The organism is Lacticaseibacillus suilingensis (assembly GCF_016861845.1).
Taxonomy (GTDB): Bacteria; Bacillota; Bacilli; order Lactobacillales; family Lactobacillaceae; genus Lacticaseibacillus; species Lacticaseibacillus suilingensis.
In genome coordinates, this window is sequence record NZ_BOLV01000010.1 from 1 (window position 1) to 57,671 (window position 57,671).

At 54.3% G+C, this 57,671-nt stretch carries 47 protein-coding genes and 1 pseudogene (1 of these 48 running past the window's edge); 31 read left to right on the plus strand and 17 right to left on the minus strand.

Annotated features, from left to right (window positions below):
- Window positions 1-444: 444 nt before the first annotated feature.
- Together JUF11_RS07115 and JUF11_RS07120 are read left to right on the plus strand one after the other, a co-directional pair.
- Entirely contained in the window at window positions 445-1,641 is a 1,197-nt protein-coding gene (locus JUF11_RS07115; protein WP_236000486.1) for a glycosyl hydrolase family 28 protein, read from the plus strand.
- 66 nt (window positions 1,642-1,707) lie between these two features.
- Window positions 1,708-2,646, plus strand: a complete 939-nt coding sequence (locus JUF11_RS07120; RefSeq protein ID WP_204118984.1) for a 2-dehydropantoate 2-reductase — start codon at window positions 1,708-1,710, stop codon at window positions 2,644-2,646.
- Between the two features lie 50 nt (window positions 2,647-2,696).
- Here the strand turns inward: JUF11_RS07120 and JUF11_RS07125 are convergent, their stop codons facing one another.
- The 5 genes from JUF11_RS07125 to JUF11_RS07145 form a co-directional block, all read right to left on the minus strand.
- A complete protein-coding gene (locus tag JUF11_RS07125; RefSeq protein ID WP_204118985.1) occupies window positions 2,697-4,175 on the minus strand; it encodes a gluconokinase in 1,479 nt (492 codons plus the stop codon).
- 7 nt (window positions 4,176-4,182) lie between these two features.
- A complete protein-coding gene (gnd, locus tag JUF11_RS07130; protein ID WP_204118986.1) occupies window positions 4,183-5,079 on the minus strand; it encodes a phosphogluconate dehydrogenase (NAD(+)-dependent, decarboxylating) in 897 nt (298 codons plus the stop codon).
- Window positions 5,080-5,299: 220 nt separating this feature from the next.
- Complete coding sequence (locus JUF11_RS07135) at window positions 5,300-6,370, minus strand: mannonate dehydratase (protein WP_204119071.1); 1,071 nt, start codon at window positions 6,368-6,370, stop codon at window positions 5,300-5,302.
- Window positions 6,371-6,375: 5 nt separating this feature from the next.
- Entirely contained in the window at window positions 6,376-7,800 is a 1,425-nt protein-coding gene (locus tag JUF11_RS07140) for a glycoside hydrolase family 1 protein (RefSeq protein ID WP_204118987.1), read from the minus strand.
- 89 nt (window positions 7,801-7,889) lie between these two features.
- Window positions 7,890-9,227 carry a PTS sugar transporter subunit IIC gene (locus JUF11_RS07145; RefSeq protein WP_204118988.1) on the minus strand — a complete coding sequence of 446 codons (1,338 nt, stop codon included), beginning with the start codon at window positions 9,225-9,227 and terminating at the stop codon, window positions 7,890-7,892.
- A 146-nt stretch (window positions 9,228-9,373) separates the two neighbouring features.
- Between JUF11_RS07145 and JUF11_RS07150 the strand changes: the two genes are divergently transcribed.
- The 3 genes from JUF11_RS07150 to JUF11_RS07160 all read left to right on the plus strand — a co-directional run bounded on the left by JUF11_RS07150 (window position 9,374) and on the right by JUF11_RS07160 (window position 11,180).
- A complete protein-coding gene (locus JUF11_RS07150; protein ID WP_204118989.1) occupies window positions 9,374-10,048 on the plus strand; it encodes a GntR family transcriptional regulator in 675 nt (224 codons plus the stop codon).
- A gap of 107 nt (window positions 10,049-10,155) precedes the next feature.
- Window positions 10,156-10,857, plus strand: coding sequence for an AzlC family ABC transporter permease (locus tag JUF11_RS07155; RefSeq protein WP_204118990.1), 702 nt, complete (start codon window positions 10,156-10,158; stop codon window positions 10,855-10,857).
- Window positions 10,854-11,180, plus strand: coding sequence for an AzlD domain-containing protein (locus JUF11_RS07160; RefSeq protein ID WP_203633687.1), 327 nt, complete (start codon window positions 10,854-10,856; stop codon window positions 11,178-11,180). The genes JUF11_RS07155 and JUF11_RS07160 overlap by 4 nt, the downstream gene beginning before the upstream one ends.
- 68 nt (window positions 11,181-11,248) lie before the next feature.
- Here the strand turns inward: JUF11_RS07160 and JUF11_RS07165 are convergent, their stop codons facing one another.
- The gene (locus JUF11_RS07165; protein ID WP_204118991.1) at window positions 11,249-12,073 is read right to left on the minus strand and encodes an LPXTG cell wall anchor domain-containing protein; all 825 of its coding nucleotides are present in this window, start codon (window positions 12,071-12,073) and stop codon (window positions 11,249-11,251) included.
- Window positions 12,074-12,272: 199 nt separating this feature from the next.
- Here JUF11_RS07165 and JUF11_RS07170 point away from each other — a divergent pair, with 199 nt between their 5' ends.
- From JUF11_RS07170 to JUF11_RS07180, 3 genes are all read left to right on the plus strand, one after another.
- A complete protein-coding gene (locus JUF11_RS07170) occupies window positions 12,273-13,112 on the plus strand; it encodes an alpha/beta hydrolase (protein ID WP_204118992.1) in 840 nt (279 codons plus the stop codon).
- Window positions 13,113-13,176: 64 nt separating this feature from the next.
- Entirely contained in the window at window positions 13,177-14,208 is a 1,032-nt protein-coding gene (locus JUF11_RS07175) for a Gfo/Idh/MocA family oxidoreductase (protein WP_204118993.1), read from the plus strand.
- Window positions 14,209-14,554: 346 nt separating this feature from the next.
- Window positions 14,555-17,266 (plus strand): HAD-IC family P-type ATPase, encoded by a 2,712-nt coding sequence (locus JUF11_RS07180; protein WP_204118994.1) that lies wholly within the window; start codon window positions 14,555-14,557, stop codon window positions 17,264-17,266.
- A gap of 576 nt (window positions 17,267-17,842) precedes the next feature.
- On the opposite strand, the gene JUF11_RS07185 is transcribed toward JUF11_RS07180, so the two are convergent.
- Window positions 17,843-18,592, minus strand: coding sequence for a MurR/RpiR family transcriptional regulator (locus JUF11_RS07185; protein WP_204118995.1), 750 nt, complete (start codon window positions 18,590-18,592; stop codon window positions 17,843-17,845).
- Between the two features lie 160 nt (window positions 18,593-18,752).
- Here JUF11_RS07185 and JUF11_RS07190 point away from each other — a divergent pair, with 160 nt between their 5' ends.
- The 5 genes from JUF11_RS07190 (at window position 18,753) to JUF11_RS07210 (ending at window position 25,171) form a co-directional block, all read left to right on the plus strand.
- Window positions 18,753-20,093, plus strand: a complete 1,341-nt coding sequence (locus JUF11_RS07190; protein WP_204118996.1) for a 6-phospho-beta-glucosidase — start codon at window positions 18,753-18,755, stop codon at window positions 20,091-20,093.
- A 148-nt stretch (window positions 20,094-20,241) separates the two neighbouring features.
- The gene (locus JUF11_RS07195) at window positions 20,242-21,318 is read left to right on the plus strand and encodes a GntR family transcriptional regulator (RefSeq protein WP_204118997.1); all 1,077 of its coding nucleotides are present in this window, start codon (window positions 20,242-20,244) and stop codon (window positions 21,316-21,318) included.
- 113 nt (window positions 21,319-21,431) lie between these two features.
- Window positions 21,432-23,018, plus strand: a complete 1,587-nt coding sequence (locus JUF11_RS07200; RefSeq protein WP_204118998.1) for an FGGY-family carbohydrate kinase — start codon at window positions 21,432-21,434, stop codon at window positions 23,016-23,018.
- A gap of 23 nt (window positions 23,019-23,041) precedes the next feature.
- Window positions 23,042-24,466 carry an L-arabinose isomerase gene (araA, locus tag JUF11_RS07205; RefSeq protein WP_204118999.1) on the plus strand — a complete coding sequence of 475 codons (1,425 nt, stop codon included), beginning with the start codon at window positions 23,042-23,044 and terminating at the stop codon, window positions 24,464-24,466.
- Window positions 24,467-24,475: 9 nt separating this feature from the next.
- Entirely contained in the window at window positions 24,476-25,171 is a 696-nt protein-coding gene (locus JUF11_RS07210) for an L-ribulose-5-phosphate 4-epimerase (RefSeq protein WP_204119000.1), read from the plus strand.
- A gap of 69 nt (window positions 25,172-25,240) precedes the next feature.
- Here JUF11_RS07210 and JUF11_RS07215 read toward each other — a convergent pair whose 3' ends face one another.
- Window positions 25,241-26,362, minus strand: a complete 1,122-nt coding sequence (locus JUF11_RS07215) for an NAD(P)-dependent alcohol dehydrogenase (protein ID WP_204119001.1) — start codon at window positions 26,360-26,362, stop codon at window positions 25,241-25,243.
- A 206-nt stretch (window positions 26,363-26,568) separates the two neighbouring features.
- Here JUF11_RS07215 and JUF11_RS07220 point away from each other — a divergent pair, with 206 nt between their 5' ends.
- Window positions 26,569-27,039, plus strand: coding sequence for a DUF1307 domain-containing protein (locus JUF11_RS07220; RefSeq protein ID WP_204119002.1), 471 nt, complete (start codon window positions 26,569-26,571; stop codon window positions 27,037-27,039).
- Window positions 27,040-27,084: 45 nt separating this feature from the next.
- Complete coding sequence (locus tag JUF11_RS07225) at window positions 27,085-27,471, plus strand: HIT family protein (RefSeq protein WP_204119003.1); 387 nt, start codon at window positions 27,085-27,087, stop codon at window positions 27,469-27,471.
- 40 nt (window positions 27,472-27,511) lie between these two features.
- Here the strand turns inward: JUF11_RS07225 and JUF11_RS07230 are convergent, their stop codons facing one another.
- Both JUF11_RS07230 and JUF11_RS07235 read right to left on the minus strand, forming a co-directional pair.
- Window positions 27,512-28,282, minus strand: a complete 771-nt coding sequence (locus JUF11_RS07230) for a tyrosine-protein phosphatase (RefSeq protein WP_204119004.1) — start codon at window positions 28,280-28,282, stop codon at window positions 27,512-27,514.
- A gap of 70 nt (window positions 28,283-28,352) precedes the next feature.
- Window positions 28,353-28,703, minus strand: coding sequence for a hypothetical protein (locus JUF11_RS07235; RefSeq protein WP_204119005.1), 351 nt, complete (start codon window positions 28,701-28,703; stop codon window positions 28,353-28,355).
- Window positions 28,704-28,835: 132 nt separating this feature from the next.
- Between JUF11_RS07235 and JUF11_RS07240 the strand changes: the two genes are divergently transcribed.
- The 7 genes from JUF11_RS07240 (at window position 28,836) to JUF11_RS07270 (ending at window position 37,223) form a co-directional block, all read left to right on the plus strand.
- Window positions 28,836-29,354: a transcription repressor NadR gene (locus JUF11_RS07240; RefSeq protein WP_125580375.1), complete on the plus strand. Its 519-nt coding sequence runs from the start codon at window positions 28,836-28,838 to the stop codon at window positions 29,352-29,354.
- Window positions 29,335-29,817, plus strand: coding sequence for a DUF1307 domain-containing protein (locus tag JUF11_RS07245; RefSeq protein WP_204119006.1), 483 nt, complete (start codon window positions 29,335-29,337; stop codon window positions 29,815-29,817). Before JUF11_RS07240 ends, JUF11_RS07245 begins: the two co-directional genes overlap by 20 nt.
- 380 nt (window positions 29,818-30,197) lie before the next feature.
- Entirely contained in the window at window positions 30,198-32,204 is a 2,007-nt protein-coding gene (locus JUF11_RS07250) for a DHH family phosphoesterase (RefSeq protein ID WP_204119007.1), read from the plus strand.
- Between the two features lie 15 nt (window positions 32,205-32,219).
- Complete coding sequence (rplI, locus tag JUF11_RS07255) at window positions 32,220-32,675, plus strand: 50S ribosomal protein L9 (protein WP_204119008.1); 456 nt, start codon at window positions 32,220-32,222, stop codon at window positions 32,673-32,675.
- Between the two features lie 153 nt (window positions 32,676-32,828).
- Window positions 32,829-34,229, plus strand: coding sequence for a replicative DNA helicase (dnaB, locus tag JUF11_RS07260; protein ID WP_203633187.1), 1,401 nt, complete (start codon window positions 32,829-32,831; stop codon window positions 34,227-34,229).
- Window positions 34,230-34,588: 359 nt separating this feature from the next.
- Window positions 34,589-35,740 carry a hypothetical protein gene (locus tag JUF11_RS07265; RefSeq protein WP_204119009.1) on the plus strand — a complete coding sequence of 384 codons (1,152 nt, stop codon included), beginning with the start codon at window positions 34,589-34,591 and terminating at the stop codon, window positions 35,738-35,740.
- A 193-nt stretch (window positions 35,741-35,933) separates the two neighbouring features.
- Window positions 35,934-37,223, plus strand: coding sequence for an adenylosuccinate synthase (locus JUF11_RS07270; protein ID WP_204119010.1), 1,290 nt, complete (start codon window positions 35,934-35,936; stop codon window positions 37,221-37,223).
- 71 nt (window positions 37,224-37,294) lie between these two features.
- Here the strand turns inward: JUF11_RS07270 and JUF11_RS07275 are convergent, their stop codons facing one another.
- From JUF11_RS07275 to JUF11_RS07295, 5 genes are all read right to left on the minus strand, one after another.
- Entirely contained in the window at window positions 37,295-38,272 is a 978-nt protein-coding gene (locus JUF11_RS07275; RefSeq protein WP_204119011.1) for an aldo/keto reductase, read from the minus strand.
- 243 nt (window positions 38,273-38,515) lie between these two features.
- Window positions 38,516-40,267 carry a cellulase N-terminal Ig-like domain-containing protein gene (locus JUF11_RS07280; RefSeq protein WP_204119012.1) on the minus strand — a complete coding sequence of 584 codons (1,752 nt, stop codon included), beginning with the start codon at window positions 40,265-40,267 and terminating at the stop codon, window positions 38,516-38,518.
- Between the two features lie 11 nt (window positions 40,268-40,278).
- Window positions 40,279-41,376 (minus strand): SIS domain-containing protein, encoded by a 1,098-nt coding sequence (locus tag JUF11_RS07285; RefSeq protein ID WP_204119013.1) that lies wholly within the window; start codon window positions 41,374-41,376, stop codon window positions 40,279-40,281.
- Entirely contained in the window at window positions 41,369-42,199 is an 831-nt protein-coding gene (locus tag JUF11_RS07290; protein ID WP_204119014.1) for a Cof-type HAD-IIB family hydrolase, read from the minus strand. The genes JUF11_RS07285 and JUF11_RS07290 overlap by 8 nt, the downstream gene beginning before the upstream one ends.
- Complete coding sequence (locus tag JUF11_RS07295; RefSeq protein ID WP_204119015.1) at window positions 42,196-43,269, minus strand: LacI family DNA-binding transcriptional regulator; 1,074 nt, start codon at window positions 43,267-43,269, stop codon at window positions 42,196-42,198. Before JUF11_RS07295 ends, JUF11_RS07290 begins: the two co-directional genes overlap by 4 nt.
- A gap of 189 nt (window positions 43,270-43,458) precedes the next feature.
- Between JUF11_RS07295 and JUF11_RS07300 the strand changes: the two genes are divergently transcribed.
- The 3 genes from JUF11_RS07300 to JUF11_RS07310 are packed head-to-tail and all read left to right on the plus strand — an operon-like array spanning window position 43,459 to window position 48,107.
- The gene (locus tag JUF11_RS07300; protein ID WP_204119016.1) at window positions 43,459-44,424 is read left to right on the plus strand and encodes an ROK family protein; all 966 of its coding nucleotides are present in this window, start codon (window positions 43,459-43,461) and stop codon (window positions 44,422-44,424) included.
- Window positions 44,417-46,789 carry a glycoside hydrolase family 9 protein gene (locus tag JUF11_RS07305; protein ID WP_204119017.1) on the plus strand — a complete coding sequence of 791 codons (2,373 nt, stop codon included), beginning with the start codon at window positions 44,417-44,419 and terminating at the stop codon, window positions 46,787-46,789. The genes JUF11_RS07300 and JUF11_RS07305 overlap by 8 nt, the downstream gene beginning before the upstream one ends.
- Window positions 46,779-48,107, plus strand: a complete 1,329-nt coding sequence (locus JUF11_RS07310; RefSeq protein ID WP_204119018.1) for a PTS sugar transporter subunit IIC — start codon at window positions 46,779-46,781, stop codon at window positions 48,105-48,107. Before JUF11_RS07305 ends, JUF11_RS07310 begins: the two co-directional genes overlap by 11 nt.
- Before the next feature lie 468 nt (window positions 48,108-48,575).
- On the opposite strand, the gene JUF11_RS07315 is transcribed toward JUF11_RS07310, so the two are convergent.
- On the minus strand, window positions 48,576-49,634 hold the full coding sequence (locus JUF11_RS07315; protein ID WP_204119019.1) for a D-alanine--D-alanine ligase family protein: 1,059 nt from the start codon (window positions 49,632-49,634) through the stop codon (window positions 48,576-48,578).
- A gap of 185 nt (window positions 49,635-49,819) precedes the next feature.
- On the opposite strand from JUF11_RS07315, the gene JUF11_RS07320 reads away from it, so the two are divergent.
- From JUF11_RS07320 to JUF11_RS07345, 6 genes and pseudogenes are all read left to right on the plus strand, one after another.
- Window positions 49,820-50,821: a D-2-hydroxyacid dehydrogenase gene (locus tag JUF11_RS07320; RefSeq protein WP_204119020.1), complete on the plus strand. Its 1,002-nt coding sequence runs from the start codon at window positions 49,820-49,822 to the stop codon at window positions 50,819-50,821.
- A gap of 157 nt (window positions 50,822-50,978) precedes the next feature.
- On the plus strand, window positions 50,979-52,436 hold the full coding sequence (locus JUF11_RS07325) for an NCS2 family permease (protein ID WP_204119021.1): 1,458 nt from the start codon (window positions 50,979-50,981) through the stop codon (window positions 52,434-52,436).
- 178 nt (window positions 52,437-52,614) lie between these two features.
- Window positions 52,615-54,070 (plus strand): annotated as a pseudogene (locus JUF11_RS07330) (NCS2 family permease).
- A 165-nt stretch (window positions 54,071-54,235) separates the two neighbouring features.
- Window positions 54,236-55,447, plus strand: a complete 1,212-nt coding sequence (locus JUF11_RS07335; protein ID WP_204119022.1) for a hypothetical protein — start codon at window positions 54,236-54,238, stop codon at window positions 55,445-55,447.
- Window positions 55,440-56,132 carry an ABC transporter ATP-binding protein gene (locus JUF11_RS07340; RefSeq protein WP_204119023.1) on the plus strand — a complete coding sequence of 231 codons (693 nt, stop codon included), beginning with the start codon at window positions 55,440-55,442 and terminating at the stop codon, window positions 56,130-56,132. The genes JUF11_RS07335 and JUF11_RS07340 overlap by 8 nt, the downstream gene beginning before the upstream one ends.
- Window positions 56,125-57,333, plus strand: coding sequence for a hypothetical protein (locus JUF11_RS07345; RefSeq protein ID WP_204119024.1), 1,209 nt, complete (start codon window positions 56,125-56,127; stop codon window positions 57,331-57,333). Before JUF11_RS07340 ends, JUF11_RS07345 begins: the two co-directional genes overlap by 8 nt.
- 42 nt (window positions 57,334-57,375) lie before the next feature.
- On the opposite strand, the gene JUF11_RS07350 is transcribed toward JUF11_RS07345, so the two are convergent.
- Window positions 57,376-57,671, minus strand: partial view of a GNAT family N-acetyltransferase gene (locus JUF11_RS07350; protein WP_204119025.1) — the 3' portion only. It continues 274 nt past the right edge of the window; 296 of the gene's 570 nt are visible here — the last part of the coding sequence; its start codon lies off the right edge, out of view; its stop codon occupies window positions 57,376-57,378.

A 57,671-nucleotide genomic window follows, 5' to 3' on the forward strand; every position in this document is an offset into this window, starting at 1 on the left:
CGCCACAACTTCTATTTGATAACGGCCTGTTCTGGGATTGTCCTCAACGACTGGCTAACTTGTTCTTGCAATTTACGTAAGCAAGAAAAAGGCCACATTCTGTCGAAACAAATTAGCGAAAAACACTGTCAACGATGCCAGAAGCTGGCCGGGTTCTTTTTGGCATAGAGGGAAAATCGTTTGGTGCGATCTAAAACAATCGGGTTTCATGTGAAACACCCAATGCTTAAGAATCGCCTTTGACCACTCGTTTAACCCGAATACTCGGCACTCACTACCACAGAAGCAACCTTTTGGCGTCATTCGCCCTAAATTGGCATGCTTTTTGCGTATACGGGTTTGAAGGTTGGAAAAGTCAACTTGAGCAATCAGCATGGTGTTAATGTTGGCTCATGATTTTTCTGACCGCGATAATGGATAGAGAGGTGACGATACTTGACGAAAATGGCAGAGCTAATTGTGACTGATTATGGCGTCAAGGCAAACGTTGCGGCTGTTCAAACCCAGGCCTTTCAAGCGGCGTTAGATGCATGCCGTGATCTCGGTGGAGGAACGGTTGTTGTTCCAGCCGGGCAGTTTGTGATTGGTAGCATTCGGCTGTACAGCAATACACGGTTATTACTCAAAACCGGGGCCCTGATTAAAGGTTCCACCAACTTGGATGATTACCAGACCTTTGGGGAAGAGCCGGATATCGCCTATTTGCACAGTGAATACTGTGTTAAGGCCTGGCATTTGCCGCCTTATTATTTTCACGCCCTCATTGCCGCTTATGATGCCACCGACATTACGATTGAAGCCGAACCGGGGGCCATCATTGATGGGCAGGACGTGTTTGACCCAGCCGGTGAGGAATCGTTTCGTGGGCCCATGGGCATGGTGTTCGCCAGAGTCTCAGGGTTAACGCTCAAGCACTATACCATCCAAAACGCCGCGAACTGGGCGCATGTGATTGCGCGGTGCAAGGACGTTCAGATTAATGGCGTGACGGTGCTGGGCGGCCATGATGGCTTTGATTTGCATCACTCTCAGACCATTGAAATTGGGCACAGTGTCATCAAGTCCGGCGATGACTGTATTGCCGGCTATGACATTACCGATTTGACGGTGCATGATACGGTTTTGAATACGGCATGCAACAGCCTGCGCATTGGTGGGCGCCAGCTTAAGGTGACACGCTGCTTGTTTACCGGGCCTGGCGAATACCCGCATCGCAGTGAAAATACCCATGATACCCATGCCATGGTGAAATGGTACGCGATGGCGGCTGATGCGGCGGTCGAATCGACGACTTTTGAGATTAGCAACTCGGTGATGTTCCAGGCCCGGAATTTGGTCACTTACAACTATGGCGACAAGGTCATCATGCAAGATGGGCAACCATTGCGAGTCCTGAGCTTGGTGGGAGATGTGATTGGCCAGCTTGAGCAGACGTCAAAATTCTTCGGCCATGGCCAGCCTGTTCAGTTGAAGCTCAGCCAGTGTCGGGTGACCCCGCCAAGCGGTCAGCCTTTGCTCCAGATTGATGATGCGGCGACCGTCGTGCTTGATGATGTGACTTTGACCGCACCGACGACGATTCACCGGCGTGGTCAGCCGGCGGTTGCGTTGAGTGGCCATATTGAGCACCAAGTCATTTAGGCGGCTTGAGCTTTTGAATCCACTTCTTGAAGGCGGTAGAATAAACCTGAAAGAAGATGTTAAATCATGAAAATCACTGTTTTAGGGGTCGGCGGCATGGGCAGCCGGTTCGCCTTGATGTTGCACCAGGCGGGCAACGACGTGACGTTGGTTGACGGCTGGCAAACCAATATCGACGCCATTCGTCAAGATGGCATTCAGGCCAACTTTAACGGCAAGGCGGTCAGTGCCAAGATGCCGATTTACTCCCCGGCTGAAATCGAAAAAAGTGGCGTGCAAGCCGATTTGATTGTCGTCTTCCTCAAGTCTAACCAGTTGAAGACGATGTTCGATCAGGTCAAAGCGCTGATTCATCCGGATACTTACGTGCTGTGCCTGCTGAATGGGATCGGCCATGAAGACGTCTTGGAGCAATACGTGGCCAAAGATCACCTGATTCTGGGCATTACCATGTGGACTGCCGGCATGACCGGCCCTGGCCATGTCGAGCTGGTTGGGGATGGTGAAGTGGAGCTGCAAAACTTCGCGCCGGCGGGCAAAGACTTTGCGCTGCAAGTCGTGAATGTCTTTGACAAAGCAGGCCTACATCCCAAGTATAGTGAGAACGTAAAGTATTCCATCTGGCGTAAGGCGTGCGTCAACGGCACGTTGAACTGCCTGTGCGCTTTGCTGGATTGCAATATCGGCCAATTTGGCAAGACCAAGGAAGCGCCTGACATGCTCCACACGATTATCGCTGAATTTGCGGCGGTGGCGGCCAAGGAAGGCGTCAAGCTGGATCAAACTGAAGTCTACAATCACGTCGCGGCGACCTTCACGGCGAACATTGCGGATCACTATCCTTCCATGCACCAAGACCTCGTGCAGCACCACCGGCTCACCGAAATCGACTTTATCGATGGCGCCGTGGCGCGCAAAGGCGAGAAGTACGACATTCCAACGCCATACTGCAAGCTGTTGACGCAGTTGGTTCACGCCAAAGAACAACTGATTGGCGCGAAATAGGATATAAATAGGCGGCTGACATTTTCGTCAGTCGCCTTTTTGTATGACAGTTACGCGTTAAACGCATCGTATTCAGTTGCCATCACCTTAAACATGTGCTGCCAACGCGGCCACCACTGCTCGTATTGCGCAGCCACCTCGGGATTAGGCGCATAATGTGCAAAATCACTTGGTTCCTGGTTGATTTGGGCCAGCGAGTCCCAGCGGCCTAAGCCAAGTAGGCCAATGGCAGCAGCCCCGCGCGCGGAGCTTTGGCCGCCGTCCAACACCTTTAGCGGCCGGTTCAAAATATCAGCGGTCAACTGGCACCAAAACGGACTTTGGGCGAAGCCGCCGGCGGCAAACAGCGGTGCATCGCTGCCTGCCAGCTGCAGCTTTTGATCAACCAACTTGAGGTTAAACAGCATGCCTTCCACTGCCGCACGAATGAGGTCGGCGCGGGTGTGTTGAGCGGTCAGACCGAGGTAGCTGCCGAAGGCGTTGGAATCCCATAACGGGGCCCGTTCGCCGTGCAGATAAGGCAGGAACACCAGGTGATGTGCATTCGCCGGGGCCTCAGCGGCCTCGGCCAAAAGCGCCGGATAGTCGGCTTCCTGACTTGGATCAAAGACTTGCTGCAGCCAGTTTAAGACATTGCCGCCGTTGTTGACCGGGCCGCCATTGACCCAATAGCCAGGGGCGAGGTAATAGCTGAAGGTTTGGCCGCTGGGGTCCAGCTGCAGCTCATGCAGCGTGGTGCGCAAGGCGGCGGAAGTGCCAATGGTCAGTGTTTCGTCACCTGGGCGAATCGCGCCGAGGCCGAGGTTGCTCAACGGGCCGTCAGTGGCGCCGAGCACCAGCGGCAAGCCCACCGGCAGATCCAGTAATGCCGCTCCAGCCGTAGCCAGTGGCACATGCGCGGTGGTTTCAACCAGCGTGGGTAGCTGCGCCTCCGTGACCCCAGCCAGCGCCAGCAGGCCCGGGGCCCAAGCTTTATTTCCCGGGAAAAACAACCCCGTGGCATTGGCGGTGCTGTCATCCATGACATATTGCCCAGTTAAGACGGCAAAGAGATAGCTCTTGAGATCGAGCACATGCGCTGCGCGCGCCACCAGGCCGGGCTGCGTTTGGTTCAGCCAAAGCAACTTGGCGAAGGGGGTCATGGGATGAATCGGCACGCCGGTTTGCCGCAGTAACGCGGCTGTGGCCGGTTCGTGCAACTGGTCTACAATGGCCGCCGGCCGGTTGTCTGCCCAAGTCATGATCTGCGTCAGCGGCTGATTATCCGCATCGGTCAACACCAGACTGTGCATGGCCCCGGAGAAGCTCAGGCCAATCACCTGGGCAGCGTCAATCTGGGTTAACACTTCCCGCACGCCAGCCTGCACTGCCGCCAGCAAATCGGCTGGAGCTTGTTCCGCCATGCCTGGCGTGGTTTGCGTCAGCGGGTAGCCATGATTGGCACTGGCCAGCGCGTTAGCATTGAGGTCATAGGCGACCACTTTGGTACTGGTGGTGCCAATATCGACTGCAATAATGGATTCTGTCATATCAAACTCAATTCTTGTCGATCGGATGGCCGCCGAATTCGTTGCGCAGTGCGGCGACGACTTTACCGGTCATGGTGTCAGTCCGTTCGGAGTTGTAGCGCGCCATCAAGGCTGCAGTGATCACAGGCGTGGGCGTATGCTGGCGAATGCCTTCCTCAACCGTCCAGGCGCCTTCACCACTGGAGTGCATCACGCCTTTAAGCTGCTCAAGCTTCGGATCTTTGGAAAAGGCATCGGCTGCCAGCTCCATTAGCCAGCCGCGAATGACACTGCCATGATCCCACATGGCAGCGACAGCTTCGTTGTCATAGTCGAACGGTGAGTTGGCCAGCACATCAAAGCCTTCACCGATGGCCGCCATCATGCCGTATTCGATGCCGTTGTGCACCATTTTCAGATAGTGACCGGAGCCAGCGGGGCCAGTGTAGAGGTAACCACCAGGCTGAGCGATGGCTTCAAACAGCGGCTCAATTGTCGCAAACACGGCCTTGTCGCCGCCAATCATGAAGTTCCCATTGGCCCGGGCGCCGGACATGCCACCTGAGCTGCCGACGTCAAAGAAGTGCATTTGCTTGGCGTCAAAGGCCTTGGCTTCCGCCAGCGAATCCTGATAGTAGGAATTCCCGCCATCGATGATGCGGTCCCCGGCACTCGCCAGTTCGCGCAAGGACTGCAGGGTCGCTTTGGTGGGTTTGCCGGCAGGCACCATCACCCAAATCAGGCGCGGGGTCTGAAGGCTGTCAATCAAGGCGGCTAGGGTGTCAGCGGTGGTGACACCGACTTCAGCGGCGCGGGTGCGGGCTTCTGGCATCAAGTCGAAGGCTTTCACGGTCAGGTCGTGATCTTGCATGTTCTGAGCCAGGTTCAGACCCATTTTTCCGAGTCCAATCAATCCAATTTCCATGATGTGTTTGTTTGCTCCAATCTGTGTTTGCGATAGTCGTCGTTCAAAATAGTATCACTAAAGGGGCCAAGGACGCGAATTCTGACAAATAACGGTCTTTCTTCCAGCCTAGTCGCGCTACGTAGGGCCAACGCCGGAGTGAATAGCTACGCACCAAACCTCACCGGCAAAGAACGCCGGCAATGCTTGGTGCTAGGCTACCCATCCGGCTAAAGCGGCCCTACTCCGCAGCCTTGGCGCATGCTTCAATCAGCCCGTTCAGATACTGACTCCCAAGCGCGCGGTCGTACAGGCCATAGCCGGCCCGGCCGGTTTCGCCCCAAATCATGCGGCCGTGGTCTGGGCGGATGTAGCCGTCAAAGCCACTTTCAGTCAAGGTGTTGATGATCTCATACATGTCGATGGAGCCTGCCGAAGAGGCGTGCGCGGTTTCGTGGAAGTCGCCGTTTGCCCCGCGCTTCAGGTTGCGAGCATGCACGAATGGGACGCGATCCAGCCCGACGAATTCGCGGATAATCGCAGGGACGTCGTTGGCGGGGTCTTCGCCGAGGCTGCCGACGCACAGGGTCAGGCCGTTCATCGGGCTGTCGACCATGTGAATGATGCGGTCCAGATCGTTCCGGTTCTTGACGATGCGGGGCAAACCGAACAGCGGCTGCGGCGGGTCGTCCGGGTGAATGGCCATTTTGATGCCCTCCGCTTCGCAGGTCGGGATAATAGCGGCGAGGAAATAGCGCAGGTTTTCCGCCAAGTCGGCTTCGGTGACGCCTTCGTAGGCGGTAAACAGCGTGGCGAGGTCATCAAGCCGCTCTGGTTCCCAGCCGGGCATCGGGTATTCATCATGCGCGGCTTTGGCCTTGGCAATCATGGCTTGAGCGCTGCCTTGCACCTGAGTGTGGTCGAAGGCCAGGTCGGTGGAACCGTCTGGCAACCGGTAAAACAGATCGGTGCGGGTCCAGTCAAAAATCGGCATGAAGTTGTAGCAAATCACCTTGATACCGTACTTGGCGAGGCGTTTGATGGTGGTGATGTAATTTGCGATGTACTGGTCGCGGCTCGGCCGACCGAGTTTGATATCTTCGTGAATGTTGACGGACTCGATGACCTCTAGCTTCATGCCGGCAGCTTCCACTTGCTGCTTCAAAGCGGCGATTTCGGCTTCTGGCCAGGCGGCGCCGGCCGGCTGGTCGAACAAGGTGCCAACGATTTGATTCACGCCAGGGAGCTGACGAATTTGTTGTAACTTGACGGGATCGGCATCTTCACCGAACCAGCGGAAACTCATTTTCATGGTCATTAAGCGTATACTCCTTTGGCAAAAGCGGTGGTATCAGGCAAGGTGCGGTTTTTGATCAGGTCACGATACCAGAGGCCCGAGCGTTTCATTCGGCGGGCGAGGTTGTGCTCGAGGTCAATTTCCACCAGACCGTAACGATTCTTGAAGGCGTTCATCGGGGACACGCAATCGGTGAAGGCCCAGAGCATGTAGCCTTCGCAGTTGGCGCCTTCGTTCACTGCCTTGATTAGCCAGTGCAGGTGTTCCTGGATGAAGTTGATGCGGTAGTCGTCATTGATCATGCCGCTGTCATCGCGGAATTGAGCTTCGTTTTCGATGCCCATGCCGTTTTCACTGATAAACCACGGGAAGTTGTTGTATTCATGCTTCATGATCATGGCAAGGTCGTACATCATTGGCGGGTAGATTTCCCAGCCGCGGGAGGCGTTAAACTTGCGCCCTGGCAGGACAAAATCGTCGTAGTACTTACGCGGATTAAAGGCGGCTTGCGGATTCCACAGGTGTTCCGGTTCCCTGACGCGCGCGGGGAAGTACAGATTCAGGCCAATCACGTCGATGGTGTTTGCCGCAATGATGCCATCGTCTTGCGGCTCCGCCTTGAACTGGATGTCGTTGTGATCCAGCAAGGTCAAGAGCTCATGGCTGTAGTGGCCTTTGAGCAAGGGGTCGACGAACAGGCGGTTGTGGAACAGGTCATAGGCATGCGCGGCGTCAACATCGGGTTGATAACCCGCGGCGCGGGGATACGCGAATTCCCAGTTGTGGATGATGCCCACCCGGCCGGGTAGTTCCATGTCCCGGTAGGCTTTCACCACCAGCGCAATGGCGAGGACTTTGTGGTAATTGCACTGCATCCACTTTTGCGGATTGAGGTCATGCGGGTAGCGCACGCCGTCGAGGTGAATGCGGGTTTGCGGCACGATCGGTTCGTTGAAGGTGAACCAGTCGCAGACCCGGTCGCCGTAGCGCTTGAACAAAATGCGGGCGTATTCGACGAACAGCCGGACGACTTCGCGAGAATTCCAGCCGCCGAATTTATCCTGCAGGAATTGCGGCACTTCATAGTGTTCCATCGCAATCATCGGCTTGATGCCGGCGGCGAGCAAGGCGTTGATCACATCATCAATGTGCTGGGCGTAGTCTTCATCGACCGTGAGCTTTTCGTAATCGGTGAAAAAGCGGCCCCAGTTAATCGAGGTGCGGTAGGTTTTCAGGCCAATTTCCTTCATTAAATCGATATCTTCCTGATATCGGGTCATGAAGTCGGTGGCCACGTCTGGGCCTTTGCCATTGTGCCAAACGAAATACTCGTTTTTGTACCAATCATCCAAGTAGGAGTCTTGGCCCGGCTTTTTGCCTTTCCAACCTTCTGTTTGCCAGGCGGAAGAAGCGGCGCCTAATTGAAATTGTTCTGGAATTTGCATGAAGTCCTCCTATGATAACGGCTGCGTGACGGGAAATGAGAAACGGACCTGACGTTGTCGGTCAGATCCGCCTGTATTGCAAGTGAAAATTAGGCCTTAGCGTCGGCTTGATCAGCGGCATCGGCAACGTCTTGAGCGAGGTTGCGCTGATTATTCGCGATTTTGACGAATGGCAGGTAAATCAGAATGGAAACGAGGATGCAGACCACCTGAGTGGCAACCGCGCCCCAGCTCCCGCCAGTGGCCAAGAAGCCAGAAATCAAAGGTGGCGTTGGCCAAGGCGTGTAAACATAGGCTTTGGCCGCAAACCCAGTAATGGTGGCGATGTAGCCGATGGTCCCAGTGACCAGTGGGGTGATGACAAATGGAATCCCCAAGATTGGGTTCAGCACGATTGGCATCCCGAAGATGACGGGTTCGTTAATGTTGAACAGACCAGGGATGAAGGACAACTTGGCGATGGCCTTGAAGTCTTCTCGCTTGCTGACCATGAAAATGGCAATCAACAAGCCAATGGTTAACCCGGAACCACCCATGCTCATATACATATCCCAGAAAGGCATGGTGATGACGTTTGGCAGTGGCTTGCCAGCAGCAAAAGCTTCGGTGTTGGCGGTGATCGCCGCAATCAGCAGGGGTTCGCGGATGGGCTTGATCATCTGGTTGCCGTGAATCCCGATCAACCAGAACACTTGGGAAACCAGCATCAGCAGCAAGATCCCAGGCAGGCCTTGCACGACGTTTTGCAGTGGTTGTTGAACCAAGCTGTAAATAATGTCGAACAGGGACATGCCAGTGGCCAAGTTCACCAGGAAGCTGCCCAAAGCAATGATGGCAACGGTGAACATGGTTGGGAACAAAGCAGAGAAGCTGACCGAAACGTTACTTGGCACACTGTCTGGCATCGTGATGATCAGGGCTTTACGGTGCCGCAGCCAGTTGTAAAGTTCAACGGAAATGATGGCAATGAACATCCCAAGGAACAGGCCCTTAGTATCGGTATATTGCTTAGCGAAAACGTCCGTAACCGCAATCGTCTTATTATTGCTGGTGACAAAGTTATAAATAGAAGGGTTGATGCTGACATAACTCATGAGGGCGATGACGCCAGGGAAGTAACCCTCGATGTGATTGCGTTTCCCCATTTGAATCCCAATCAGGAACACGGCATAAATAGTGAAGAAACTCAGCGTGGCATAGTTGATGGCGGCCGTGATTGGCTTGAATGTGACCAGCCAGTGCAAGGCTTTGATCTGCGCCAGCCCGTTGACGTCATCGAAGACCATGCTGGAAAACAAAGTCGCAAAGGCCCCGGTGATAATGATCGGGATCAAAGAGTAGAATGATTCCTTAATCGCGGAGATGTACTTGTTGTTGTTCACAACCAGCGCAACGCGGTTAAGCCCATTGATGATCTTGTCTTTCATTGTACTTTTTCCTCCAAACTGATATATTAGTATATGAATACGATTTCATCATAACGAGGCAGGCCTCCTTTGTCAATTAAAATTTGAGAAAGCGTTACAATATGAGGGCAGTCATCCGTTTGACGACCGAAAAGTGAGGGACCAACGTGCAAAATCCAGCCGGTAACATGCAAACCACCGCCTACGACCAACTGCGCGACATGATCATCCATGCCGAGCTTATTCCAGGCGAAAAAATTAGCGAAGCCACTTTGATGACCCAGCTTAGACTGGGCCGCACGCCGCTGCGCGAAGCCATGATTCAACTGCGCCAGCAAGGCCTGGTGGAAATGATTCCCCAAAGCGGGACCTACATCACCAAAATCGACCTCACTGTCGCTGAGGACGCCCGTTTCGTGCGGGAAGTGCTGGAGCGGCGCATTGTCAAAGAGGCGATTCAGGCCCATAGCGCGACGCTGCTCACCACGCTGAAAAGCCTAATTGCCCAAGCGGAAGTGATGTCCGAAACCCGCGACCCGCGCGCTTTTTTCCAATTCGATAATGATTTCCATCACGCCTTGTTCCAGGCGGCAAATAAAGACACCGTCTGGCAGTGGCTCCAGAGTTTGAACATGCAGCTGGACCGCTTCCGCTGGCTCCGGTTGTCGGTCACGGCGCTGGATTGGAAAACCATCATTGCCCAGCACCAGGAGATTTTGCAGGCCGTGGCCGCTGGGGATGCGGCCGCCGGTGAAAAGCTGGTTGGGCAGCATTTGAAGTTGATGCTGGAAGAAGAAGGCAGTTTGCTGAAGCAGTATCCGGATTATTTTGTGGCCCGGTAAAAAGTCAGACTAAGCAGTCTGGCTTTTTGTTTTCAGCTTTTCCTTGCAACCTCGCCCACAATTGCTAAACTAGTTCTAACTAGTTTTTAATGTTGGGAGGCAGGCAGATGACAGGCGACTTGAGTTTTCGCGCGGGGTTGAAGGACGTTTTGCCCACGGTGTTCGGCTATATTGGCGTGGGGCTGGCGTTTGGCGTGGTCGCGCACACCGCGCACTTGTCAGTGTGGCTGGTGATGCTGATGTCCTTGATTGTCTATGCCGGCTCGGCGCAATTCGTGTTGGCCAGCATGCTCATCGCCGGTAGTCCAATCGGGGCGATGGTGGCGTCGGTATTTCTGATCAACGCCCGCATGAGCCTAATGTCGATGACCGTCGCCCCTTATCTCAAAAAAGAATCCTTAACCCAAAATGTGTTGATCGGCAGCCTGCTCACCGATGAAACCTTCGCCTTGTCGATGAATAAGTTGAACGCGACCAAGCGGCAGCTGAAACCGGCCTGGTTTCATGCCGCCAACCTTGGCGCCTACCTCGTTTGGTGCGTGGCGACGATGGTCGGGGTGCTGATTGGCAACATGATTCCCGATGCTAAAACGTTCGGGTTGGATTTTGCGGTGGTGGCGATGTTCATTGGGCTGCTGTACCTGCAGATGATCACCGATAAAACACGGCCGCTACTCCAGCATCTTACCGTGGCAGGGTTTGTGGCGCTGACGATGATTGTGCTCATGCGTTTCATCCCAGGCACCTCGGCGATTTTGGTGGCAACGGTGCTGGGCTGCTTATTCGGAATGGTGGCGGTGAAGCGATGACAAATTATATTCTCCTAACCATTGTTCTGAGTGGGTTGGTCACCTGGTTGCTGCGGGTCGTGCCGTTTGTCCTGGTGAAAACTACCACGCTTCCGGCGGCAGTGGTGCGGTTTTTGAGCTTTGTGCCGGTGGCGATTTTGACAGCGATTTTTGTTGAAAGTTTGCTGGTGTATCGCCCTGGCGCCTGGCCTGGCGTCAACTGGGAAAATCTCTTGGCCTCACTGCCGGCAGTGGTGACGGCGGTAATCACCAAGAGCTTGCTAGCGGTGGTGCTGGTGGGTGTCATCGCCATGGCCGTGATTCGACTGCTCGGCTGGGGATAGCTTGTTGCGATTCAAAAATAACCTTCATCAACTCGACTGCGAGTGATGAAGGCTATTTTTGAATCGCGTTAATGGCGGCGTAAAAGACCGAGACCGAAGAGACCAAGCAGCAAGGCGCCGCCGGCTAAAGCGACTAGCGGGTTGGCCTTGTCGCCGGTGGCTGGTAGGCGGTTGGCTGCCGTTGCTGGCCGCGATGAGCGGGACTGCTTAGCCGAGCTTGCGGTATTAGTGGTTGACCCCGGCGTTGGCACTGGCGTGGGTTTAGGCGTCGGCTTCGGGTCCGGCTTTGGATCAGGTTTCGGGTCTGGTTTCGGATCTGGTTTCGGATCTGGTTTCGGATCCGGCGTTGGATCTGGGCCTGGTTCTGGATCTGGACCCGGTTCCGGATCAGGGCCTGGTGTTGGTTCGCTTTGGCCGGTGATATGAAACGTCTGGCCTTGTGAGTAGCCTGTCATCTGCCCGCCATCCGTGCGGTGAAAGCTGATATTGGCAAATACATAGCTGTCGGTATCACCGGTAACCGTTAACGTGAACGGGATGGTGAACGTCCCACTAGGCGCAGTTGGGTCAGACGCAGTGGCTTGGCCGGTGACAATTTTCACTGCGGGATTATTGCTCAAAATAATGAGCGCATCAAGCGGCAACTCACCGGTGAGGCCGTAGTAACTAACAATGAGTTCGCCTGAGTAGGTCTGGCCAGCCACCACATCGGCAATATCTGACTGGTGGCTTTGCCCGTCCAGCATGAAGGTGAAATTACCAACCTCAAAGCCTGAGTTAACTGACTGCACGCTGGTCGTGGTGGCGGCTGCGACTGGCGTAGCCGCAGACCAAGTGGCGGTAGTAAGGCCAAGACAACTGGTCGTGGCCAAAATCACGAAATATTTTTTCAAAAAAGTATCCTCCTTAACGCAGGCATTATACAAGAGAAACCAACATTTATCAGCAATATACTTAAATTATTATCTAACACTGGTTGAATTCTAATGTCATTTTATAAATAGGTTTTTTAAGCCCGATAAAGTTTGCGTTTCTGTGCGATAAATTTGCGCTACACTGAAGCTAACGCATCATGCGTAGGAGGCTATCGTCATGCAACTCATCGTCAAGCAACTTCAAACCGACTTAACCAACAATGCCACGCTAACTGCATATTTAGCCGACAACTCGCCGGAAATTGAACCAGCCCGCGTGCGGCCGGCAGTGCTCATCTGTCCTGGCGGCGGTTATGCGTTCGTGTCTGATCGCGAAGCCGAGCCAGTGGCGCTGCGCCTGCTGGCGGCGGGGTACCAGGCCTTGGTGTTGCGCTACAGTGTTGGCCAAAATCATCCGTACCCGGCCGCACTGCTGGAGTTAGCCACGGCGATGCAACTGACCAGGCAAAATGCGGCGGCGTGGCACATCAATCCTGATCAGATTGTGGTGGCTGGCTTTTCCGCCGGCGGGCATTTGGCTGGCAGCTTAGGCACTAGTTGGGATGGTCCACTCTTGAAACGGTATGGTTTCAATGCCGCTGAGGTTAAGCCGAACGCGTTGATGTTGGCTTACCCGGTGATTACGGCCGGCAAGTTTGCTCATCGCGACTCCTTCCTGAATTTGCTGGGACCGAAGCCAGACGAGGCAGCACTGGCGGCAGTTTCGCTGGAACACCAGGTGAGCCCGGCGACACCGCCGACTTTCCTGTGGGCCACCGTGACGGACGATACTGTGCCAGTAGAAAACACGCTGCTTTTCGCCAACGCTTTGCAGGCTAATCACGTGTCCTTTGAGCTCCATCTGTTTCCAAGTGGCGGGCATGGCTTGAGCCTGGCGACGCATGAAACTTACAGCCAGCGCAATGCATACGGTATTGAACCGGTGGTGGCGCAGTGGGTGCCACTATTTACCAAATGGGTCGATACGCAATTCAACCGCGGGCCATTTGTGGCCTGAGCTTTGTATTTCCCGGGCAATTTCGCTACAGTAAAGTTATCCCAACCTGATGGAGGTTATCACGATGATTACAATGGCATATATCGGCAACGGCAAGGCGACCAACCGCTATCACCTGCCTTTTTCTCAGCAGGTGGCCGGTCTGAAGATCAAAACGATTTATGCGCGCCATGATAATTCACCATGGCCGAAGCAACCAGGCGTTGCTTACACGACAAACATCGACGACATCTGGAACGACCCCGAAGTGACGCTGGTGGCCATCACCACACCGCCGGCTGCGCACTACGAGCTAGCGATGGCGGCATTGACCCATGGTAAAAACGTGCTGCTGGAAAAGCCGTTTACTGAAACCGCGGCGCAGGCAAAGGAGTTGTTTGCCTTTGCGAAAAAGCAGGGCTTGCTGCTGGAAGGCTACCAGAACCGGCGTTTCGATTCTGATTTCTTGACCGTGCAAAAGGTGATTGAGTCCGGCAAGCTCGGTCAAGTCTATGAAGTCGAAAACAATTTTGACTACTACCGGCCGCAATCTTCCGAGCAGAGTACCGGCTACTCGCGCCTAGGCAGCTTCTTATACGGTCACGCCGTGCACACAGTGGATCAAGTGCTGTCATACTGGGGTGCTCCAGAGTCCATTCAGTATGACGTGCATCAGATGCTGGGGCCGGGCCATGATGCCGATTACTTCGATCTTGATTTGCATTATCCCAAGGGCTTGAAGATTTCGGTGAAGTCCAGTCACTTCCGTCTGATTTATCGGCCGTCCTTTGTGGTTTACGGCACGCGCGGGCGCTTCCTGAAGCAGGAAACTGATCAGCAAGAGGCCATGATGAAAAAATTCTACATGCCAAGTCCTGATCACCCTGATTTTGGCGTCGATACCCCAGATCAGTACGGGATTTTATCCTATATGGATGATGCCGGCCAATTCCACGAGGAAAAAGTGGTTTCGGCAGTCGGTGGGTATCAATATTTCTATGAAGCATTGGTTAAAACCCTGACCGAAGGCGCGCCGCAAGTGGTGACGCCTGAGCAGACGATTAAGCTGATGGAAATTCTGGAAACCGGGGCCGAGCAGCTGGAAGCAACGCTGTAAATTATTTGTTTTGAGATGTGAGCCAACTCTGACCGCGCAGGCGGTGATGGGGCTGGTTTTTTTCTATATTTAAAGGCTAATCATCAGGCTAAAGGCGCCTTCGTTCGCAGCCGTCCAGTTGCGCTGCGTAAGGCCAACGCCTGAGTGATTAGCTACGCTTAATGCCTCACCGCCAAAAAGCGGCGGTAATGCCTTAAGCTAGGCTAATCATCAGGCTAAGACCGGCCTTACTCCACAGCGTGTAAATCAGTCCCGAGTCCTGTTGCTTTGCGCTTTTGGTTTGGTTAAAATATGAGATACGAGCAGGAAAATTCTGCCAAATTTATGAGAAAAAGGATGATGATATATGGACGATCCCGGTGAACATAGGCCGATGACCCATTTAGACGTAACTACCCTTCAACAAGAACTCGATGTGCCTGATTTAGAGGCTGGCTTAACCAGTGAAGAGGCACAAAAGCGTTTGGCACAAAATGGGCCGAATGCGTTGGAGTCGCACACGACACCTAAATGGGTCATTTTCATCCGTCAGTTCAACAGCCTGATCATTTATATTTTGATTGGGGCCGCGGTGCTGACGACGGTGATGGGGCATATGACCGATACGATCATTATTGCCTTGGTCATTATTATCAATGCGATCATCGGTTATTCGCAGGAGAATAACGCCAGCAACGCGCTTGAAAAAATCAAGCAGATGCTGGCCCACACCGCCACGGTTTACCGCGATGACGAACGGGTCGATATCGACACGGCCGACATTGTGGTGGGCGATGTGGTGTTCCTCGAAGCCGGGGATAATGTTCCGGCTGACCTGCGCCTGTTCGACATTGATAATCTTTCGATTCAAGAAGCCGCTTTGACCGGTGAAAGTAATTCCGTGCAAAAGCAAGTCGAAGCCTTACCGGCAGAGACGCCGCTCGCAGAGCAAACCAATATGGCGTTTGCCTCCACCGCGGTCGCGACAGGTTCCGGGATGGGGCTGGTCGTAGCGACTGGGAAAGATACTGAACTGGGTAAGATTTCACAAGCGGTTGCCGACGTGCGCAAAGGGAAAACCCCGATGATGCGTGAACTCGACAACCTTGGGAAAGGCATTTCGTACGGCATTTTGGCCGTGGCCGTGGTGCTATTCGGCCTCGGTATGTGGTCGGGTCAATACACCATCGGCACTTTGGCGTTGGCCATTGTCACCATGGTGGTGGGCTCGATGCCAGAAGGCCTGCCGGCGACAACTTCCGTGGTGTTAGCCATGGGGATGCAGCAGCTGGTGCGCAAGGAAAACACCATCGTCAAAACCTTGCCGGCGGTGGAAACCTTGGGCTCGGTCGATGTCATTGCCACAGATAAAACCGGGACGCTGACGAAAAACGAAATGACCATCACCCAAATCGTCACCCCTAAGCACGAATATGAAGTGTCCGGCACGGGCTACACGCCAACCGGCCACTTTACTTTGCACGGCGAAACCGTGACGCCGCAGGACCGCGCCGACTTGCGCGACTTGCTGATTGCCGGCTTTGAAGCCAACGATACCACGCTGGCGAAAATCGATGGCAAATACGAAATCAACGGTGAACCGACAGATGGCTCGTTTTTAACCGCGTACTTCAAGGGTTATGAAGAAGAATCGGACTACGAAGAACTGGATATGCTGCCATTTGACTCGGATAACCGGTACATGGCCAAGTTGATGGCGCTGCCGAATGGGAAGCACCGCTTGTTCGTCAAGGGCTCACCGGATAAGGTGTTGCCGATGGCGCAGGCCGCGGACCCTGATTTTGATGCGCAACGCTACCTGGATCTGACTAAGAACTATTCCCAAAACGGCCAGCGCGTCATCGCGGTGGCGGCGCAAACCGTTGGCGCAGACGTGACTGAAATCACCGATGAACTGTGCACGGCTGGCGTGACCTTCTTAGGGCTGGCGGCCATCATTGATCCACCGCGGGAAGAAGTCATTGAGTCGATTGCTCACATGCGCATGGCTGGGGTCAAGGTGCGGATGATCACCGGGGACCACCCAGACACCGCGCTGGCGATTGCCAAAAAGCTGGGCTTGGCGGACTCCCCAACCGTAATCACCGGGAGCGAGCTGGCGGCGTTAAATGACGCCGACCGCACCAAAGCAATGGTGGCCACGGATGTCTTCGCCCGCACCACGCCGGCGGACAAACTCGCCATTATCACGGCCTTGCAAGAGGCCGGTAATGTCACCGCCATGGTCGGCGACGGCGTGAACGACGCGCCAGCGCTGAAGAAGGCGGATATCGGGGTGGCCATGGGTCAATCCGGGACCGACGTGGCGAAAGACGCGGCGGATATGATTTTGACCGATGATAAGTTCACCACCATGGAAAAGGCGATTGCCCAAGGTCGGCGGATTTATGACAACATCAAAAAGAGTATCTTGTTCCTGCTACCGACCAGTTTTGCGGAAGGCTTGGTCATCGCGTTTACGATTTTGACTCAAGACAACATGCCGCTGAACGCCAGCCAAATGCTGTGGATCAACATGGTTTCGGCCATCACGATTCAATTCGCGTTTATCTGGGAACCGGCGGAACCCGGCATCATGGCGCGGCCGCCGCGCTCGAACACCGCTAGCATGATGAACCTGCATGACATTGTGCAGATGATTTATGTGTCGGTGATGATTTCCGGGATTGGACTGATTGCCCATGACTTCTTGCTGGATAATGGCTATGTCACCGCCACGGTGGCGTCCACGATGATGGTTAACATCATCATCCTGGGGAAGATTTTCTACCTGTTCAACATTCGCACCAGTGCACCGGCGCTGTCGAAGCAGTTCTTCAAGAACCCGATGGCGTTCGTCGTCATTGGTTTGATGATGCTCCTGCAGTTCTCGATCACCTACGTGCCCTTCATGCAAGATGTCTTCCGCACCGCGGGGATGTCCTGGCTGGAATGGGGCGTTGCAGTCGGTGCCGGGGTGATTACCCTGATTGTCACCGAAGCCGACAAGCTCGTGCGCTTGGCTTATCGCAAGTGGGCGCATAAAGAGCGGGCCGTTGGAGCAGAGAAACAAGCTTAATCAATTGATTAGTCAATCAGTTGATTACCTGTTATAATGACAGCGAAGAGAAATTCCATGTCGATCACCGCATCGGGAGTAGTGACCTGATGTAAGCCGGCGGCGGGCGTCCTTAATGGGCACCCGTTTTTTGTTGCAATCAAAAACGCAGTGACCAGGTTAGTGAGACCTGGCCGCTGCGCCGTTAGTCAACGTTAACGCCGTCGACGATGATGACCGCAGTGACGTGCGCGCTGACTGTTAGGCTGCTGGTGCTGTTGCAGCACATGCCGACAAGCAGCAGTGATGCCCGTTGCCAGTAGCGATGCCATCGCCGGAGCGATGACATAAGTGAAGAGAAGTTCCATTCGATTCACCGCCGGGAGGCTCTAGGTGAGTTGCTCCCAGCGGTATAAGTGTAGCAGAGATAAAAAGTATTGACACTAGCTTTGTTTACCGCTATAACTGCCTGAATCGAGTGCCATAAAGGGTGTTAAAGCGATTGATTAATCGATTTATATCCGAAAGATCAAGAAATTTTTCGGGGTACATAAACAGTCAGTGGATGTTCTTGAATTGGTAACCGTTTTGCGTCACTCACCCCGCCCCGACTTCCTCATGCAGCAGCTTGGCAATATACTCCAACGTAAACAAGCACGGCACCTGCGATGTAACATCTTGTTCGACGTAGCTTTCCTTGGCGATGTCGGTAGCGATATTGACATCCGTCAGTCGCGCGACAGTGGATTGGGCACTGTTGGTGATCGAAATTGTGTGGCTATTGCGGAAACTCAGATTGCTTAGGTAGCTGATAATTTCAGGCGTTTCGCCCGATACCGAAAGCGCCACAACGCAAGCGTGGTCGAGCAGCGCCTTAGGAAAATACCGCTGTGGATAAGTCACCGGGTCTTCAATCCGCACCGCCATGTGAAACAGCGAGGAGAAGTACAGCGCGCCATATTCGGCCATGACATTCGACGAGCCAACGCCGATGAAAAGCACCAGTTCACATTGCCGCAGCAGTTTGACCGCCGCTTGAATATTGCGGTCGAAATCTGGGGTGCTGACGCGGTGGAAGAAGTTGATGTACATGCCTGAATCCACTGGCGCCGGGCGGCTTTTGGCGGCCTGCTCAGTGGCGAAGAGCTTCAGGCGAATTTTGAATTCCGAGAAACCGGCGCATTCGAACTTGTGACAAAAGCGCTGAATACTGGCGGTGCTACTGTGGGTGGCAGCCGCCAATTCGCGAATACGCATGTAGCTGACCTGGTCCAGGTGTTGTAGCACGTATTTGTAGATACTTAAGTCGACATCAGATAGAGCGACAGGATGATCGAGAAATAGCATAGGCAATACCTCCAGCGCTATTGTACCGCGAATGATACAGTGCGTATCACCAAAGTCACAAATGCCCATTTGCCGCCCATTTGCCCAATGCCACCTTAAGCCTAGCTGGAGTGAGTGCCGCTTCGTATAGTGAGGGTATCAAAGTTTGCGGAGGGAAAACATGAGTAAAAAAGCAATCAAAGTGGCCACGATTGGCGGCGGTTCAGGTTACACACCTGAGTTGGTCCAAGGGTTTTTGGATCGGTACGATGACATGCCGGTCAAGGAACTGTGGCTGGTGGATGTGCCAGCAGGGGAAGAAAAGCTGGCGATTATTGGCGCGATGGCGAAGCGGATGGTCGCACGCGCGCACCGGCCGCTGAAGATCATCACGACTTTGGATCGGCGGGCAGCGCTGAAGGACGCCGATTTTGTCACCACCCAATTTCGCGTGGGGCAGCTGCCGGCGCGGGTCAACGATGAAAACATTCCGTTGAAATATGGGCTGGTCGGTCAAGAAACCAATGGCGCCGGGGAGTTGATGATGGCGCTGCGCTCGATTCCCGTACTGCTGGCGATTGTGAAGGAAATGACCGAGCTGTGCCCTGATGCCTGGTTGATCAATTTTGCCAATCCAGCCGGGATGATGGCCGAGGCGGTGACGCATTACACCGGCTGGAAGAAAGTCATTGGGCTGTGCAATGGCCCTGATAACATCCAGCGTGATATTGTGAATGCGCTGCAAACCACCCGGGAGCATGTTGACACCGCGTTCATCGGGCTCAATCACCTCGTGTTCGCTAAGCATATTTATTTGGATGGGGTCGATGTGACGCGCCATGTCATTGATCTGGTCACTACCGAACACCAGCGCGTCGACAATCCTGGCGTGGGCAATTGGGACCGCGACTTTCTTCAAAGCCTCGGCGTGGTGCCGATTAGCTATCTCCAATATTACTGGAAAACCAAGCAAGTGGTGGCGGAAGAAGCCCGCGCCGCCAGTCACGAAGGCTCGCGCGCGGTGGTGGCACAGCGGCTGGAGCATCAGCTGTTTGACCTTTATCGTGACCCGCAGCTGAACACCGTGCCGCCGGAACTAAAAAAGCGCGGCGGATCAGGGTACAGTCAGGCGTCGTGCAATTTAATCTATGGGTTATATGCGGATCGGCGCGATATTCAAACCGTTAATGTGCCGAACAATGGGGCGTGCCTTGACTTGGCCCCTGACGCGGTGATGGAGTTGAATTGCGTGATTACCAGTCACGGCCCAATGCCACTGACAGTGGGCCATTTGCCTGTGGCGGCCGCCGGCATTGTGCGCGAAATGAAGGCTTTTGAACAAGTGGGGTGTGAGGCCGCAGTAACTGGCGATTACGCCACTGCCCTGAAGGCCTTGACCATCAATCCGCTGGTGCACAGTGATGTTGATGCGCGGCCGCTACTCAATGAACTGTTGCTGGCGAATGAAGCGTACTTGCCGCAATTTAATTTTGCGGCGTTGCGCGCCAACGGGACGCTTTGACTGCCATGAATAGCAGTAGATGCTTGAGCTACACTGCACTGGATGCGATTATCGCTTAATGCTATTTATTTCAAACGGTAGATGGTGTTAACTAGAGATTAAAGGTAAGCCGGTTTCGGATTGAATCACAGGCGGGGTGGTGAGGAGCATGCAGAGTCACGAAGCAGTTGAATTAGCCTTAAGGGAAGCGATAATTGCCGGGCGATACACTATCGGGGAAAAGCTACCGACTGAGCGCGTGTTGCTAACGCAGTTTCAAGTTTCCCGCTATGGACTGCGGCAGGCGCTGAAGGCCTTAGTTGATGAAGGCCTGTTGCGTGCCGTCCAAGGCAGTGGCTACTTTGTGGAAGATCCTCGGCATCGGCAGCGCAAGCAAGCAGCGCAGAAAATTATCGGCGTCATCACGACGCATCTGGCGGACTATATTTTTCCGCCAATCATTTCTGGGATCGACAGCGTCGTGAGTGCCGCCGGCTATGGCCTGATGCTGAGCAATACACATAATGAATTTGCCAATGAAGAGCGGAGCTTGCTGCGCATGATTGAAACTGGCGTGTCTGGCTTGATTATCGAGCCGACGCGCAGTGCCATGACCAATCCTAATTTAGCCCTGTATCGCCGGATTGCGTTGGCAGGGACGCCGGTGGTGTTCATTAACGCCGGCTACGCGGGACTGGCAGACTTTCCGACGCTGACCGTGGATGAGGCAAGCGGCGAGCGGCAGTTGGTAGAGTATTTACTTGAACAGGGCCACCGCAAGATTTTGGGCCTCTTTCAGATTGATGATCAACAAGGTGTCAACCGCATGCAGGGTTTCGTTCAAGCGTATCAAGCCAAACTGGCCGGAGTGGCGAGCGGTAATGTGATGCTCTACCAGTCAGGAGATCGTCTGGCGGAGCTTAAGGCGCGGATTCTCGACCAAGTGACAGGGGAGTTGAAGCCGACCGCGATTGCCTGTTACAACGATCAACTCGCCATTCGCCTGATTTCCTGGCTTGGGGAGATTGGTTTGAAAGTGCCAGCCGACATTTCCTTGGTCGGGTTTGACGACTATGAGATGAGCCGCTATCTGAACCCTGAGCTAACCACGGTGGTGCATCCGAAACGGCTAATGGGTGAGGATGCCGGGCGGGCGGTGCTGAAGGCGATTGCGCAGCAACGGCCAAGTTCGCGTCAATATCCGGCCAAATTGATGTTACGCGCCTCAACTCGAGCGCTCAGGTAAATTGATCCGAATTGGTTTGAAACAATTGAATTAATTTGATAGAGACGAATAAATCTCATACCTTGAAGTTGCACACGATGTGCAACTTCTTTTTTTATGGGTGGGAGAAACCAATGGAAAAGGCAATCAAACAAGCAATTCAAAGTGGCCGGCTGGTCTTGGGCCTAGAGCTGGGTTCGACGCGGATTAAAGCCGAGTTGTTAACGGATCAATTAACGCCGGTCGCCACCGGCGCGTATGGCTGGACCAATGATTATCAAAATGGTAATTGGACCTACAGCCTGGCTCAGGTTTGGCGTGGAATCCAGGCCGCCTACCAAGCATTGGCGACTGCAGTGAAGACGCAATACGATTGTCAGCTGGAACAGATTGGCGCCATCGGGATTAGTGCGATGATGCATGGTTATTTGGTTTTCGATGATGAAGATCAGCTGCTGACCCCTTTTCGGACTTGGCGCAATAACACGACGGCAGCGGCTTCAGCTGCGTTGTCCGAGTTGTTTGGGTTCAACATTCCCCAGCGCTGGAGTGTGGCACATCTTTACCAAGCTATTTTGAATGGCGAACCTGTGACTCGGATTAACACCATGACCACGCTGGCAGGCTATGTGCATTGGCAGCTGTCAGGGCAAAAGGTGGTTGGCGTTGGGGATGCAGCAGGGATGTTTCCCATAGATTCGGCAACCGGTCAGTATGACGCCACGAAACTGGCGTTATTCGACGCCTTGCCCGCCGTGCAGGCACAAGGCCTGCACCTCGAGCCGCTTTTGCCGACGCCGTTAAAAGCGGGTACCGTTGCCGGTTATTTGACACCGGCTGGCGCGCGCTTGCTCGATCCTAGTGGCGTCTTGCAGGCTGGTGCACTGATGGCCCCACCAGAAGGCGATGCAGGGACTGGCATGGTGGCGACTAACAGTGTGGCCGTCAACTCAGGCAATATTTCGGTGGGGACGTCCGCGTTTGCCATGGTGGTTTTACCAGCCGTGCCCAATCACTGGGATCCTGCCATTGATATTGTGGCGACGCCGACTGGGCAGCCAGTGGCGATGATTCACGCCAATAACTGCTCTTCTGATCTCAATGCTTGGGTCACGCTGCTGGGCGATGCCATCACTGCGGCGACGGGCATGGCGCCGAGCGACCTTTATCCCAAGTTTTTGGGGACAGTCCCTGAAGCAGATGCTGATTTGGGCGGCTTGTTGGCTTTCGCTAACTTATCAGGAGAAAACCTGACCCATGTCGAGCAAGGGCGGCCGCTTCAGGTCCGGACGCCTAGTAGCCGGTTGACGCTCCCCAATTTTATGGCCACGCAACTGTTTGCCGCTTTTGCCCCATTAGCCATTGGGATGGCGCAGCTTCAGCAGGAGGTCAGTTTGAAACAAACTGCGATGGTTGCGCAAGGCGGCCTGTTCCAGACGCCGAAGATTGCGCAACAAGTTTTGGCCGATGCCTTGGGGATGCCCATCACCGTGATGACCAATGCCGATGTTGGTGGACCGTTTGGCATGGCGGTGTTGGCCTTGTTTGCCCTGCAAGGCGGCGGTGATTTAGCGGCTTTTCTGAAGGCTCGGGTTTTTCAAGCAGCGACAGGCATCACCCTAACGCCGGCGGCCAAAGGGCAGGCCGCCTATCAGCAGTTCCTAATGCGGTATCAGCAGGCGCTGCCGCTGGCTCGGCAGGCGGGGAATTTAGTCGATTAGACCGATTGAATGGAGGATATGACATGAAATTAGCACAGGACTATGAGTTTTGGTTTGCCGTGGGTAGCCAAGCGTTATATGGTGAAGAAACTTTGAAACAGGTGGAAGCAGACAGCCAGGTGATTGCGGCGCAATTAAACGCAAGCGGCACCTTGCCTTATCCAGTCGTGTTCAAAGGCGTGCTCACCACCGCCGAGGGAATTACGGCCTTTATGAAAGAAGCCAACTATCGTGATCAAGTGGCCGGCGTCATCACCTGGATGCACACGTTCTCGCCAGCTAAGAATTGGATTCGCGGCACCAAGCTGTTGCAAAAGCCACTACTCCACCTCGCGACGCAGTTTCGCCAAGATATTCCCTACGAAACCATCGATTTTGATTATATGAATCTGAATCAAAGCGCCCATGGGGATCGTGAGTATGGCTACATCAATGCGCGGCTGGGGCTTCACAACAAAATCGTGTATGGTCATTGGGACACGCCGAAAGTGAAGGCGGAGATTGCGGCTTGGCAGGATGTGGCTGTGGCTTATGCTGAAAGTTTTCAGACCAAAGTGGCGCGTTTCGGCGATAACATGCGCAATGTGGCGGTAACCGATGGCGACCGCGTGGAGGCCCAGATTAAGTTTGGCTGGACTGTCGATTATTATGCCTTGCATGATGTGGTTGAGGTCATCGATGCGGTGACAGAAAATGACATTGATGACGCTTATGCGAAGTTAGTTGCGAAGTACCAGGTCGTGCGCGGAGACCGCGAGCCAGCGGCGTATGATCATGCCGTCCGCTATCAATTACGTGAATATCTTGGTATCAAGCAGTTCTTAGACGACCGTGGCTACAACTGCTTTACCACCAACTTCGAGGATCTCCATGGTTTGGAGCAGCTGCCAGGATTGGCGGCGCAGCTGCTGATGGCAGAAGGTTACGGCTTTGGGGCCGAAGGGGATTGGAAGACTTCTGCGCTCAGCCATGTGCTGAAGGTCATGGCGCATAATCAAAAAACTTCCTTCATGGAAGATTACACCTTGGATCTGCGACCAGGGCACGAGGCAATTTTGGGCTCGCATATGCTGGAAGTTGATCCTTCTATCGCGTCTGATCAGCCGCGCATCGAGGTCCATCCCCTGGATATTGGGGGTAAGGCCGATCCGGCCCGCCTGGTCTTCAATGGCAGTGCCGGAGCGGCCATCGATGTGACCTTGGCTGATTTTCGCGATGGCTTCAAGTTGATTGGCTATCCTGTTCATGCTAAGCAAGCCGAAAAGCCGTTGCCCCACTTACCAGTGGCCAGCCAGCTTTGGACCCCGACCGTTGGGTTAGAAAAAGGGGCCACCGCCTGGATTCAAAATGGTGGCGGTCACCACACGGTTCTGTCGTTCAACCTGACGATTGATCAAATTCAGGCGCTGGCGACGATGTTCGATGTTCAAGCGGTGATGATTCAGTAGGAGGCCAGCATGTTAGAAAAACTGAAAGAAGAAGTCTATGAGGCGAATATGCAGCTGCCCAAGCTGAACCTGGTGACTTTTACCTGGGGGAATGTCTCCGGCATTGATCGAGAGGCAGGTTTGTTGGTGATTAAGCCGTCAGGGGTGGCTTATGAGACCCTGAAGCCCAGCGATATGGTAGTGGTGAACCTGAAAGGGGAAGTGGTGGAAGGTGATTTGCGCCCATCCAGTGATACCCCCACCCATGTCGTCTTATACAACCAGTTTAAAGATATCGGTGGGATTGTGCATACGCACTCGCCTTACGCGGTGACGTTTGCCAGTGCTAATCTTGATGTTCCGGCACTCAACACCACTGCCGCTGACACCTTCTATGGGGATGTCCCGGTTTCGGATCCGCTGTCGCAGGCCCAGATTGAACGGGCTTACGAAGAGGAAACCGGCAACGTGATTGTCAAAACCTTTCAGGAGCGGCATTTGGATCATGACGCGGTGCCAGCGGTACTGGTTAGCCAGCACGGGCCCTTTACATGGGGGGCAACGCCGGCCAAGGCGGTCTATAACGCCAAGGTGCTTGAGGTGGTCAGTCAGATTGACTATCAAGCCATGACCTTAAGTTCAACCGACCATCACGTACCGCAGTACCTGCTCGACAAGCATTATTACCGCAAGCATGGCAAGCATGCCTATTACGGGCAAAAATAAGGCTTCAAACACACAAAAACTGCCAGTCCTTCATCAAACAGGGCTGGCAGTTGCTTTGTGTTTCAGGTGTTATTCGCCTGGCTTGTAGTCTTCGTCGATCACCAGCACTGGCTTGATGGTTTTCCCGGAACGGGAGTCGGCGTTGGCTTCGTTGATCTGATCGAATTTGTAGAACTTCTCGGTTTTGTCGAAGTCGAAGACGCCCATCTTGTAGAAGTCAATCAAGCGGGGAATGTCGACCTGCGGAATGGAGTCGCCCATGTTGACGCCGACAATCTTTTTGTCGTTGACGCACAGGTCGTTCCAAGTGTCGACGTCAATGTGATTTGGTGTGACGGCAATCGTTGCGGTGGTGCCGCCTTGGGCCAAGACTTTGATGGAGTCTTCCATGACCTTGGTGACGCCAGTGGTATCAACGGCCCAGTCAACACCGTAGCCGCCAGTCAGATCTTGCACGGCCTTGACCACGTCGATGCCTTTGGAGTTGATCACATCGGTAGCGCCGAGCTCTTTGGCTAATTCGAGCCGGGAGTCCACAATGTCGATGCCGATGACTTTGGTGCAGCCGGAAATTCGACCTGCCATCATGGCAGCCAGGCCAACCGCGCCGGTGCCAAAGACGGCAATGGTGTCGCCTGGTTTTGGCTTCAGGGTGTTCAAAACGGTGCCGGAGCCGGTGACATAGCCGCAACCCAGCGGCCCCAGCTTGCGCAGGTCAAGGTCCTTGTCGACCTTCACCGCGTTGCGTTCGCGCACAACGGTGGTGGTGGTGAAGGAGCTTTGGTCGAACATGTCGGCAACATGATGACCGTCTTCCGTGAAGTGGCTGGAGCCGTCTGGGCGAATGCCAGACAGGTTGTTATGCGCGTAGTTTTCACATTGCGTTGGAATGCCCTTCAGGCAGCTCTTACAGTTGCCGCAAGCATAAAAGCTGAGCACAACATGGTCACCTGGCTTGAACTGGGTCACTTCCGGGCCGACTTTTTCGACAATCCCAGAGCCTTCATGGCCGAGCACGATGGGATAGTCAATCACCGCGTCGCCGATGCGCAAGGCTTCGTCTGAGTGGCAAATGCCACTGGCGACCATGTGCACTTGAATGTCATCTGGTCCCATTTCCGCTAATTCAATATCATCTTTAATCACAAAATCGGCGTTTTGCTTCTCAACCACAGCTGCTTTGATCTTCAATCTGAACACTCCTTTGGGAAATTGGATTTAACACATGATCATTATTTCACGAATTCTTGGAAAAATAAAGCGGTTTCATAATGGGGCCGGTGCCAGCGCCACAGCCTGGTGTTGCTTTCGCAAGATTAAAATATTATGATAAACACAATTCGCTTTGCCATTTTGGCTAAGCGAGAGGTGACTAACCGTTAACGAAGGAGAATTGTATGAAGAAAACACTCAAATCATTACTCGCGGTTTTGGCGGTGCTGGCAGTGGCGACGCTGGCCGCGTGCTCGCTGTTTCTGCAGAAGACTACGTTGGTGAATACGCAAATTGCTGGGGATAAAACCACCATTACGTATTACACCAAGCGCAGTTCCGACAAGGTCGTGAAGCAAGAAGCACTCAGCGAAGTGACGCTTTCCAAGTTAATGGGTAGTAAGAATAAGAAGCAAACCAACGCTGCTTATGCCAAAATGAAGGCCGCAGTTAAGCCATACAAGGGGCTGGCTGGCGTGACGACAGAAGTGAAGCGCGATGGCGACAAGGCCACCCAGAAGATCACCATCGATTACACTAAGGTCAACATGAAAAAGCTGAAGGCCGCTGAAGGCGCCGGGACTGGCACAGCGGATAGCGTGAGCTTGAAGCAATCCGTCGGCGTGCTGAAGGCCGCTGGCTACGAAGAAAAGTAAACAGAAGTGCCTCGATGATTTCATTTTGATGGGGGAAATAGACCGATGACTGGCTGCCCTTTTTGCGCCATTGATACCAACAAGATTATTCTACAAAATAAGACCTGTGTTGGCTTCTTTGATCTAAGTCCCGTTTCGCCCGGGCATCTTCTAGTGATTCCTCGTCGCCATGCAGCGACCTTCTTTGATCTCAACGAAGAAGAACGGTCCGACATGTTGCGGCTGCTAGACCAGGGAAAGCAGCTCCTGGATCACCAAAGCAGGCCTGATGGCTACAATATCGGTTGGAATTGTGGTCGATTCGCCGGGCAGACGGTCATGCACTGTCACTGTCATTTAATTCCAAGATTTGCGGGGGACACACCCAATCCTCGAGGTGGTGTGCGGGGTGTGATTCCTGAGAAACAGCAGTCCGAATATTTTCCGCAATAACAAAATGGGTAGGCAATCACAGATTGCTTACCCATTTTGTTTATTCCAAATATAAACGTTTCAAATCTTTGATGTCACTGTCAGTCAAATCCAGATGCTCCTTGGCATAAGCCGGCCAGCCGCCGTATTGTTTGACGACGGTTTGTACGGCTTCAAAGTAGCTGTCATCGGCCGGTTGGGAATTCATGCCCATGACCATGCGGTTGGTCATGGGCAAATCGGCCGCGGCCTGATCGCCGGTGAAACGATCCATCAAAATATCGTTGGTGACGATGTAATCTTGGTGGGCGACTTTTTCCGGCACATCGAGTAGGCCTTCAATCAGCATCGCGACCACGCCGGTGCGGTCCTTGCCGGCAAAACAGTGAAACAAGGTTGCGCCAGTTTCGTTTTGGACCAGGAGCTGGATCACCTTGCGTAGCATCTTCGCGGTGCGCGGGTCCGTGGCCATGTAGCGGTAGGAATCGCGGGCGAGGGTGAAGTGAGCAGCTTTGGAAGCGAGCCGAAACTTCATCATGAAGTGGGGATGATCTGCGAAGGGGTAAAGTGACAAGTTGTGGTAAGCCACGCCTGGCAGCTCGACGTCTGGGGCCTTGCTGCGGTCGGCGGGCTGGCGCAGGTCGATGTCGGTATTCAACCCGATCTCAAGCAGATGCTGCTGTACTGCTTCCGGCATGTAAGTAATCAGGCCGGAGCGGTACAGTTTGTGCTTGCGAATGGTGTGGCCGTCGCGGGTGTGATAACCGCCGATGTCGCGCAGGTTAATGGTGCCAGGTAATTCAATCAGGTGCGCTAAAGCTGAGTCACTCAAGAGTGCGCCTCCTATAAAATATATTCAGCGTAAGTTTATCATTTTTTGAGTGAAAGCGCGGTCGAAATCGTCAATTCGAGCCATCTGGTTGAAAGACGCTGATGCGTTTCAATGTTTCACGTGGAAACCAATTACCTTCGCGCTTGAGTTCCACCCAGTATTCCACGCCGTTGATTTTCATGGCGTAGGCCGCGACGCCTTGGCTACCTTGATTGTCGCTATCTAGCACGACTCGGTAGTTGTCTGCTTCCAACTGGCGAGCGGTTTCTACATCGGTGTAATCGGTCAGTGTGACGTTCGGGGTGTTCAATGCTTTCAAAGTGGTGGTGCGGGCGACATAATCAGGCCACAGCCATAAGGCAAAACCAAATAAACCAGCAGCTAGCAGCAGGCTGAGGGTGAGCACCAACTTTTTGAACATCGACGTCGCCTCCTTCACGTTCTCACCGTTAGATTATCATGTTACGGCGCGCGCGGTGGTTAAGTCTCAGTTAAGTCTTTTGTCCGGCGGCAAAAGGCGGTAAGCTGTGTAAAGACAGGAGGAAGATCGATGATAACTAGTGCAGAACGACAAGCGCAGATTCGCATGGCGCTTCAAGACGGCGCCGCGCCGATCAGCGCCACCGCTTTTGGCAAACGCTTCGGGGTGAGCCGCCAGACCATTGTGGGCGACGTGGCGTTGATGCGCGCTCGCGGCGAGCAAATCGTGGCCACGCCGCGCGGCTATATGTACACCACTGAAGACGCCCACACCGCCATCATCGTCTGCCGCCACACACCGCAGCAAGCGGGGGATGAATTGGCGCGCGTGATTGATAACGGCGGGGCGGTGCTGGATGTGATGGTTGACCACCCGCTATACGGCCAGCTGCGCGGTGAATTGCAAATTCACACGCAAACCGATATCAACTTGTTTTTGGCCCGGATGCAAGAAGGCCATGGCAAAATGCTGTCAGAGCTGACTGGCGGCGTGCATTTGCATACGATTGCCTATGACACGCCGGCGCAGCTGACGGCGATTAAGCAGGCGTTACGCGAAAGTGGTTACTTATATGAAGAAACCAGCCGCTAAGCTGACCCGCTGGCTGCTGCTGGCGGCGGGGCTGATGACGCTGATGCTCGCTGGCTGTCAAGCCACCACGCGGCGCACCACCTTCACCAAAGACGATGGCGAAGAGCAGACTACCATGATTTTTTATACTAAGGGCAATGCCGATGTGGTGGATAAGCAGGTGACCAAGCTGGATATCGACTTGGTCAAAACCATGGGCACCAAAAACGCTTCAACGCTCAATGATGGCTGGCGCATTATGCAACAAGATGCCAAGGCGCATGCCAAGCTGCGCGGGGTTAAGGCCACAGTTTCGCGCCAGCAAAACATCGTGCATGAGGTGATTACCGTTGACACCGCGACAGTGGACTTTGCCAAGCTGGCGAAGCTGGATGACCAGGTGCTGGCTGGGAAAACGGATCATATCGGGCTGGCGAATGTGACGCAGACGCTGAAGGCGGACGGGTATCATGAGGTGAAGTGAAAGACGCTCGGCTTCAATGTGCTGGGCTACCTGGCCGCGAAATCCGCCCTTTTCCGCAGGCCGCAGTTGCGCTCAGTCGAGCAACGGGGACGTGTCCAGCTACGCGCTATGCCTCGAAGCCAAAGAACGGCTTCAATGCCTAGCGCTAGGCTGGCCAGTCCCCTAAATGCGCTCGACTTCGCAGCCTGTTCTAGTTGCGCTTAGGTCGGCAACGCACGAGTGTCTAGCTACGGCTAAGTCCTCGCCGCTACAAACCAGCGGCAATGCCTTAGCCTAGGCTAGCCATCGTGCTAAACCCGCCGACCTTCGCAGCCTGTTCAAATATGTTAGAATAGACTGGCAATCTATGGCGATTAGCGTACGGCGAAAGCGAGTTAATGATGAAAAAATTACTAGAAAGAATTACGTTGCCGGCCTTTTTGGAGGATTCGCGGCTGCGGACTTTGGCCATGGTGATGACCGCGTTGGCGGCGATCGATGTGATCGTGGCGGCGTTCATTCGGCCCTGGCTGGCCATTTTACTGTTTGTTTTTCTGGTGGGCTTGGTCGTCGCCACCTTTTTTGCGTTAGAACGGATTACCGTCAGCACGAACAAGTACATTTCGGATTTGTCTTACCGCATTAAGCGCGGTGAGCAAGAAGCCTTGATCAAGATGCCAGTGGGGATCTTGATTTTCGACAAGGCGATGAAGATTGAGTGGGCAAATCCCTACTTACTGCAATACTTCCATGAATCAGATATCTTAGGCGAGTCGCTGCCGGAGCTGGATCCGGATTTGGCGAAGGTCATCAGTGAACACCAAGATAGCAACGAGCTGGCCGAGGTGCACTGGGGCGGGCACGATTTTGAATTAACCGTGCAAAAGAGTATCGGCGTAGCGTACTTGATGGATGTCACTCGTTACGCTCAGATTGAGGCCAAGGCGGAAGGCGAGCGCATCGCCATTGGCCAGGTGTTCTTGGATAACTACGATGAAGTGACCCAGACCTTGGATGACCAGGCCACCACCAATCTGAATTCCTATGTCACGAACCAAATGAGCAACTGGGCCAGCCACTTTGGCATGTTCGTTAAGCGGGTGGCCACTGACCGCTTCCTGTTGATTGCCTATGTGCGGTCGCTGGAAGCCGTGGAAAAAGACAAGTTCAAGATTCTCGATCAAATCCGCGAAGAAACCTCGAAGCAAAACTATCCGTTGACGCTGTCAGTGGGGATTGCCTATGGTGAGGCCGATTTGGCTCAACTGGCGGTGACGTCGCAGTCGAACCTGGATCTGGCGTTAGGCCGCGGCGGCGATCAGGTCGTGGTCCGCGAAAAGAATGGTCAGGCCCGGTTCTACGGCGGCAAGACCAACCCGATGGAAAAGCGGACCCGGGTGCGGGCGCGCATGATTTCTGGCGCGTTGCAGGAATTGTTCAAGCAAACGGATAAAGTGTTCGTGGTCGGTCACAATCGGCCGGACATGGATGCCATCGGGGCCGCGCTGGGCATTCGCCGCATTGCTCAAATGAACGGCAAAGAGTGTTACGTGGTGATTAACCCCGAACACCTGCATTCCGATGTCGAACGGCTGATGAGCGCCGTGGGCAAGGATCCAGATATTGGCAACTCGATTGTGACGCCGGAAGCGGCACTGGCCGAAGCCACGGACCAATCCTTGCTGATTTTGGTGGACCACAGTAAGCGGTCCATTACTGCAGCGCCAGATCTGTATGACCGGCTGGCGACGCGCACGGTGATTATTGACCATCACCGGCGCGGGGAAGAATTCCCAGAAGATCCGATGCTGGTTTATATTGAACCTTATGCGTCCTCGACTTGTGAGCTGATTACCGAAATGTTCGAATATCAGCCAAAAGGGATGCCAACTTTAAGCAAGTTAGAAGCTACGGCGATGCTGGCAGGGATCACGGTCGACACCAAGAACTTCTCGATGCGCACCGGCACGCGCACCTTTGATGCGGCGTCGTATCTGCGCAGTCTGGGCGCTGATCCGCAAATGACCCAGGACTTTTTGAAGGAAAGTGTCGATTCATACATTCAAAAGAACCATCTTATCGACACAATTGAAATGATTACCCCAGCTATGGCATTATGTACAGGGGAAGACAATGAAGCTTATGATCCCGTCATTGCGGCGCAGGCGGCTGATACGCTACTGACGCTTAATGGTATTGAAGCCAGCTTCGTCATTACGCGCCGCTCGGATCGCAAGGTTGGCATTTCGGCGCGCAGTTTGGGCGATGTGAATGTCCAGGTGCTGATGGAAAAGCTCGGCGGCGGTGGGCATTTGAGTAATGCCGCCACCCAAGTGGAAGGCAAGTCGGTGCCTGAAGTGCGGACCATGTTATTGGCCGCCATCAAGGATGAAGCAGCAAACAACTAGAAAGAAGGCCATCTCATGAAAGTGATTTTTTTGGAAGACGTGCGCGGTAAAGGCAAGCGGGGGCAGGTCAAGGACGTGCCTGATGGTTACGCTCAGAACTTCTTGATCAAAAACGGCAAGGCCAAGCTGGCGACGCGCCAGGCCATGAGTGCCTTGGAAGGCCAGCAGCGGCTGGAAGCCAAAAAGGAAGCGGAACAAAAAGCCGATGCCGAAGCCATCAAGACCAAGTTGGAAGACGACAAATCCGTGGTTGAAATCCAATCCAAGGCCGGTGAAGACTCCCGCCTGTTCGGCTCCATTCCCAGCAAGCAAATCGCCCAAGCGCTCGACAAGCAGTACCAGATCAAAGTCGACAAGCGCAAAATGGATTTGCCAGAGCCCATCAAGGCTCTGGGCTATCGCAATGTGACGGTGCACCTGTACCCAGGTGTGGATGCCAAAATCCGCGTGCATGTGACGGCGCAAAAATAATTTTTCCAAGCGGTGAGACCAAACGCCAAGACGGATGGGTCGGCCGCTTTTTTGATGGCGCGGGCTAGTTGCGAATGCTTAGCCGCTCGACTAAACTATATAAGATAGCGACAAAACGAGTCGGCAGTGACAGTTAGCCAAAGGAGTCTGGTCATGGATAATCAAATTCGGCGCCTCCCGCCGCAGGACTTAGAGGCGGAACAAGCAGTTTTAGGTGGCGTTTTTCTGGCGCCGCGGACCCTGGCGGATGCGCAGGAGTTTTTAGTTGAAGACGATTTTTATAAGCGCGCCCACCAGCTGGTTTTCCATGCGATGAGCGACTTATCCCTGCAAGACCAGGCCATCGACGTCTTGACTGTGCGGGCTTATTTAGAGGACCACAAACAGCTGGATGACATTGGCGGCGTGCCGTACCTTGCCGACTTAGCCGAAGCCGTGCCAACCGCCGCTAACGTGGTTTACTATGCCAAAATTGTGGCCGAAAAAGCGCAGTTGCGGCGGTTAATCAGCACCTCAGAACAAATTATTCAGCAAAGTTACGACGACCAGGCCAACGTGCCGGATTTGATGGAAAATGCCGAATCCATGATCATGGCGGTCAGCGATGGCAATAACCATTCCGGCTTCAAGCACATCAAGGATGTGTTGAATGACGCCATGGCGGAAGTCGATAAGCTGGCCCAAGGCGATCAAACCATCACCGGCCTGCCCACGGGGTTCAAGGCGCTAGATGAGCTGACCACCGGTTTGCACGATGATGAGTTGATTATTTTGGCCGCCCGCCCCGCCGTCGGTAAAACCGCGTTTGTGCTGAATGTGGCGCAAAATGTCGGGACCAAAACCGATAAAACCGTCGCGATGTTTTCACTGGAAATGAGTGCTGAATCCCTGGTTAACCGCATGCTCTGTGCAGAAGGTAATATTGACTCCCAGCACCTGCGCACCGGGCAGCTGAATGGCGACGAGTGGCAGAATTTGGTGGTGGCGATGGGCAGTTTAAGCCAGGCCAGCATCTACATTGACGACACTCCCGGCATCCGCGTGGCCCAGATTCGCGCCCAATGCCTGAAGTTGCAAAAAGAGCATGAAAAAGACGGCCATCCACTGGGCTTGGTCGTGATTGATTACCTGCAGCTGATTGAAGGCTCCGGTCAGGAAAATCGGCAGCAAGAAGTCTCGGCGATTTCCCGGCAGCTGAAGAAACTCGCCAAGGAACTGCATTGCCCGGTCATCGCGCTGTCGCAGCTCTCGCGTGGCGTCGAACAGCGCCAAGACAAGCGGCCGGTGCTTTCTGATATTCGTGAATCCGGCTCAATCGAACAGGATGCCGACATTGTTGCCTTCTTGTACCGGGAAGACTACTACCGCGACGGGGAAGACGGCGACGAAGATGGCGGCCAAGGTCAGGGTCAAGGGCAAAACCAAGACGAGCCTGACGTGGGCCCAGTTGAAGTGATCGTCGAGAAAAACCGTTCCGGTGCACGCGGCACCGTGAATTTGCTGTTTGTGAAGTCGTACAATAAGTTCAGCTCAATTTCACCGGTCCCAGCATAAAAAAGGCTGTGGAGGTTGGCGGGTTTAGCTCGACGAGTAGCCTAGCGTCAGTCATTGCCGCTGAAAGCGGCGAGGGCTGATGCGTAGCTAATCGCTCGAGCGTTGCCAACCGCAGCGCAACTAGGAAGGCTGTGGAGCGAGGCCGCACTTAGCCGGATGATTAGCCTAGCCAGATGGTTTGCCGCCGTTTTCTGGCGGCGGGCCAGCAGGCGTAGCTGCTGCCGCATGTCAGTCTGTACGCGCTTTGCGCTACAGACTGATCAAATCACTCCGGCGTTGGCCAACCGCAGCGCGACTAGGAACACACAACAAAATTTCAACTAAAGCTACCCACAAATTTCCCGAAAGCAGGCAGGCCCATGGATGCCATTTTGATGAGTTTGATGACGGCGCTCAACGAAAAGCTCTTGATCAATGTCTATCAACGCGATACAGATGATTTTTATACCGGCTATGTGCAGCTGTTGGGCAAGCAAAGCGTCTTGTTGGCCACGTATAACGATGCAGGGCTGGCAGATGGCGCGGTGCTGATTGCCTTTCCGGCGATTGAGCAAGTCGAATTCGCTGGCGATGACTTGGTCGATATGTCCTTTCGCATGCGCGTGGCGGCGGAGCATCATTTCATCGGCCTCACGCCGCAAAAACCACTCGCCTTTGACCCGCGGCAAAACCTGCTGCACCAACTCGCCTTGCATGCGCAAACCAGTGGCGAAGTCATCTTGGTGATTTTGGCCGATGATGATAGTTATTTGGAAGGTCAGGTCACCGCGGTGGCTGACGACCGGCTGACGCTGTCGGTGTTCAACAAGTTCAACTACACCGACGTCCGCTATTTGCAGGTCGATTTTTCCGATGTGCTGGTGGTGGAATGCGAAGGCTTGGAGCTGCATCTGGAAACTGAACTGCTCAAGCAGCGCAACCAGCTGCAGCATGTACGCACCGAAATCACCCAAAATGATGGCCAGCTGGAGGCCTTATTCAACGAGGCCCAGCAATCCGGCCAGCTGCTGGCGGCGATGCCGCGCAATGCCGGTGACCAGTTTTACGTGGGGGCGGTGAAGGCCGTTAACGCCGAGACGGTGGTGCTACGGCTGAAAGACATGGCCGGGCAATTCGGCGGCTATGTGGCGCTGCGGCTGACGAGCATTCAAAGCGTGATCACCGCTTCGGATTACCTGCAAACGGTCAAAGCGTATAGCGACTGGATGACGGCTCATCATCTAGAGAAACAGCCAGTGCTGAATGCCGATCGCGAATTCGACCGCTCCGAGGATTTGTTCCGCAGCTTGATCAACGAAGCGGCAGCCTTTGAACGGGTGGTGCGCGTCCGGGTGCAAAATGAAAATACCCACCTGATGGGTATCCCGGAAAATCCCGATCAAACTGGCTTTGAAATCAGTGTCCCCAGCGAGGATGAACCGGTGGCAGTGACCTTCGATGAGGTGCAAGAAATTGCCTTTGGTCACATTTATGCCTACTTACAAGAGGCGCGTGCTCATCAAACGCGTTAACGAGGATTATTCGTTTATCAAGGAAGTTCAAAAAAGCCGAACGGAAAATGTTCGGCTTTTTTCTTTTTATTAGAGTGTCAAAACATTAATATTCGGGTTTTGCCTTGCCTCAGGCGTTCATAGTTGGTAGAATACTTGGTGGCATTAAAGGATTTTGATTTTGATGCGATAGACAACTAAGGAGCGATCATTCATGGGAACAGTCGTTGTAGTCGGAACGCAGTGGGGCGACGAAGGGAAAGGTAAAATTACCGATTTCCTCAGTCAAGGGGCCAAAATCATCAGCCGGTATCAAGGCGGTGACAACGCCGGCCATACCATTCACAGTGATGGGCAGGTGTACAAGCTGCGCCTGATACCTTCAGGGATTTTGCATGCCCACCAGTTGTCTGTGATTGGCAACGGGGTGGTCGTGAACCCGAAGAGCCTGGTGGAAGAGTTGGCTCATATCAAAGCTCAAGGCGTCGCTGGCGATAATCTACGGGTCTCCGATCGGGCCCAGGTGATTTTGCCTTATCACATCGCGCTAGATAAGCTGCAGGAAGCCGCTAAAGGCGCCGGTAAAATTGGCACCACGAACCGTGGCATCGGCCCAGCCTATATGGATAAGGCCGCGCGGGTCGGCATTCGCATTGCGGATTTACTCGATAAAGAAACCTTTGAAACCAAGCTCAAGGCCAATCTCGCCGAGAAAAATCAGCTGTTCACTAAGATTTATGACGCTGAACCGATGGCCTTCGATGACATCTTCGAAGAATATTACGGCTACGGCCAGCAGCTGAAGCAGTATGTTTGCGACACCTCGGTGGTCTTGAACGATGCCATCGATGCCGGCGACAACGTGCTGTTTGAAGGCGCGCAAGGCACGATGTTGGATATCGACCAAGGTACGTATCCATTCGTCACTAGCTCTAATCCGGCCGGCGGCGTTTCCACCGGCTCCGGGGTAGGTGCTAGCAAAATCGACCGCGTGGTGGGCGTTGCGAAAGCTTACACCTCCCGGGTCGGGGATGGTCCATTTCCCACTGAATTGTTCGATGCTGATGGCAACTTCATCCGCGAAGCCGGCCATGAATACGGCACTGTGACCGGCCGGCCGCGGCGCATCGGCTGGTTCGACGCGGTGGTGGTCAACCATGCCCGCCGCGTGGCTGGGGTGACCGATTTGGCGTTGAACTCAATCGACGTGCTCACCGGCCTGAAGACTGTCAAAATCTGCACGGCTTATGACCTGAATGGCGAAACCATCACCCGTTACCCAGCTTCACTTAAAGAACTGGCCGCCTGCAAGCCGATTTACGAAGAGCTGCCGGGTTGGGATGAAGATATCACCGGCGCCAAAACCTTGGCCGACCTGCCAGCAAACGCCCGTAATTACGTGGCGCGCATTGCCGAGCTGATCAACGTGGATCTGCTGACCTTCTCAGTGGGGCCTGATCGTGAGCAAACCAATGTGCTTGCTGATGTGTGGCAGAAATTCTAATCAAAGCTAACTAATAACGGCGGTCATCACTTCCAACTGAGGAAATGATGGCCGCCGTTTTGATTCTTGGGTTACCAGAGGTAGTCAACAGGGTTTTTGATGTACTCGTTATACACATCCTGCACAATGTTCATTTGCTCAGGGGTTAAAGCGGGCAAATCAGAGGCGCGGGTGTTGCGCTCAATCTGCGTCGGGTTGCTGGCGCCAGGAATAACGGCGGACACAGCATCGTGCATCAAGATGTAACGCAGTGCCATGCCGGCTAGATCTTCGGTGCCCAAGCGCCGCTTGAGTTCGGCCGCAGCTTTGACCCCAGTGAGGTAGTCTACGCCTGAAAAGGTTTCACCTTTGTCGAACAGCTCGCCATTGCGGTTATTGCTCCGCTGGTCGGTCGGGGCAAACTTGGTGTCAGCGGTGTACTTGCCAGACAGCAGGCCTGAAGCCAGGGGCACCCGAGCAAGGATGCCGACGTTGGCCGCTTTGGCGGCGGCGAAGAAATGCACAGCCGGGCGCAGCCGGAACATGTTGAAAATGATTTCGACGGCACTGATGTCATATTGCAGTGCCTTGAGTCCTTCTTCGACGCGTTCCACCGACACGCCATAGTTACGGATTTTGCCGGCCTTTTTCAGCTGATCGAGGTGCCAGAACATTTCCGGCTGGTAGTAAAGTGACATCGGTGGGCAGTGAAGCAGCACCATATCCAGCGCGTCCAGTTTCATGTTCTGCAGGGATTCATCAACGTAGCGGTCTAAGTGTGCAGCATCGAAGTGGTCAACCGTCAGTGGCGATTCCTTGCGGCCCATTTTGGTGGTGAAGTGCACGTCAGGGTGCTGGCGGACAAAATTGCCGACGGTGCGTTCCGAGTTGCCATCTTGATAGCCATCGGCGGTATCAAAGAAGTTGACCCCTTGCGCGTAGGCCTCGGCCAAGGTGTCATCGGCATCCTTTTGGTTGAACGGGGCGCCCCATTTGCCGCCCAGCTGCCAAGTCCCCAAGGACACTTCACTGATGTTAAAACCGGTCTTACCTAATGTACGGTATTTCATAAGAAAACCTCCATTTCAATTTCCAGTGTAACAAAGCCTGAGGAGAAATAAAGTCAGGCGGAAGCAAAAAACCGCGCCTTGAACTGGCTTGATTAGGCTTGACGAGCCGATTCCAGCAGCGTTACGAGCCAAAAAGTAACGCCCTAGCCGGATAAGCAACAAGCCCGGTCAAGCCTAAGTACAGGTTTGGCCGGGCTTGCTGCTTATCCTCTGAGCTAGCAGCGCTTTTTGGCTCAGCCCAAATTACAGGGTGCTCTTTTGCCCCAGCGCCAGCAACATCCAGCTAACATGCGGGAGCCATTGTTCAGCCCAGCGCCAGTTGTCATCGACGCCATCTTCCGGCCCGCGAACAAAAGCGATGTCTTGTTCGTCGTCGATGCCGCTGGTGATGCCGTTGACAATGCCACCAGGGGCATTCAGGAAGTCCACCCGGTCGCCGAAGTGGTATTGAATATGGTTGCGGCCAAAGCCTTCAATCATCGCGCTATCGAAGGGGTTGCGGCCTTCGATCCAATCCAGCTGCGCTTGGCCAAAGGCGATGAATTGCTGTTTTTGCTCGCCTTCAGTGGTGGCGGCGAGCTTGAACGCTGCCGTGGCGAGGCTGGCTAGCCGCGCATTTTCCCCTTGCCACCAAGGCGCAGCGGCAGTGTGGTGCGGGAAGAAGAACTGGGTGCGCAAAGCATCTTGCGGGTTATCCTTGGCCCAAATGCGGGCATAATCAAAGGGGTTATTCACGCTGTCTGACATGGCAATCAGGCTTTCAAGTAGCGTCTTCGCGGCGGCTTGAGCGGCTTGTGCTTGCTGAGGCTCATTTTCGACTTCCGCATAGAGCGCTAACGCAAACAAGGGGAGGCCTTCGTCGGCGGGGTGGGTGAACGGCATCTCTTGATCCACCGTCAGCCAGGGATAGCCAGCCTGAGTAACCACAGCATTTTCGATTTGAGTGGCCCAGTCGCGAGCTTCCAGCAGGTAGCCGTATTCTTCGGTGGTTTTGTACAGCTCGACCGTGGCGAGCAAAGCGCAGTAAGCATCGACTAGATTGGTTTTACCGTCGTTGGTGAGCTCGTTGTTGTGCGCCTTGAGATAGCGATAGGCTTGTTTAGCCGTTTGGATGTAGTCGCCGCTGGTGTACTCGGCGCCAGGATAGTAGTGGCGCCCGGCAATCGCTAACGTCGCAATCGCACTGCCGCCGCCAGAGCGGAAGGAAGTTTCGTAGTTCAAATCGGTGACGGTTTCTTGCGCGGCCGTGGCCGCTTCGCCGAATTGATCGGAGCTGTGGTGCAATTCATACGCCATTTGCCGCGTGTCGGACATCACCGCATAAGCACTCGGCCGATCGATGGACTTGATGAAGGCGCGGGTCGGCACGAAGCGATGCATCACCGAATCGGCACCGTAAGAAGCTTCAGCCAAAATGCGACGCTTGACGATGGTGAAGGCCTCATCGCCATGCGCCAGTTGTTCCGTCAACTGATAAAAAGCGTAGGCGGAAAAGGCCATTTGCTGCGGATTGTAATAAGCCGTGTGGGACTGGTGGGAAAGATGCACGCCGACATCACCGGTGGCATCGAACCAGCCGCCAGCCACATTCCAAGTGCCTTCGCGCGCACCCATGAATTCAGCATGCTGATCATGCGCAGCCCATTCGCCGTCTGCGCGCTGGCCTTTGAACCAATAAGTCATGGCGGAAATCAGGCGCAAATCCATGTAGCCGTGGTCGATGGTAAAGCGGGCGGAGTGCCCGGTGCCTTGGTCGGCCTTCACGGTCAGCTGAAACTTACCTTCCGCTTCCGCCGCGGAAAAGTCGATGGTGCCATAAGTCCCAGTGTGCCAGTGCGCGACGGTGCCAACAGCGGTGATCGGACCAGCCAAAACGACGGTACCATCAGTGTCTGCCAGGGTGAAGGTGGCGTTCGTGAGCGGCTGTGTGCTTTGCACAATCGCCACTTTAGGGCCGTGACTACGATAACTTATTTGATTGATTAAAATCTGCATCAGATAGCCTCCTAAACGTATTGTTGCAGCACGGTTTTGCTGCCCACTTTGGCAGAAAAGTCCGTGAAGATTTGGTGCGCCAAGTCGATGCCGCGGGCCTTGGTGCTGAGCCAGGCGAGGACCTGGAAGGGAATGCCGCCGACAAACGGAATCTTCATTTCATCGGCCACCGCTGGCAGCGTTAAGGTGTTCGCGGCTGGTTGGGCGTTGGCCAGATAGCTGATGCCGAAGACATGCTTGGTGTAGGTGCTTTCGTAAGCGCGCAGGGCCTGAGCCTTGCTGAGGGTTTCGGCATCCGCCGGCGTTTCAACAAAAATCAGGCGATGCTCGGCGTTGATTTCCAAGTAAGGTCCGTGCATGAAGGCTTCCAGTTCTTGACCATCACTGGGGATGCGCACTGTTTCAGAGAACTTGGTTTCCATTTCCTTAATGCTACCCACGCTAGGCCCATAGGCGATGCCGGTGAACTGATAAGCCGCCTTGAAGTCGGCTTCGTGCTGCTGGAAAAAGGCGGTGGTGGCCGCCACAATGGTGTCAATCGTGTTGGCCATGGTCGTGAACTCTGCTAGTTCGGCTTGCTCTTGCGCCGGTGTGACCACGCCGCGCTTGACGCCGGCGCGCAGCCCCAGCAGCATCAAGTTCAACACCGTGGCGGTGAAGCCAAGGGTGACATAGCCGACGCGCTCATGGCCAATCCCAATATCCAGCGTGTTGGCCGTGGCTTGACCGAGCTCTTTGGTGGGGGCGCTGGTGACGCCGATGGTCAACACTGGCCGGTCCTTGAAGCGGTTGATGGCCTCAATGGTCGAGGTGCTTTGGCCGCTTTGCGAAATGCCCAGCACAACTTTGAGGTGGGGGTCGATTTGCTCATAGTGGGTGTAGTTGTAGGGCTGCTCAAGCACAATGCGCAAGCCAGCGATTTTTTCCATGTAATATTTGGCGCTTAACGCCGCGTTGTAGCTAGAGCCGATGCCTAGCATCAGCCAGCTGTCAGCGCCCTCGGGCAGATTTTGCAAGGCTTGATTGGCAGCCTTGGGATAAGCCGCGAGGATCTTTAGCATGGTTGCTTGTTCTTGGTGAATGTAAGTCAGCATGGTTGGATTAGCCATGATTGATGCTTCCTTTCTCGGCGGGCAGATGCGCCAGCAAAAAATGCGCAATCCCGTCTTGTTCGTTGGTGCCAGTGACATACTGGGCCCGCACCTGGACCGCAGGGGTGGCATTGCCCATCGCCACGGCGTAATCGGCGACCCCAAACATATCGACATCATTATCGCCGTCACCGAAGACGAAGGTGTGGTGGCGGTCAATCCCAGTGGCAGTCTGAATCGCTTTGATCGCACTGGCTTTGCCGGAATGCTGCGGAATCAGTTCGATGTTATTGGGCTGCGAGGAGGACACGACAAACGCCGCTGGCATGGCTGCAAACTGCTGATTGATAGCGTTGAGCTCAGCTACTTGATCTTCAGCGATGATAATGCCGTTGATGATTTCGGCGCTGTGGTCGAGTAGTGCTGGTAGACTTGGGACCTTGATGTAATCGTGCGGATTCGGGCTGGCGATCCGGTTATGGTCGCTGTGCTGGAAATAACTGGGCAAAGCGCCGGTGTAGAACACCTGATGATCCGTGAAGAAAAAGGCATTCAAGGGATGCTGCTGGAGCACGGTGACGATTTGCTTTAGGGCGGCGGCGCCTAACGTTTTGATTTGGCGGGTGCCGGCGTCAAAAATACTGCCATTAGAGGCGATGATGCCGGCGCCGATTTCGTCGGCAATGATTTTGGCCGAGGCATACATGCGGCCGGTGGCAACGTAAAAACGGGCTTGATCACTAAATTGCCGAATGGTTTGCTTGGTGAAAGCAGAAATATGCTGCTGCTCATCGACCAGCGTGCCATCGATATCCATGAAAACGAGTTGCTTGGGAGTCATTGTTTACCTTCTTTGGGCAGCTTGGCGCCACAGGACTCGCGAATGATAAGTTCAGGCAGGTGCGTGGTTTCGGTTTGTTCAAGCTGCTTGTGATCGATTAATTGAAACAGATAATGGAGCGCGATGCGGCCGAGCACCTCGTTGTGCTGGTCCACCGTGGTGATGCGCGGAATCAGGAAGTCACCATAAGGAAAATTGTCACAGCTCCCCACGGCGATATCCTGCGGCGCTTGCAGGCCGTGATCGGCGAGGCACCGGAAAATACCTTCCGCCACGCGATCGTTGATGGCCACTAAGGCCTCTGGCAGTTGCTTGTGCGTCGCCAGAATTTGTGCCATGGCATCGTAACCCGATTGTGGATAGTAGTTGTTCAGCACAATCAAACTCTCATCGATTTCAGAGTAGGTTTGCATCGTGGCTTTAAAGGCTGCCAGGCGCTGCGAGGTGATGCGCACGCCAGGTTCGCCGCCGACAAAACCGATTTGGCGGTGGCCTAACGCTAGCAGGTGCTGGGTAATCAAGGTCACGCTGCGCTTTTGGTCGCGTTCAACAAATAAGGCATCACAGCCGGCGACTTTTTGGCCAATGACCACCACAGGCGCTTTGCTATTCAACGTGTTCAAGGCACTGATGTACCGTTCGGCGACGACTTCCTTGTCGATTTCGCCCCCGAGAATCAGGACGCCATCGACTTTGGCTTCCATGATGCGCTTGAAGGCCTCGATTTCGACCTGGACGTCGCTGGCATCTTGGCCGGTGCCGGCAGTCATGGTGTTGATCAATAGCAGCGTGTAACCAGCCGGCCGGGCGTTTTGCTCGATTTGGGAAATCAAATCCGTAAAGTAAGGGTTATTGATATCGGAGACCACCACGGCCAAGGTGTTGGTTTTGTGCGACACCATGCCGCGCGCCAGCATACTAGGCTGAAAATGATTCTGGTCGATGATCGCCTGGATCTTGGCACGCTTGGCCGGCGACACCGACGGGTTGTTGTTTAGCACCCGTGACACCGTCGAAACGGAAGTGCCGGCCTGCTTGGCGATTTCTTTAATGGTGATATTTTTCTTCACTGCGTTCACCTCTTTGCATTTCTGAATTCAGTGTAAAGCAGGGCGAGAGCGCTGACAAGTATTTTTGGTAACCTTACCAAATTTATATTGACAGCGTTTCTGGCCGTGATACAATGCAGTTGTCAAATGATAGCGCTTCAGTCCATCGTTTGATGAATTGGTAACGTTACTAAGTTGGGAAGTTAGCTTATGCAGAAACAAACAATTTTGGCCGTCGATCTTGGCGGTACCAAGGTGCTCCTCGGTGAGATTGATCACACTGGCCATGTTCTAACGCGTGAGAAGGTGGCGTCAGATGTCAGCAGCCAAGCCGCAGCGACACAATTGCTTTTGAATCAAATTGATCACTACATGAAGCACCATGACACCAGCCACATTCAGGCCATTGCCTTGGATGTGGTAGGTCGGGTGAATAGTGCCACTGGGGTGTGGGAAGAAATTGATCCCGCCGATCCGCATCCGATTGCCTTGAGTCAACAAGTCCAAGACCGGTTCCACCTGCCATGCTTCATTGGTAATGATGTCATGGTCGGGACCATCGCTGAAAATTTGCTCGGAATTGGTACCGTTACCAAAAACTTTATCTATTTGGCGATTGGCACTGGGATTGCCGGGCGGATTGTCTTGAATGGCCAGTTGGTCAATGGACCCGATTATGACGCTGGCGAGTTCGGCCACATGGTAGTGGATCAAACTAGCACCGTGCAATGCGTGTGCGGTCGGTATGGTTGCGTGGAGCCCCTGGCTTCAGGCTTAGGCATGTCTGACCGCACCCATGCACTTTATCCTCAGTATATGGGGAAAACTCAGCTGCAGATCACGCCAGGCCAACGCATCGGCACCGAGACGCTGTTTGCCGCCTATGACGCTGGCGATCCGCTAGCCAAGCAAGTTGTTGACCAGGCGCTGCTAGGACTAGCCAATCTCATCATGAATTTGACCCGGGCTTTGAACCCCGAGGCGATTCGCTTAGGCGGCGGCGTGACCACTGGCGGCTGGCTGGTGGCTCACTTGCAGCCGCTACTGAAACCGCTGACGATGCGGTTTGTCCGCGAAGGCGTTAAGAACACTGCCTTGGAGCCGAATTCCGTTGCTTTACAAGGCTGTGGTCTGTATGGCTTCGAACGTCTGGAGGGGAGTGAACAGCATGGATGAAAAGCAGTTAGAACAAGCCGTCACCACGTACCGCCCTTTGACCATTGATCCGATGCAAATTGCTGATATTCAGCCGCCAGTCGGTAACATTACGGCGCGGCGGGTGCTTGAAGCCGGCCAGCATGCCTGGACGCATGAAAAACGTGGCGCGATGCCTGAAGCCAGCCAAACGGGCTTCACCTTAACCGCCCCTACGCGTTACGCCACTTGGGCGCCAGGCGATCCGGCGGATGGTGATTATGTCGGCTATGGGGAAACCCAAGCGAGCTTGAAGCTCGACCGTGAGGATTGGCAGGCCTACAACCAAATCGCCTTTACCATCACCACGGCTTGCACCAACATCATTAACCCTAATCTGATTGTTCACTTCAAAAATGACGGGATCATCAAAATTCCTGATCAGTACGATCGGGAAGGCCACCACGTCATCAACCTGAGCGATCAGGCCACCCATACTTACTTGCTTGATATTGCCGACCTGCCGCGTGATGCCATGACTGCCATCAGCTTTAGCTATGACATCAACGGCTCTTATGCCGATTTGCCTGGTGAGTACAAGGTGACGGTTGAACGCATCGAGCTGCAGCAAACTGCCAATCAGGCCGTGACGCATGGCTGGCAGCCGCAAACCATCAGCTATTCGCATGATGGCTACGCGGCTGACGCCAGCAAAGTCGCGGTGCTACCAGGCCAGCAAACCTTTGCCCAGTTTGAAGTCGTCGATGCTGAAGGCACGGTGGCTTTTGCCGGCAAACCAGAAGTGACTACCACCACCACTGGCACCTATACCTTGCTCGATTTTTCTGCCTTAAAAGCGGCAGGTGAGTACCGCTTACAGTGGGCTGATCAGCAAACGCCAGTCTTTCCGATTGGGCCGTTGCAGCAGCGGTATGGCAGTACCATTCCGAAAGTCCTGAACTTTATTTTCTCAGAACGCTGCGGCTATCCGGTGCCGGGCATTCACAGCCACTGCCATGATGATGTGATCGCCACCCATAACGGTGAAGAAATCAGCTTCAACGGCGGCTGGCATGATGCCGGTGACTTGTCGCAGCAAACCGTGCACACCGCCGAAGCCGCCGAAGCACTGTTCGCGATGGCCAAGACGTTGCGCAAAACCAACCCGGCCTTAGCCACCCGGCTGCAGGCCGAAGGAGAATGGGGCCTAGATTTTGTCCTCAAAACCGACTTCGGCGATGGCTACCATGCCACCAGTGCTGGGGTTTCCCGCTGGACCGACAACCGCCGCGGCACCATGGATGATGCCAAAGCACGGGTGCACAACAGCGCCTATGACAACTACTTATTAAGCGGAATTGTCGCCAGAATTGCCCGACTCACGCCTGACGCTGCTGAGCGGCAGCGGTTAACGGCAGTGGCCAGCCGGAACTTCGGGTTTGCCGAGGCGGAATTTGCTAAGCATCCTTATGCGACGGAGCCGATTTTCTGGGAACACACCTTGAACACCTCACCAGCCACCTACAACGCCACCGTGGTGAAAGCGGCGGCCGCGCTCTACCAGCTGACGAAGGATCAAGCCTACCTGAACCGGGCGCGGGAAGCGATGACGTCGATGCTCGCGTGCCAGGAAAGCGTTGGTTTGACCTTGACCGATGGCCGCAAGCTGGCCGGCATGTTCTACCGCGACGAGAAACATCGGGTGTTCCAGCACTTTAACCACCAAGCCCGCGAGTCGCTATTTGGCGAGGCGTTCCAGGCTGCTTTGGCGCTGCCGATTACGCCGGCTGCCCAGGCGGAATGGCAAAAGCGCGCCCGCGCTTATGGCGATTACCTGCTTTACTTGCAGCAATTCACCGCGCCTTATCCGATGATTGCCAGCGGCGTGTACTTTGACGATGAAGTCGCGGATAAAGCCAGTTTTGATAAGCAGCACCTGCTGATCGGCGATGAAGCTTACCGCGATTATCAAACCCAGCTGGCGGGCGGCGTCCAAATTGCCCCGCACTTATTCGTTAAACGTTTCCCAGTGTGGTACTCGTTCCGCGGCAACAACGGGGTGATTTTAGCCACTGCCGAATCGGCCGCGTTGATGGGTCAGCTGCTGGCGGATCCCAAGCTCGCTGCCTTGGCTGACGGGCAACTGCGCTGGATCGTGGGGAATAACCCCTTTGATCAATCGCTGCTCTATGGCGAAGGTCATCATTACCAAAGTCAATACTCGAACTCATCAGGTGAAATCATCGGCGAAATGCCGGTGGGCGTCGAAACCAAAGAGAACGAGGATGTCCCTTACTGGCCGCAATTCAATAATGCGACCTACAAAGAAGTCTGGATCGTGACGGCGACAAAGTGGCTGGCGGTCCTGCGTGCACTCATTGAAATGGAGGATTGTCATGAACAATAAATTTGTTGAGTGGATTGCTCAGGCCTCAGGGAAGGTCGGCACAAACAAATTCATTCTCGCGATTCGTGATGCGTTTGCGGACACGATTCCAATTACGATCACCGCCGCGTTTTTCCTGTTGATCAACAATGTTTTACTGGAACCAACCACGGGCCTGTTGCGCAATATGCCAGGTCACGAAATTATTACCAATATCGGGATTCAAGCCTATAACGGGACCTTCGGGATTTTGGCGCTGATCATTACCTTCTTGATTGCCTGCCGCCTGGCCAAGTCCATGGGCAGCAAAGATGGCGTCACTGAAGGGGTCATCGCTTTAGCCAGCTACGTGTCACTGGTGCCAAACAGCGTGCCAGTCATCAGTAATGCCGGCAAAACGGTGCAAGCTTCCTCGGTTTTGACCCAAGATTACTCTTCTGCTAGTGGGATGATGGTGTCCCTGCTCACCGGGATTTTTGCCACGTTGATCATGATGCGGCTGCAAAAATCCGATAAGCTGAAAATTCACATGCCAGACTCTGTGCCACCAGCCGTCGGGAACTCCTTCTCTGCTTTGTTCCCAGGCATGATCACGGTGGGCTTCTTCGCCGCGATTGAAGGGATTTTGAACACCACCACTGGCTTGACTGTTTCGGCCATTATCATCAAGATTTTGCAGGCGCCACTGGTCACTGGGTTCCAGTCTTTGCCAGGGATTTTGTTCTATGTGTTGCTTTCGACGTTTGTCTTCACCATCGGGATTCACGGCGCCGATGTGTTCGGCTCAATTGCCGGCCCAGTGCTGCTGGCTTCCTTGCAGCAGAACATTGATGCCATTCACGCCGGTCAAGCGGCGCCAAACATTGTGACCCAGCCCTTCTTGGATGCCTATGTTTACATGGGTGGTGGCGGCACCATGATTGCTTTGGTCATCGCCTTGCTGATTTTCTCCAAGCGGCCTGATGAACGGGCTATCCTCAAAATCGGGGGTGTGCCAAACATCTTCAACATCAGTGAACCGATCATGTTTGGGTTGCCAGTCGTCTTCAATTTGACCTATGCAATTCCATTCTGCATTGCGCCACTGGTTTCAACGATCATTGCTTATGTTTGCACGGCGCTCCATTTGATCAATGCGACCTACATCCTGATTCCTTGGGTCACCCCACCAATTATTTCTGGCTATCTGGCCACTGGTGGTGATATCCGGGCGGCGATCATGCAGGTTGTGATCATTGCGGTGGATACCTTGATTTACATGCCATTTGTCTTTGCTTCTAATCATCAGTATGCGTTGAAGGCCCAAGAAGAGGCGCCGGCTGACGATACTGCTAAATAGAACCAACAAAAAAAGCCGCGATTCTCATCGCGGCTTTTGTGGTCCGGTGCGTCAGCCTTCAGAACGCTCTCGCGCCGACCGAGTTCCCGGACCGTGGTTTGGCACCGGAAGTAGTATCTCAGGTTTTACTTTAAGTGTCAAATATATGGGGGTAACGCTAAACGGGCGGGCTGGGCCGCTTCCGCAGGCAGGGGCTGGAACGGGGTGGCCAGCGCTTGGAGCCTCGCTTTGCGAGTCTTCAAGTCGCGGCTTGTTCTAAGCCAACGAGTTGGCTTAGAACAATTTCACCCCTGAGCCCCCGCCTGCTCCAGCGGCCCAGCCCTGGGGTAGTCGTATCAGATGAAACGTGATTGATCTCCAGTTAAGGCCAGGCACAGTAGACGCCAGTGCTCATTTTCGAGCGCGGTCGACCGAATCAAAAGCGCCATCACGAAATCAGTCGTGATGGCGCTTTTGGGTCAGGCGGGGTTAGTTGTTCATGCCGTCTTCGTAAATCTTCAGTTTGCCGGTGACGATGCTTTCCACCAGGTCAGGATAGGCGACGCCTTCTGCTTCGGCTTCTTGCGGAAGCAGGGACAAGGGGGTCATGCCTGGTAGGTTGTTGGCTTCAATGACCCAGACGCCAAAGTCGTTGGCGAAGAAGTCAACGCGGCCGTAGTTTTGCATGCCGAGGACGCGCATGGTTTGCACGGCGACGCGTTTCATTTCTTCATGCACAGCGGAATCTAAGTCGTCCGGTGGGGTGATGAAGTCGGTGTGGCCGGGCTGGAATTTGTGCTCAAAGTCGTACCAACCGTCATGCACTTTGATTTCGATGGCTGGGAAGGCGTGGCCGTTCACGACGCCCAGGGAGAATTCGCGGCCTTCGATGAATTCTTCGATGATGGCACTGTTGTCGAAGCGGAAGACGTCGGTGAGGCCGCTTTCCAGTTCGGCGTCATTGTGCACGATGTGAGTGCCAACGGAGGAGCCGCCAGAGGTTGGCTTCAAAACGACCGGATAGGCGAAAGGCAGTTTGTGACCTTTGGCGCCTTGATCGCGGGTGATTTCCACGAAGGCCGCGGTTTTGATGCTGTGATACAGCATGATTTCCTTGCTGTAGACCTTGTTCATCGTGATGCCAGAGGCGGTTGAGCCGCTGCCGGTGTACTTGATGTTATTGAGGTCAAGCACGGCTTGGACTTTACCGTTTTCCCCATCGCCGCCATGCAGGCCGAGGAAGACAATATCTGCCGCTTTGCAAATGTCGAGGACGTTCGGGCCAAAAAGCGTTGTGTCGTCGCCGGGGCGCAACGCGTTGATGTCTGCATCCGTCAAAATCGCATCCGAAATGTTGAGGTCTTTGGATGTGTTGGCGTCTTCGAACACGGACGCAGCCGGCTGACCATTCAGGTCGTAGCCGAGAAACAGGTCGATAAACGTCGCTTGGTGGCCTTTGTCACGCAGCGCGTTCGTGAGGCGGTAGCCGCTGGAGATCGAAACGTTACGTTCGGTGCTCCGGCCACCGGCCAATACGACAATTTTCATAGGTTAAAAACCTCCCGATAGTTTTAGAACCTTAAGTGTAGCATATCGAACCCTACGTGGGGCGAAAATGTTAGCGGTTTCAATAAAATTTAAAATGAAATTTTCATGAGGGCACGCGGCAGGCGCTAGGCAAGGGGCGGCTGCGCCAAGTATACTGGAAGTATCAAATCTGGGAGGATTTTTCCGTGAAAATTATCGTGTACGGCGCGCGCGTTGACGAGATTGCTTACTTTGACCAGTGGGCCGCCAAAACTGGGCACCAGCTGAGTGTGCATGAAGAATTGCTCGATGCCCACACTGTCGAATGGGCTCAGGGCTTTGACGGCATCAACTGTTTGCAAACGACCCCATATTCGCCGGCGGTGTTTGAAAAAATGGCGGCGTATGGCATTCATTACCTCACCATCCGCAACGTCGGCACGGATAACATTGATTTTCCGGCGGCGAAACGCGCCGGCGTGCGCATTGCCAATGTGCCAGCGTACTCGCCCAGTGCGATTGCCGAATTTTCACTCACCCTAACGCTGAACTTGTTGCGGCGGCTCGGGGAGGTCGAGCGCACCTTAGCCACTGGGGACTTCAACGGGGCGGGCCAGTTTATCGGCAAAGAACTCGGCCAGCTAACCGTCGGCATAGTCGGCGCGGGCCGCATCGGCCAGGCGGCGATGAAATTATTCCATGGCTTCGGCGCCAAGGTGCTGGCGTTTGATCCGCATCCGCAATCGACCTTGCCTTGCGAGTATGTCGGCCTGGAAGAACTGCTACACCGCGCGGATGTGGTGGACCTGCATGTGCCTGGCATTGCCGAGAACGACCACATGCTGGATGCGGCAGCGCTAGCGGCGATGAAGCCCGGCGCCGTGCTGATCAACACCGCCCGCGGCAACCTGATCGACACCACGGCGATGATTGCCGCACTGCAAAGCGGCCACTTAGGCGGAGCGGGGATTGATACCTATGAGAACGAAACCGCCGCGATTTTGACCGCGCAAAAAACGGGCCGCTTCACTGATCCGCAATGGGAGGAACTTAGCCAAATGCCGAACGTTATCCTGACGCCACATATCGCGTACCACACCGAAACCGCTGTCCGTAACATGGTGGAATTTTCCTTGGAAAATCTCGTGAGTTTCGTCGCCACTGGCCAAGCTCCTGATGAGGTGGGCCCACACGAACGCAAAGTGTAATCGCACCGGCTGGCAGTTCAGACTGCTGGCCGGTTTCTTTTTGCCTAATTTAAACACGAACATTAAAACCAGTAAATTCAAAAATAGTCGACTTTTCTCTTGCCGGCTGGGTGCTTCTCCGCTATGATAAAGACATCATCGATTCCGGGAGGAAAACATGGAAAACTTTTTCAAATTACGTGAGAACCACACCAAAGTGTCTACTGAGGTGATGGCGGGGTTAACCACCTTCTTCGCCATGTCGTACATTCTTTTTGTTAATCCGCAATTGTTGTCGCAAACCGGCATGCCTTATCAGGCGGTTTTCATTGCTACCATCGTCGCTAGTGCCGTGGGGACCTTGGTGATGGGCTTATTCGCCAACGTCCCATACGCCTTGGCGCCAGGGATGGGGCTGAATGCTTTCTTCACCTACACCGTGGTCTTTGCGCTGGGTTATTCCTGGCAGCAGGCGCTGGCTTTGGTGTTCATCTGTGGGATTATCAATATTTTGATTACCGTCACCAAAATTCGGAAAATGATCATCATGGCCATTCCCGAAATGATGCAACATGCCATCGGCGGTGGGATTGGCGTCTTCGTCGCTTACATCGGCTTGAAAAACGCTGGTTTTTTGCAGTTTACTTCTGATTCCTCCAGTATTCTGAGCATCAACGGCGCGGCTTATAACGCGGCCACCACCAGTTTCAAAGGTGGCGTCACCAGCGTCGTTTCCGGCGGCGGCATTGTCCCAGCGCTGGTCAATTTCACCCAAAGCGGGGCGCTGCTGGCGCTGATTGGCCTGGTCATCATGGCCGCGTTGGTCATCAAAAAAGTCCCAGGCGCCGTGTTGATTGGGATTGTGTTGACCACGTTAATCGGCATTCCCATGGGCGTCACCGATTTGTCCTTCCATGCCTCCAATAGCCTGGGCAACTCGATTGCTCAGCTCGGCACCACCTTTGGCGCCGCCTTTGGGAGCAAAGGGATGGGCACGTTATTCTCCAGTGGCAGTCAGATTTTGATGACCATCATGACGATTTTCGCCTTTAGCTTCTCGGATACCTTCGACACGCTGGGCACCTTCATCGGCACCGGGCGCCGCAGCGGGATTTTCTCGGACCAAGACATCAAGGAAATGGAAACCGGTCACGGCTTCTCGTCGAAAATGGATAAAGCGCTGTTCGCCGACTCCATTGCCACCTCGATCGGTTCCATCTTCGGGACCAGTAACACCACCACGTATGTTGAAAGTGCCGCTGGGATTGGCGCCGGCGGGCGGACGGGCTTGACCGCCGTGGTTACTGCCGCTTGCTTTATTGTTTCCGCCATTTTCGCGCCGCTCATCAGCGTCGTGCCGACGCAGGCCGTGGCGCCGGCCTTGATCTTGGTTGGGGTGATGATGATGTCCAGCTTCAAGGAAATCAATTGGAGCGACTTGGCCGAAGCAGTGCCGGCGTTCATGGCTTCCGTGGTGATGGGGCTGCTTTACAACATCTCTTATGGGATTGCCGCCGGGTTCATCTTCTATTGCTTGGTTAAAATCATCGAAGGCAAGATTCGGGAAATCCATCCGATTTTAGCCATTGTCAGCATCGGCTTCATTTTGAACTTTATCGTGCTCGCCGTGCTGTGAGTTAAACCCGAATGGCTTAGCCTTGCCCGCTGGGGTAAGACTATTTTTATGCCGTGAAGACCGCTAAAACCGAACGATAAATATTACATGAATAATATTGACCGTTTTTAGGCTTGATTTTTGCCTTTGAGACCCGTAAGCTTATTTTCATTAAAACTTTTTCGATGAAGGAGCGCTCATGGAGAACCAATTTAAGCTGCGGGAGAATCACACCAACTGGCACACCGAGGTCATTGCGGGTCTGACGACTTTCTTCGCCATGTCCTACATTCTGTTCGTGGCCCCATCGACCCTAGCCTTGACGGGGATGCCCAGCCAGGCGGTGTTCTTAGCCACCATCATTGCCAGTGCCACCGGGACCTTGATCATGGGGCTCTTCGCCAATGTGCCGTACGCCTTGGCGCCTGGCCTGGGGCTTAATGCGTTCTTCACGTATACCGTGGTGGCGGCCTTGGGTTTTTCCTGGCAGGAAGCGTTGGCCCTGGTGTTCTTATGTGGTTGCATTAACATTTTGATCACTGTGACCCGAGTCCGGAAGCTCATCATCGGAGCAATTCCGACGGTGCTGCAACATGCCATTGGCGGCGGGATTGGGATCTTCGTGGCCTACATTGGGCTGAAAAACGCTGGGTTCTTGCAGTTCACTGCTGACGCTGGGAGCTTGTTGAGCGTGAACGGCGCGGCTTTTAACGCCGCTAAAACACATTTTGCTGGCGGCGTCCACAGCGTCGTGGCTGGCGGCGGCGTCGTGCCGGCGCTGGTGAACTTCACTCAGCCTGGCGCCATTGTCGCCTTGATTGGGCTGCTGCTGATGGCAGTGCTGGTGGTCAAAAAGGTGCCGGGGGCTGCTGATCGGCATTGTGGCCACCACTGTGATTGGGATTCCGTTTGGCGTCACTAACCTGCATCTATCGGCGACGAATTCGCTTGGTCACGCCATCAGCCAACTAGGGACGACCTTTGGCGCCGCGTTTTCCGCGCAAGGGTTCGGCAGCTTGTTCAGTGATTCGCATCACATTTTGTTGTCAGTGATGACGATTTTTGCCTTCAGCTTCTCCGATATCTTTGATACCCTGGGCACTTTCATTGGCACCGGCCGCCGCACCGGGATTTTTACCGATGAAGATATGAAGAACATGAACCACGGCAAAGGCTTCTCCTCCAAAATGGATAAGGCGTTGTTCGCCGATGCCATTGCCACCGGCGTGGGCTCGATTTTCGGTACGTCGAATGTGACCGTGTTCGTCGAAAGTGCCGCCGGGATTGGCGCTGGCGGGCGCACTGGGCTGACGGCGGTGACCACCGCGGCGTGTTTTGCCTTGAGTTCGCTGTTATCGCCGCTGATTGCGGTCGTGCCGACGGAAGCGGTGGCGCCGGCCTTGATCATGGTCGGGGTGATGATGATGGCCAGCTTCAAGGAAATCGACTGGAGCGATTTAAGCGAAGCCGTGCCGGCGTTCATGGCATCGATTGTGATGGCGCTGGTGTACAACATCTCATACGGCATCGCGGCCGGCTTCATTTTCTACTGTTTGATTAAGCTGATTACCGGCAAGGCGAAAACCGTCCATCCGGTGCTGTGGGTGGTCACCGCCGGCTTCATCTTGGATTTTGTGTTCATGGCATTGATGTAAGGAAGGTCTGGCTGCGGCCAGGCCTTTTTGAATGCCGATGTTAAGCCTGCAAAAGGGGATACCAAGTCAGTCGACTGAAGAATGTAAAACACTTTATCATTATGAGAGCATTATTAATAATCTGGGCGTATAATGAGAAAAAGTCTTATTATTTGGAGAAGGGCTATGAAAAATGCGGTGGCATTTGAATGGAAACGCCCGCCGTGGCAGCTGGGGTTAGTGGGCTTGCTGCTGGGTTTTTTGGTGTTGATTGTGCCGGCGATTCACTGGCAGCCAGTGCCGGTGAACTACCAAAAATATAATTATTGGCCGGTGACGGTGACTTCGGAAAAGCGCATGGTGCAGCATTGGCTTGAAGAAGGCGCGCAGACCTACTCACCAACTGCGACTAAAGCCGTGAAACCTTATAACTTAGCGGACACGCGGCGTCAAGGCCGACACTATCAGGTGATGGTCAAAGCTTATCGGCGTGGTGACTACTTGACTGTTGACCGGCAGATTATCAAGGCGCTGAGTGAAGGTGTGACCGATGGACTCCGCTGGTATGACGGGGACATGGCGATGCTGGTGCTTGAAGGTCAGGCGAATCTTTCTTTACATTCGGCGGCAGCGTTGCGAGCGCCTTATGAATACCTAGTGGCGCACAAGGTGAACCGACTGCCGGTGCTGGGATTGCAAAGCGGCGCTGGGCAAGCCATCACGGCGCAGTTGGAAAAATCGACCTTTTTCTTGGTCTTGCTGGCGGTGTTAGTTCTGATGCTTGGCCTGACTTACACCCAAGAGGCCAGCAATGGCACAGCGCAGTTTATGCGCACAATTCCAGAAAGTGATTTGAAACTGGCGTTGGCTAAATTCGTGCCGCTGCTGGCATGGTTTAACCTTGCTGTGGTGGGGGCAGTGATTCTAGCAATGACTTTCTTTGCATTGTGGCCCGACCAGAATTTTGGCTCACTACTGGTGCCCTACATCTACAACTGGCATGGCGAAATCTTCGCCATGGCCTTGTGGCAATTTTTGGGGCTGGAGTGGTTGGCGCTGAATGTCTGGGCCTTTTTCCTCTCCGGGTTGGCTTATCTGTTGAGTATGGGCTTGCGGCGGCCGGTGGCGCTGTGTTTCGTACTGGCAGTGGTCACTTTTGCCAGACAACTAGGTTTGCTTAATCTGGTGCCACTGACCTGGCAAGATTTTGTGCCGGCGAAGTACACCTTGTTGCCAGATATGTTGGCGCGGCAGGTGACGTTTGTTAATCAAAAGCCGTGGCAATGGCTGTTGTTGTTCCTGGGGTTCGGCGTGTTGGCCTGGGGGCTAGCCGCAGGGGCCATTTGGTTGCGGGATCATCGCCGCTCACGCACGAAAGGGGGCAGGGCGAATGCTTAAGGTGCAACATTTGAATTTTGCGTTTGGGCACCAAGTGATTTTGAATGATTTAAGTTTCACGTTGCCAGATGGCTCGATCACCGGGCTGGTGGCACCAAATGGGACAGGCAAAACCACGCTGCTCCGCTGTTTGTGCGGCCTGTTGCCAAGTGGCCCGCAGGTGATGACGCTGAACGGCATCGACCTGTACCAAAAGCGCAAGGCCTACTTGGGTCAGTTGTTCTTCCTGGAGAATTCCAACCAGCTATACGCGGATTTAACCGTGATCGACCATCTGAAGTGTGTGCGTAAAATGTGGCACTCAAGCGTCGACCTGCAAACCACTATCGCCAGTCTCGGCATGAACGGTTACGCTAAGAAACGCATTCGCGATTTGTCGCTCGGGATGAAACAACATGCGCTGCTGGCGATGTATTTGGTGGCAGATGCCCAGTTGATGTTGATTGATGAGCCGCTGAATGGGCTTGATCCCACCAGCATTCGCCAATTCGAGCGCATTTTTGCCGAGCAAAAAGCGGCTGGCAAGACGCTGTTGGTGTCATCACACCAGATGGATAGTGTGGCGCGGGTGTCTGATGATGTGTTCTTTCTGAAGGACCAAAAGATTTTGGCGGAAGCCAACACCGGGCAGGACATGATGGCTGAATACGGCCGCATTTTCTTGGGGGAGCAGGCGCATGCTTAGTCAATTCGCCCTCGATTTCAAACGGCTCGCCCGCAGTAGCACCACCATCGTCGGCTACTTGGCGTTCATGCTGGTGTTACTCATCAGTTTTTTCTATTACATCAATGACGGTGATATCGGGGCGGTGCGACAGTTCGACAATTTCACGCAAACCATGACGCAACTGGACACCGATATTACCCAGCTCCGCAAAGACAAAACGCCGAGCAAAGCTGATGCGGCGCTGCTGGCGAATAAGACCAAGCAAAAGGCGATGATTGATGACGTGCGGCTGGCGGCTTCGGCGGAGCAAGGCACCGCCGGGATGGCGGTGACGAATCCAGATCCGCTCAATCGCACGGTGTTGAAGCTAGCGCGCTATCAACTCACAGAAACCGAGGCCGGGCGCGGCGAGCAGCTGGTGCTGTTCAAAATTGAAGGCGAGTCCTTTGATGCCTCGGTGCTCGGCCGCAAGGAAACGGTGCTGTTATATGAAACGCTACTCAAACAGCATCGGCACCAGCAGTACTTCAACGCCCCCCGGCTCCCCGCGGCCAGTTACCTGACGGCGGAGATGCGCTCCGGGCGGACGGTTTTACTGCTCCTGGCCGTGTTGGTTGTGCTACTGGCGGAAGGTTTTGCGCTGGATCGCCGCCAGCATACCGAAGCACTGCGGCAGAACCTGCCGCATGGCCAGTTTTCCTTGCTGCTAGCGCGCGTGGCGGCAGCCGGGCTGTTGGGTATACTGACGCTGGCCGCAGCAATCGGCAGTGTTTACCTGCTAATTGGCTGGCATGATGGTTGGGGGAGTTGGACCTATCCGCTGGTTTACGCCCCTGCCAGCACCACAGCCGCGACAGTCACCATCGGGCAGTACGGCCTTCAATGGAGCGGTATGTTCCTGCTTGGCGCGTTTGTGCTCGCTGCCGTGACCGCTTTGGTGGATTTGTGCACCCGCAGTACCGGCGCGACCTTAGCCATCGGCGGTGCCCTCATTTTAGCAGCGAATGGCACTTTCTTAACCGCGGGTTTGGTGCGCCCGCTAGCGCGACTTTTGCCGAGTGCATACTTACGGCCCAGCCCGGTGCTGTTGCATCAGGCCAGTTGGTCGTTGTTTGATGTGCGGGGTGGGATGGCGGTGCTGATTGGCTGGAGCGTTGTCCTGTTAGGACTGTGTTGGCTTAAATTGCAGTCCCCAGCCCCGGTTAAAACTAAAGCGTGAACGCAAAGGCCCGCGAAATTGTTCGCGGGCCTTTGCTATGGCTTAAAAATGGAACGTCGGGTCGGTTTCCACTTGCTGGCGTTGCAGCGTTAAGCGGAGCAGCGGCACCTTTTTTCCATCAGGTAAGGTTCGGCTGTGATTGGCCGGCGTAGCGGTAAAGCCGAACTGCTCCAGCAGGTCGATCGAAGCGGTCGCGGTTTCCGGGATAATCGCATAAAGTTCGCTGAGGCCAAGTTCAAAAAAGGCAAAACCTGCCACCCGCGGGATAATTTCGGTCATCACCGTTGGCGGGGTGCTTGGCAGTTGCTCAAAGCGCATTTGCCCCTTGGTCATACCGG

Excerpts from the sequence above, each read along its gene's own strand:
- JUF11_RS07115 (WP_236000486.1), top strand. The coding sequence starts at position 445 with ATGGCAGAGCTAATTGTGACTGATTATGGCGTCAAGGCAAACGTTGCG.
- JUF11_RS07120 (WP_204118984.1), top strand. The coding sequence starts at position 1,708 with ATGAAAATCACTGTTTTAGGGGTCGGCGGCATGGGCAGCCGGTTCGCC.
- JUF11_RS07125 (WP_204118985.1), bottom strand. The coding sequence starts at position 4,175 with ATGACAGAATCCATTATTGCAGTCGATATTGGCACCACCAGTACCAAA.
- gnd (WP_204118986.1), bottom strand. The coding sequence starts at position 5,079 with ATGGAAATTGGATTGATTGGACTCGGAAAAATGGGTCTGAACCTGGCT.
- JUF11_RS07135 (WP_204119071.1), bottom strand. The coding sequence starts at position 6,370 with ATGAAAATGAGTTTCCGCTGGTTCGGTGAAGATGCCGATCCCGTCAAG.
- JUF11_RS07140 (WP_204118987.1), bottom strand. The coding sequence starts at position 7,800 with ATGCAAATTCCAGAACAATTTCAATTAGGCGCCGCTTCTTCCGCCTGG.
- JUF11_RS07145 (WP_204118988.1), bottom strand. The coding sequence starts at position 9,227 with ATGAAAGACAAGATCATCAATGGGCTTAACCGCGTTGCGCTGGTTGTG.
- JUF11_RS07155 (WP_204118990.1), top strand. The coding sequence starts at position 10,156 with ATGACAGGCGACTTGAGTTTTCGCGCGGGGTTGAAGGACGTTTTGCCC.
- JUF11_RS07160 (WP_203633687.1), top strand. The coding sequence starts at position 10,854 with ATGACAAATTATATTCTCCTAACCATTGTTCTGAGTGGGTTGGTCACC.
- JUF11_RS07170 (WP_204118992.1), top strand. The coding sequence starts at position 12,273 with ATGCAACTCATCGTCAAGCAACTTCAAACCGACTTAACCAACAATGCC.
- JUF11_RS07175 (WP_204118993.1), top strand. The coding sequence starts at position 13,177 with ATGATTACAATGGCATATATCGGCAACGGCAAGGCGACCAACCGCTAT.
- JUF11_RS07180 (WP_204118994.1), top strand. The coding sequence starts at position 14,555 with ATGGACGATCCCGGTGAACATAGGCCGATGACCCATTTAGACGTAACT.
- JUF11_RS07185 (WP_204118995.1), bottom strand. The coding sequence starts at position 18,592 with ATGCTATTTCTCGATCATCCTGTCGCTCTATCTGATGTCGACTTAAGT.
- JUF11_RS07190 (WP_204118996.1), top strand. The coding sequence starts at position 18,753 with ATGAGTAAAAAAGCAATCAAAGTGGCCACGATTGGCGGCGGTTCAGGT.
- JUF11_RS07195 (WP_204118997.1), top strand. The coding sequence starts at position 20,242 with ATGCAGAGTCACGAAGCAGTTGAATTAGCCTTAAGGGAAGCGATAATT.
- JUF11_RS07200 (WP_204118998.1), top strand. The coding sequence starts at position 21,432 with ATGGAAAAGGCAATCAAACAAGCAATTCAAAGTGGCCGGCTGGTCTTG.
- araA (WP_204118999.1), top strand. The coding sequence starts at position 23,042 with ATGAAATTAGCACAGGACTATGAGTTTTGGTTTGCCGTGGGTAGCCAA.
- JUF11_RS07210 (WP_204119000.1), top strand. The coding sequence starts at position 24,476 with ATGTTAGAAAAACTGAAAGAAGAAGTCTATGAGGCGAATATGCAGCTG.
- JUF11_RS07220 (WP_204119002.1), top strand. The coding sequence starts at position 26,569 with ATGAAGAAAACACTCAAATCATTACTCGCGGTTTTGGCGGTGCTGGCA.
- JUF11_RS07225 (WP_204119003.1), top strand. The coding sequence starts at position 27,085 with ATGACTGGCTGCCCTTTTTGCGCCATTGATACCAACAAGATTATTCTA.
- JUF11_RS07235 (WP_204119005.1), bottom strand. The coding sequence starts at position 28,703 with ATGTTCAAAAAGTTGGTGCTCACCCTCAGCCTGCTGCTAGCTGCTGGT.
- JUF11_RS07245 (WP_204119006.1), top strand. The coding sequence starts at position 29,335 with ATGAAGAAACCAGCCGCTAAGCTGACCCGCTGGCTGCTGCTGGCGGCG.
- JUF11_RS07250 (WP_204119007.1), top strand. The coding sequence starts at position 30,198 with ATGAAAAAATTACTAGAAAGAATTACGTTGCCGGCCTTTTTGGAGGAT.
- rplI (WP_204119008.1), top strand. The coding sequence starts at position 32,220 with ATGAAAGTGATTTTTTTGGAAGACGTGCGCGGTAAAGGCAAGCGGGGG.
- dnaB (WP_203633187.1), top strand. The coding sequence starts at position 32,829 with ATGGATAATCAAATTCGGCGCCTCCCGCCGCAGGACTTAGAGGCGGAA.
- JUF11_RS07265 (WP_204119009.1), top strand. The coding sequence starts at position 34,589 with ATGGATGCCATTTTGATGAGTTTGATGACGGCGCTCAACGAAAAGCTC.
- JUF11_RS07270 (WP_204119010.1), top strand. The coding sequence starts at position 35,934 with ATGGGAACAGTCGTTGTAGTCGGAACGCAGTGGGGCGACGAAGGGAAA.
- JUF11_RS07275 (WP_204119011.1), bottom strand. The coding sequence starts at position 38,272 with ATGAAATACCGTACATTAGGTAAGACCGGTTTTAACATCAGTGAAGTG.
- JUF11_RS07280 (WP_204119012.1), bottom strand. The coding sequence starts at position 40,267 with ATGCAGATTTTAATCAATCAAATAAGTTATCGTAGTCACGGCCCTAAA.
- JUF11_RS07285 (WP_204119013.1), bottom strand. The coding sequence starts at position 41,376 with ATGGCTAATCCAACCATGCTGACTTACATTCACCAAGAACAAGCAACC.
- JUF11_RS07290 (WP_204119014.1), bottom strand. The coding sequence starts at position 42,199 with ATGACTCCCAAGCAACTCGTTTTCATGGATATCGATGGCACGCTGGTC.
- JUF11_RS07300 (WP_204119016.1), top strand. The coding sequence starts at position 43,459 with ATGCAGAAACAAACAATTTTGGCCGTCGATCTTGGCGGTACCAAGGTG.
- JUF11_RS07305 (WP_204119017.1), top strand. The coding sequence starts at position 44,417 with ATGGATGAAAAGCAGTTAGAACAAGCCGTCACCACGTACCGCCCTTTG.
- JUF11_RS07310 (WP_204119018.1), top strand. The coding sequence starts at position 46,779 with ATGAACAATAAATTTGTTGAGTGGATTGCTCAGGCCTCAGGGAAGGTC.
- JUF11_RS07315 (WP_204119019.1), bottom strand. The coding sequence starts at position 49,634 with ATGAAAATTGTCGTATTGGCCGGTGGCCGGAGCACCGAACGTAACGTT.
- JUF11_RS07325 (WP_204119021.1), top strand. The coding sequence starts at position 50,979 with ATGGAAAACTTTTTCAAATTACGTGAGAACCACACCAAAGTGTCTACT.
- JUF11_RS07335 (WP_204119022.1), top strand. The coding sequence starts at position 54,236 with ATGAAAAATGCGGTGGCATTTGAATGGAAACGCCCGCCGTGGCAGCTG.
- JUF11_RS07340 (WP_204119023.1), top strand. The coding sequence starts at position 55,440 with ATGCTTAAGGTGCAACATTTGAATTTTGCGTTTGGGCACCAAGTGATT.
- JUF11_RS07345 (WP_204119024.1), top strand. The coding sequence starts at position 56,125 with ATGCTTAGTCAATTCGCCCTCGATTTCAAACGGCTCGCCCGCAGTAGC.